Annotated in this window: 57 protein-coding genes (1 of these 57 cut by a window edge); 29 read left to right on the plus strand and 28 right to left on the minus strand. The window is 74.4% G+C overall.

The window, feature by feature from the left end:
- Positions 1-592 precede the first annotated feature (592 nt).
- The 4 genes from OO57_RS17850 to OO57_RS17865 all read left to right on the plus strand — a co-directional run bounded on the left by OO57_RS17850 (position 593) and on the right by OO57_RS17865 (position 3653).
- Entirely contained in the window at positions 593-1225 is a 633-nt protein-coding gene (locus OO57_RS17850; protein WP_033253510.1) for a DUF6230 family protein, read from the plus strand.
- Positions 1215-1796 (plus strand): DUF6114 domain-containing protein, encoded by a 582-nt coding sequence (locus tag OO57_RS17855; RefSeq protein WP_267884967.1) that lies wholly within the window; start codon positions 1215-1217, stop codon positions 1794-1796. The genes OO57_RS17850 and OO57_RS17855 overlap by 11 nt, the downstream gene beginning before the upstream one ends.
- A 250-nt stretch (positions 1797-2046) precedes the next feature.
- Positions 2047-2676, plus strand: a complete 630-nt coding sequence (locus tag OO57_RS17860; protein ID WP_033253511.1) for a 5-oxoprolinase subunit B family protein — start codon at positions 2047-2049, stop codon at positions 2674-2676.
- 128 nt (positions 2677-2804) lie between these two features.
- On the plus strand, positions 2805-3653 hold the full coding sequence (locus OO57_RS17865; protein ID WP_033253512.1) for a biotin-dependent carboxyltransferase family protein: 849 nt from the start codon (positions 2805-2807) through the stop codon (positions 3651-3653).
- Positions 3654-3676: 23 nt separating this feature from the next.
- Here OO57_RS17865 and OO57_RS17870 read toward each other — a convergent pair whose 3' ends face one another.
- The 3 genes from OO57_RS17870 to OO57_RS45630 all read right to left on the minus strand — a co-directional run bounded on the left by OO57_RS17870 (position 3677) and on the right by OO57_RS45630 (position 7748).
- Positions 3677-4963: a DUF2201 family putative metallopeptidase gene (locus OO57_RS17870; RefSeq protein ID WP_199811278.1), complete on the minus strand. Its 1287-nt coding sequence runs from the start codon at positions 4961-4963 to the stop codon at positions 3677-3679.
- On the minus strand, positions 4960-6186 hold the full coding sequence (locus OO57_RS17875; protein ID WP_033253513.1) for an AAA family ATPase: 1227 nt from the start codon (positions 6184-6186) through the stop codon (positions 4960-4962). The genes OO57_RS17870 and OO57_RS17875 overlap by 4 nt, the downstream gene beginning before the upstream one ends.
- A gap of 185 nt (positions 6187-6371) precedes the next feature.
- Complete coding sequence (locus tag OO57_RS45630; RefSeq protein WP_081973772.1) at positions 6372-7748, minus strand: hypothetical protein; 1377 nt, start codon at positions 7746-7748, stop codon at positions 6372-6374.
- Between the two features lie 175 nt (positions 7749-7923).
- On the opposite strand from OO57_RS45630, the gene OO57_RS17885 reads away from it, so the two are divergent.
- From OO57_RS17885 to OO57_RS17895, 3 genes are all read left to right on the plus strand, one after another.
- Positions 7924-8880 (plus strand): oxygenase MpaB family protein, encoded by a 957-nt coding sequence (locus OO57_RS17885; protein ID WP_106974024.1) that lies wholly within the window; start codon positions 7924-7926, stop codon positions 8878-8880.
- Positions 8881-9273: 393 nt separating this feature from the next.
- Complete coding sequence (locus tag OO57_RS17890; RefSeq protein ID WP_033253515.1) at positions 9274-9462, plus strand: hypothetical protein; 189 nt, start codon at positions 9274-9276, stop codon at positions 9460-9462.
- Positions 9463-9655: 193 nt separating this feature from the next.
- A complete protein-coding gene (locus OO57_RS17895; protein ID WP_033253516.1) occupies positions 9656-9955 on the plus strand; it encodes a WhiB family transcriptional regulator in 300 nt (99 codons plus the stop codon).
- Positions 9956-10066: 111 nt separating this feature from the next.
- Here OO57_RS17895 and OO57_RS17900 read toward each other — a convergent pair whose 3' ends face one another.
- The 3 genes from OO57_RS17900 to OO57_RS17910 form a co-directional block, all read right to left on the minus strand.
- Positions 10067-10534, minus strand: coding sequence for an ATP-binding protein (locus OO57_RS17900; protein ID WP_081973763.1), 468 nt, complete (start codon positions 10532-10534; stop codon positions 10067-10069).
- A gap of 141 nt (positions 10535-10675) precedes the next feature.
- Positions 10676-11023, minus strand: coding sequence for an STAS domain-containing protein (locus OO57_RS17905; protein WP_234337386.1), 348 nt, complete (start codon positions 11021-11023; stop codon positions 10676-10678).
- A 141-nt stretch (positions 11024-11164) separates the two neighbouring features.
- Positions 11165-12079, minus strand: a complete 915-nt coding sequence (locus tag OO57_RS17910; protein ID WP_033253518.1) for an RNA polymerase sigma factor SigF — start codon at positions 12077-12079, stop codon at positions 11165-11167.
- 206 nt (positions 12080-12285) lie between these two features.
- On the opposite strand from OO57_RS17910, the gene OO57_RS17915 reads away from it, so the two are divergent.
- Both OO57_RS17915 and OO57_RS17920 read left to right on the plus strand, forming a co-directional pair.
- Positions 12286-12657: a hypothetical protein gene (locus OO57_RS17915; RefSeq protein WP_051777877.1), complete on the plus strand. Its 372-nt coding sequence runs from the start codon at positions 12286-12288 to the stop codon at positions 12655-12657.
- A gap of 68 nt (positions 12658-12725) precedes the next feature.
- Positions 12726-13121: an SsgA family sporulation/cell division regulator gene (locus OO57_RS17920; protein ID WP_033253519.1), complete on the plus strand. Its 396-nt coding sequence runs from the start codon at positions 12726-12728 to the stop codon at positions 13119-13121.
- Between the two features lie 70 nt (positions 13122-13191).
- On the opposite strand, the gene OO57_RS17925 is transcribed toward OO57_RS17920, so the two are convergent.
- Both OO57_RS17925 and OO57_RS17930 read right to left on the minus strand, forming a co-directional pair.
- Positions 13192-13548: a PRC-barrel domain-containing protein gene (locus OO57_RS17925; protein ID WP_033253520.1), complete on the minus strand. Its 357-nt coding sequence runs from the start codon at positions 13546-13548 to the stop codon at positions 13192-13194.
- A complete protein-coding gene (locus tag OO57_RS17930; RefSeq protein WP_081973765.1) occupies positions 13545-14108 on the minus strand; it encodes a MarR family winged helix-turn-helix transcriptional regulator in 564 nt (187 codons plus the stop codon). The genes OO57_RS17925 and OO57_RS17930 overlap by 4 nt, the downstream gene beginning before the upstream one ends.
- 127 nt (positions 14109-14235) lie before the next feature.
- On the opposite strand from OO57_RS17930, the gene OO57_RS17935 reads away from it, so the two are divergent.
- The gene (locus tag OO57_RS17935) at positions 14236-15093 is read left to right on the plus strand and encodes an SAM-dependent methyltransferase (RefSeq protein ID WP_051777879.1); all 858 of its coding nucleotides are present in this window, start codon (positions 14236-14238) and stop codon (positions 15091-15093) included.
- A 149-nt stretch (positions 15094-15242) separates the two neighbouring features.
- On the opposite strand, the gene OO57_RS17940 is transcribed toward OO57_RS17935, so the two are convergent.
- The gene (locus tag OO57_RS17940; protein WP_033253521.1) at positions 15243-17087 is read right to left on the minus strand and encodes a cellulase family glycosylhydrolase; all 1845 of its coding nucleotides are present in this window, start codon (positions 17085-17087) and stop codon (positions 15243-15245) included.
- Between the two features lie 398 nt (positions 17088-17485).
- Between OO57_RS17940 and OO57_RS17945 the strand changes: the two genes are divergently transcribed.
- Both OO57_RS17945 and OO57_RS17950 read left to right on the plus strand, forming a co-directional pair.
- Positions 17486-18424 (plus strand): carbohydrate kinase family protein, encoded by a 939-nt coding sequence (locus OO57_RS17945; protein WP_033253522.1) that lies wholly within the window; start codon positions 17486-17488, stop codon positions 18422-18424.
- Between the two features lie 179 nt (positions 18425-18603).
- Complete coding sequence (locus OO57_RS17950; protein WP_158715154.1) at positions 18604-19245, plus strand: hypothetical protein; 642 nt, start codon at positions 18604-18606, stop codon at positions 19243-19245.
- Between the two features lie 28 nt (positions 19246-19273).
- On the opposite strand, the gene OO57_RS17955 is transcribed toward OO57_RS17950, so the two are convergent.
- A complete protein-coding gene (locus OO57_RS17955) occupies positions 19274-20869 on the minus strand; it encodes an ISL3 family transposase (RefSeq protein WP_033253523.1) in 1596 nt (531 codons plus the stop codon).
- Between the two features lie 210 nt (positions 20870-21079).
- Between OO57_RS17955 and OO57_RS17960 the strand changes: the two genes are divergently transcribed.
- On the plus strand, positions 21080-21535 hold the full coding sequence (locus tag OO57_RS17960) for a hypothetical protein (protein ID WP_033253524.1): 456 nt from the start codon (positions 21080-21082) through the stop codon (positions 21533-21535).
- Here the strand turns inward: OO57_RS17960 and dmpI are convergent.
- From dmpI to OO57_RS17975, 3 genes are all read right to left on the minus strand, one after another.
- A complete protein-coding gene (gene dmpI / locus OO57_RS47400; RefSeq protein ID WP_033253525.1) occupies positions 21519-21701 on the minus strand; it encodes a 4-oxalocrotonate tautomerase DmpI in 183 nt (60 codons plus the stop codon). The genes OO57_RS17960 and dmpI overlap by 17 nt on opposite strands.
- Before the next feature lie 121 nt (positions 21702-21822).
- The gene (locus tag OO57_RS17970; protein ID WP_063737589.1) at positions 21823-22764 is read right to left on the minus strand and encodes a LysR family transcriptional regulator; all 942 of its coding nucleotides are present in this window, start codon (positions 22762-22764) and stop codon (positions 21823-21825) included.
- Between the two features lie 122 nt (positions 22765-22886).
- Positions 22887-23465 carry an SMI1/KNR4 family protein gene (locus OO57_RS17975; RefSeq protein ID WP_033253526.1) on the minus strand — a complete coding sequence of 193 codons (579 nt, stop codon included), beginning with the start codon at positions 23463-23465 and terminating at the stop codon, positions 22887-22889.
- Between the two features lie 108 nt (positions 23466-23573).
- Between OO57_RS17975 and OO57_RS17980 the strand changes: the two genes are divergently transcribed.
- Together OO57_RS17980 and OO57_RS17985 are read left to right on the plus strand one after the other, a co-directional pair.
- Positions 23574-24557, plus strand: coding sequence for a TIGR01777 family oxidoreductase (locus OO57_RS17980; RefSeq protein ID WP_033253557.1), 984 nt, complete (start codon positions 23574-23576; stop codon positions 24555-24557).
- Between the two features lie 89 nt (positions 24558-24646).
- Positions 24647-25087, plus strand: coding sequence for a hypothetical protein (locus tag OO57_RS17985; RefSeq protein ID WP_158715155.1), 441 nt, complete (start codon positions 24647-24649; stop codon positions 25085-25087).
- Positions 25088-25175: 88 nt separating this feature from the next.
- Here OO57_RS17985 and OO57_RS17990 read toward each other — a convergent pair whose 3' ends face one another.
- Entirely contained in the window at positions 25176-25829 is a 654-nt protein-coding gene (locus OO57_RS17990) for an NADPH-dependent F420 reductase (protein ID WP_033253527.1), read from the minus strand.
- A 174-nt stretch (positions 25830-26003) separates the two neighbouring features.
- Between OO57_RS17990 and OO57_RS17995 the strand changes: the two genes are divergently transcribed.
- From OO57_RS17995 to OO57_RS18030, 8 genes are all read left to right on the plus strand, one after another.
- Complete coding sequence (locus OO57_RS17995; protein ID WP_033253528.1) at positions 26004-26378, plus strand: winged helix-turn-helix transcriptional regulator; 375 nt, start codon at positions 26004-26006, stop codon at positions 26376-26378.
- Between the two features lie 10 nt (positions 26379-26388).
- A complete protein-coding gene (locus tag OO57_RS18000; RefSeq protein WP_033253529.1) occupies positions 26389-26640 on the plus strand; it encodes a hypothetical protein in 252 nt (83 codons plus the stop codon).
- An 89-nt stretch (positions 26641-26729) separates the two neighbouring features.
- Complete coding sequence (locus OO57_RS18005) at positions 26730-27029, plus strand: DUF2316 family protein (protein WP_033253530.1); 300 nt, start codon at positions 26730-26732, stop codon at positions 27027-27029.
- A 322-nt stretch (positions 27030-27351) separates the two neighbouring features.
- A complete protein-coding gene (locus OO57_RS18010) occupies positions 27352-28356 on the plus strand; it encodes a hypothetical protein (RefSeq protein WP_033253531.1) in 1005 nt (334 codons plus the stop codon).
- Positions 28353-29327, plus strand: a complete 975-nt coding sequence (locus tag OO57_RS39545) for a hypothetical protein (RefSeq protein ID WP_051777886.1) — start codon at positions 28353-28355, stop codon at positions 29325-29327. Before OO57_RS18010 ends, OO57_RS39545 begins: the two co-directional genes overlap by 4 nt.
- Before the next feature lie 93 nt (positions 29328-29420).
- Positions 29421-30101, plus strand: a complete 681-nt coding sequence (locus tag OO57_RS18020) for a haloacid dehalogenase-like hydrolase (RefSeq protein ID WP_158715156.1) — start codon at positions 29421-29423, stop codon at positions 30099-30101.
- Positions 30102-30263: 162 nt separating this feature from the next.
- Positions 30264-30770 (plus strand): methylated-DNA--[protein]-cysteine S-methyltransferase, encoded by a 507-nt coding sequence (locus tag OO57_RS18025; RefSeq protein ID WP_033253532.1) that lies wholly within the window; start codon positions 30264-30266, stop codon positions 30768-30770.
- Between the two features lie 354 nt (positions 30771-31124).
- Positions 31125-31784 (plus strand): alpha-ketoglutarate-dependent dioxygenase AlkB family protein, encoded by a 660-nt coding sequence (locus OO57_RS18030; RefSeq protein ID WP_033253533.1) that lies wholly within the window; start codon positions 31125-31127, stop codon positions 31782-31784.
- Positions 31785-31947: 163 nt separating this feature from the next.
- Here OO57_RS18030 and OO57_RS18035 read toward each other — a convergent pair whose 3' ends face one another.
- The 3 genes from OO57_RS18035 to OO57_RS18045 form a co-directional block, all read right to left on the minus strand.
- Positions 31948-32850, minus strand: coding sequence for a hypothetical protein (locus OO57_RS18035; RefSeq protein ID WP_033253534.1), 903 nt, complete (start codon positions 32848-32850; stop codon positions 31948-31950).
- A 79-nt stretch (positions 32851-32929) separates the two neighbouring features.
- Positions 32930-34285, minus strand: a complete 1356-nt coding sequence (locus OO57_RS18040; RefSeq protein WP_158715157.1) for a hypothetical protein — start codon at positions 34283-34285, stop codon at positions 32930-32932.
- Positions 34285-35196 carry a hypothetical protein gene (locus tag OO57_RS18045; RefSeq protein ID WP_033253535.1) on the minus strand — a complete coding sequence of 304 codons (912 nt, stop codon included), beginning with the start codon at positions 35194-35196 and terminating at the stop codon, positions 34285-34287. The genes OO57_RS18040 and OO57_RS18045 overlap by 1 nt, the downstream gene beginning before the upstream one ends.
- A gap of 357 nt (positions 35197-35553) precedes the next feature.
- Here OO57_RS18045 and OO57_RS44765 point away from each other — a divergent pair, with 357 nt between their 5' ends.
- The 3 genes from OO57_RS44765 to OO57_RS18060 are packed head-to-tail and all read left to right on the plus strand — an operon-like array spanning position 35554 to position 38472.
- A complete protein-coding gene (locus tag OO57_RS44765) occupies positions 35554-35832 on the plus strand; it encodes a hypothetical protein (RefSeq protein ID WP_033253536.1) in 279 nt (92 codons plus the stop codon).
- Positions 35833-35890: 58 nt separating this feature from the next.
- Positions 35891-37135, plus strand: coding sequence for an RCC1 domain-containing protein (locus OO57_RS18055; RefSeq protein WP_051777892.1), 1245 nt, complete (start codon positions 35891-35893; stop codon positions 37133-37135).
- 44 nt (positions 37136-37179) lie between these two features.
- Positions 37180-38472 carry an RCC1 domain-containing protein gene (locus OO57_RS18060; protein ID WP_033253538.1) on the plus strand — a complete coding sequence of 431 codons (1293 nt, stop codon included), beginning with the start codon at positions 37180-37182 and terminating at the stop codon, positions 38470-38472.
- Positions 38473-38544: 72 nt separating this feature from the next.
- Here the strand turns inward: OO57_RS18060 and OO57_RS18065 are convergent, their stop codons facing one another.
- From OO57_RS18065 to OO57_RS18080, 4 genes are all read right to left on the minus strand, one after another.
- Positions 38545-39063, minus strand: a complete 519-nt coding sequence (locus OO57_RS18065) for a GNAT family N-acetyltransferase (protein WP_033253539.1) — start codon at positions 39061-39063, stop codon at positions 38545-38547.
- A 334-nt stretch (positions 39064-39397) separates the two neighbouring features.
- Positions 39398-42532, minus strand: a complete 3135-nt coding sequence (locus OO57_RS18070) for an NACHT domain-containing protein (RefSeq protein WP_051777894.1) — start codon at positions 42530-42532, stop codon at positions 39398-39400.
- Between the two features lie 2 nt (positions 42533-42534).
- Positions 42535-42855, minus strand: a complete 321-nt coding sequence (locus OO57_RS18075; protein WP_033253540.1) for a trypco2 family protein — start codon at positions 42853-42855, stop codon at positions 42535-42537.
- A gap of 73 nt (positions 42856-42928) precedes the next feature.
- Complete coding sequence (locus OO57_RS18080) at positions 42929-45250, minus strand: ATP-binding cassette domain-containing protein (protein WP_033253563.1); 2322 nt, start codon at positions 45248-45250, stop codon at positions 42929-42931.
- A 349-nt stretch (positions 45251-45599) separates the two neighbouring features.
- Here OO57_RS18080 and OO57_RS18085 point away from each other — a divergent pair, with 349 nt between their 5' ends.
- Positions 45600-47741, plus strand: coding sequence for a carbohydrate-binding module family 20 domain-containing protein (locus OO57_RS18085; RefSeq protein ID WP_234337387.1), 2142 nt, complete (start codon positions 45600-45602; stop codon positions 47739-47741).
- A gap of 109 nt (positions 47742-47850) precedes the next feature.
- Here OO57_RS18085 and OO57_RS18090 read toward each other — a convergent pair whose 3' ends face one another.
- Complete coding sequence (locus tag OO57_RS18090; protein WP_234337388.1) at positions 47851-48228, minus strand: response regulator; 378 nt, start codon at positions 48226-48228, stop codon at positions 47851-47853.
- Entirely contained in the window at positions 48204-48890 is a 687-nt protein-coding gene (locus tag OO57_RS45635; protein WP_234337389.1) for a hypothetical protein, read from the minus strand. Before OO57_RS45635 ends, OO57_RS18090 begins: the two co-directional genes overlap by 25 nt.
- A gap of 689 nt (positions 48891-49579) precedes the next feature.
- Here OO57_RS45635 and OO57_RS18095 point away from each other — a divergent pair.
- Positions 49580-51094, plus strand: coding sequence for an FAD-binding oxidoreductase (locus tag OO57_RS18095; protein ID WP_234337391.1), 1515 nt, complete (start codon positions 49580-49582; stop codon positions 51092-51094).
- A gap of 67 nt (positions 51095-51161) precedes the next feature.
- Here OO57_RS18095 and OO57_RS18100 read toward each other — a convergent pair whose 3' ends face one another.
- From OO57_RS18100 to OO57_RS43925, 4 genes are all read right to left on the minus strand, one after another.
- Entirely contained in the window at positions 51162-52460 is a 1299-nt protein-coding gene (locus tag OO57_RS18100; protein WP_033253543.1) for an alpha/beta hydrolase family protein, read from the minus strand.
- Between the two features lie 117 nt (positions 52461-52577).
- A complete protein-coding gene (locus tag OO57_RS18105) occupies positions 52578-53150 on the minus strand; it encodes a hypothetical protein (RefSeq protein ID WP_033253544.1) in 573 nt (190 codons plus the stop codon).
- A 71-nt stretch (positions 53151-53221) separates the two neighbouring features.
- Positions 53222-54346: an MFS transporter gene (locus tag OO57_RS18110; RefSeq protein WP_234337392.1), complete on the minus strand. Its 1125-nt coding sequence runs from the start codon at positions 54344-54346 to the stop codon at positions 53222-53224.
- Positions 54347-54565: 219 nt separating this feature from the next.
- Positions 54566-54709: a hypothetical protein gene (locus OO57_RS43925; protein WP_158715158.1), complete on the minus strand. Its 144-nt coding sequence runs from the start codon at positions 54707-54709 to the stop codon at positions 54566-54568.
- 155 nt (positions 54710-54864) lie between these two features.
- Here OO57_RS43925 and OO57_RS18115 point away from each other — a divergent pair, with 155 nt between their 5' ends.
- Positions 54865-55119, plus strand: coding sequence for a lipopolysaccharide assembly protein LapA domain-containing protein (locus OO57_RS18115; protein WP_033253545.1), 255 nt, complete (start codon positions 54865-54867; stop codon positions 55117-55119).
- Positions 55120-55125: 6 nt separating this feature from the next.
- Here OO57_RS18115 and OO57_RS18120 read toward each other — a convergent pair whose 3' ends face one another.
- A protein-coding gene (locus OO57_RS18120; protein WP_051777902.1) for a PP2C family protein-serine/threonine phosphatase crosses the window boundary here: on the minus strand, positions 55126-55279 show its final stretch. The gene runs 1019 nt beyond the window's last position; 154 of the gene's 1173 nt are visible here — the last part of the coding sequence; the start codon falls outside the window, past its right edge; it ends in the stop codon at positions 55126-55128.

The raw sequence follows: 55279 nt of genomic DNA on the forward strand, positions 1-55279 counted from the left end.
CTCCTGACGGCAGGGGGGTGGGCGGGGCGGGGCGGGGCGGCCGTACGGGCGGGTGCCGGGTGCCGGGTGCCGGGCGCCAGGTGCCAGGTGGCCGGGGTGTGCGGGTCGTTGGGCGGTCGAGCGGGGGTGGGCCTGGGGGAATCAGGGCGCTCGACGCCACGAGCGACCGGGCCGAGGGCGCACGACTGCCACCGTCGCGCCGGAGCGGTCCGCCGTACCGGGAACGCGGCGCCCCCGTACGGGGAAGTGCGCCGGGGTTACCGCCGGGTACCTGCCAAGTTCTAGGCGGCCTTTCGGCTCAACGTCAAGGCAGTGCGCGGAAGTTGGAAGGAAGGTGAGCGGAGTTCGGGCGAGCTGGCTTCTCAAGTTCCGCATCAGCAACAGGAGTTGACCCTGGTTCCGGAAATCCTGGACGGTGCGCGAAGTATTGACCCGCCATGTACCCCGGGGTAACTTCCAGTCAGCCCGCCGGTTGTGAGAAAGATCGTCAACTGCACTGCCGTGCACCACAGTTGGCGCTCCGGGTCCACGCCAGGCACTCACATCCACGACGGGCCGCGGACCCCCCCACCCGAACCCTCTGGAGCTGTCCATGGCACCCTCCGCAGAACAACCCGCCGCCGCCACCACGACCGGGCGCGGCCGGGTCCGGCTGCGCCGCGCCGCACTGATGGCGATACCGGCCTGCGTCGCCGCCGGCGCCCTGGTGACCCTGACCGCGCAGAACGTCCTCGCCACCCAGTTCGCCATCTCCGGCATGGCCTTCGAGGTCACCGCCGACAAGCTGGACGGCACCGGGTTCGAACAGTTCGGCACCCTCGACAACATGATCGAGAACAGCCCCAACGCCGGGGACACCGGCGGCCAGCTGTTCCTGATCCAGACGGTGGTCAAGCAGGCCTCGCTGACCAAGCTCTGCCAGAGCGTCAACCTGGGCGGCATCAACCTGCTGATCACGGCGGGCGACAAGGGCACCCCCGTCACCGCCGAGAACCTCACCACCGACTCCGACCTGATGAGCGGCGACGCCGAGTTCAAGGGCCTGGAAGTCGGCCGCGACGCCAGCACCTTCGACAAGGGCGGCGTGGCCGGCCCGCCCGGCATGTTCGGCCAGCAGGGCGACACCGTCACCGTCGACCACTTCCGGCAGCAGAACTACGCCACCACCGCCGGTACCTTCCGCCTGCCCAACATGCACCTCAGCTTCAGCAGCAATGGCTGCTGAACCCGGACCGGCACCGGACCGGGCGGCCGACACCACGGCCGCCCGGCCCGCCGCCGACACGACGTCCGCCCCGACGTCCGACACGACGTCCGACACGCCGTCCGCCCCGCGCGGCTTCGCGGGCTGGCGCGGACGCCGACCGTTCTGGGGCGGCCTGCTGGTCGCCCTGGCCGGGGGCGAGATCCTGTTCACCGAGAAGGCCCCGATGCGCATGGTCATCCGGATCGGCATGCTCGGCCTGGCGGGCTACCTCGTCCCCGCCCTGATGGTGCTCTGCGGACTGCTGCTCATCTTCCACCCCGTCCAACGGGTCTTCTACTCCCTGATCGCCGTCCTCGCCACCCTCGGCAGTTGGGTCACCTCCAACCTCGGCGGCTTCTTCGTCGGCCTGCTGCTCGGTCTGGTCGGCAGCAGCCTCGCCTTCGGCTGGCTCCCTGACCAGCCCCGGCGCCGCCGCCTGCTGCGCCGGGAACCGAGGCGCGGTACGGACCGTGCGACGGGCGGCGGGGCGGACGGCGGACCGGAGCGCGGACCGGAGCGCGGACCGGCACCCGAAGCGACCCCGGCCTGACCGGGGCGGCGTCCGGCGGAGGAGCGTGGCCACCGCCGGACGCCCCGACCGCGGCCCCCGCACACCGAGCGGGCGGGGACCGCGGCCGGGCCCCGCAGCACCGGTGACGGGCCGCCACTTCTTGGTACCTTGGGCAGCCGACGGCCCGGGAACGGGCGCAACGGCAACGGCAACGGCGGGCGCAACAACGGCGGGTACGGTGACGGCGCGCGTGGCGACGGGCGTGGCGACGGCGGACGGGACGGGTGCGGTGCGGGTACTGCGGTGCGGCAGCGACGCCGTCCTGGTCGAGGCCGAGGACGCCGAACAGGCCCAGCGGCTGCACGCCGCCCTGCGCGACGCCCCGCCCGCGGGCACCGGCGAACTCGTCCCCGCCGCCCGTACCGTCCTGGTCCGCTACGACCCCTCCGCGACCGACTGGCAGCGCCTGCGGGCCGCCGTCACCGCGCTCCCGCTGCACGAGGCGCCACCGGCCTCCGCCGCCGAGACCGTGCTCGTCCCCGTCCGCTACGACGGGCCCGACCTCGCCGAGGTCGCCCGCCTGACCGGGCTGACGGAACGCCAGGTCGTCGAACGCCACACCGCCGGGCACTACCGCGTCGCGTTCTGCGGCTTCGCCCCCGGCTTCGCCTACCTCACCGGGCTCGACCCCCGCCTGCGGGTGCCGCGCCGCGCCGAACCCCGCACCCGCGTCCCCGCCGGGGCGGTCGCCGTCGCCGACGAGTACACCGGCGTCTACCCCCGCACCTCGCCCGGCGGCTGGCAACTGCTCGGCACCACCGACCTCCCCCTGTGGGACGCCTCCGCCGACCCGCCCACCCGGCTGGGCCCGGGCACCGCCGTGCGCTTCGTCGAGGCCGGGCCGGGAGGGGAGGCGTGAACGGGGACTCCGGGCACCTCGGGGACGCCGTACCGGCGCGAGACGGTGTATCGGACGCGGATGCGGACACGCACGCGGATGCGGACACGCACGCGGATGCGGGTGCGGACAGGGGCGCCGGGTCGGCCGTGCTGCTGGTGGTGCGGGCCGGGTACGGGGCGACCGTGCAGGACCTCGGGCGCCCCGGGCTGGCCGCGCTCGGGGTGGGGCGGTCCGGGGCCGCCGACCGGGGCGCGCTGCGGCTCGCCAACCGGCTGGTGGGCAACCCCGAGGGCGCGGCCGGGATCGAAATGCCGCTCGGCGGGGTCGAGTTGGAGTTCGGCCGGGCCGCCACCTGCGCACTCGCCGGAGCCGACTGCCCGGCCTGGGTGGACGGCCGCCCGGTCGGCCCGCGCACCCCGCTGGCGGTGCCCGCCGGGGCCCGGCTGCGGATCGGCACGCCCGACCGCGGCCTGCGCGCCTACCTGGCCGTCCGCGGCGGACTGGACGTCCCCGCCGTGCTGGGCTCCCGGGCCACCGACACCCTCGCCGGGCTCGGCCCGCAACGGCTGACCGCCGGACAACTGCTGCCCGTCGGCACCGCCGCCACCGGCTGGCCCGCCGCCGAGCACGCCCCGCGCCGCGACCGGCCCGGGCCCGTCGTGCTGCACGTGGTCCCGGGGCCGCGCGACGACTGGTTCACCCCCGCCGCGCTGCGCACCCTGTGCGGCGAGCCGTACACCGTGACCGCCGACAGCGACCGGGTCGGGATGCGGCTGGACGGCCCCGTGCTGGAACGGGCCCGGGGCGGCGAGCTGCCCTCCGAGGGCATGGTGGGCGGCGCCCTCCAGGTCCCGCCCTCCGGACGGCCGATCCTGTTCCTCGCCGACCACCCCGTCACCGGCGGGTACCCGGTGATCGCGGTGGTCCGCCGCACCGACCTGGACGCGGCCGCGCAGGCCAGGCCCGGCGACGTGCTGCGCTTCCGGCTGGGCTGAGGGCCGAGCAGTGGGGGCCGGGCTCAGCCGAGGGTGACGACCTTCGCCCAGGCCGGCGGGCCGTCCGGGAGGTAGTCGGGATCGTTCTCGTCCACGCGGCGGGGCCGCCGGAACAGGCCGACGACGGTGCGGGCCGGGGGAGGGGAACTCGGCCACGGGGTCTGGCCGTCCGTCAGGACGACGACCACGTCCGGGGCGGGACGGCGGCGCAGGGCCGCGGCGAAACCGGTCCGCAGGTCGGTGCCGCCACCGCCGACGAGCTCCAGCCCGCCCTCGGCGGCGACCTGCCGGACGAACCGGGCGGCCGCGTCGCAGGAGACCACCGAGACCAGTTCGCGCCGCCCGTCCACCGCGCGCAGGATCGCCGCGGTCTCCAGCAGTGCGGTGCCCAGCTCGCGGTCGCTGACCGACCCCGAGGTGTCGACGACCACCGCGACCCGGGGCGTCCGGCGGCGCAGCGAGGGCAGCACGACCCCGGGGAGGCCGGACGAGCGGCGTGCCGGACGGCCGTAGCTGTAGTCGGTGCCGGCGCCCGCCGCGGCCACCGCGGAGCGGACCGCCGCGCCGAGCAGCTCCCGCCAGGGCTGCGGCGGGTGGAAGGCCTCCCGGGCCCAGCGCCGCCAGCCCGCGGGGGTGCTGCCGGGCCGGGCCAGGATGCCCTGGGCGACCCGGAACCGGACCAGGTCGCGCTCGTGCTCGGCCAGACCCTGCCCGCAGTCGCAGTCCGCGCCGTGCGGGCAGGCCGGGCCGAGCTCCCACTCCCGTTCCAGGCCGTCGGCGCCGCTGCCGCACTCCAGCCAGACCAGGTGCTGGTACTTGGTGTCGACGGTGAACTGCCGCAGGTAGTCCTCCATCAGCCCGCCCTCGGCCAGCCCGAGGGTGCCCGGGTAGACCGCGTCGACGGGCCGGACCAGGCCGTCGCCGAACGCGTCGTCGTTGATCTCGCAGTCCGCGGCCAGGTTGACCCGCAGCCGGTCGGCCGGCCCGTCCAGGTCCAGCACGCGCATCGCCCGGTCGCCGCGCCGGGCGTGGTCGCGCAGCAGGTGCGAGACCTCGTGCACCCAGACCGAGGCCAGCTCCTCCTCGGAGGTGCGGTCGACGAACCCGGGCGACACGTAGCACCGCCAGTACCGGTCCACGGCCATGGTCGGCACCCGGGACGACTCCACCACGTGCATCGCGAACAGCGCCGTCGCCAGGTACGGACGGGCCCGCACCGCGTGCAGTCGGGCCGCGAACAGCTTCTCGGTGTCCAGCAGCAGCGCGGCCCGGGCGGTCGCGGCCGCGCCCGTTCCGGCCGGGGCGCTCACCGGCGGCCCGCGACGGCGGGGACGCGGGCCGCCGAACGCTCCGCCCGGCGGGAGACCTGCAGCGCACCGGCGAAGCGGTGGATCAACTCCGGTACGTCCCAGGCATCCTGGCGCAGTGAGGCGAGCGTGGTCACCGGCACCACCAGCAGGTCGGGCGGGCTGGTCTCCAGCGCCCGGGCCATCAACGCCCAGGCGGAGTCCCAGCGTTCGCGGGTCGGACGGGCGCGGACGGCGGCCACCACGCCGTCCAGCACGGCCTGCCGCAGGTCGCCGCGCTCGGGCAGGACGGCGGCCGCCGGGTCGGCGAGCAGGTCCTCGGGCGCGGGCAGGTCCATCCGGTCGACGGTGGCGAGGAGTTCGAGCCCCGGCCCGTCGCCGACGGTGCCGCGCACCAGCAGCGACAGCACCTCGCGGGAGGAACCGGCCGCCGAGCCGAACGCGAGCAGCCGCACCGTCATCTCCCAACTGCGCGGCGACGGCCACGCCTTGCCGCGCCGGGCCTCGGCGGACGGCAGCCGGTGGGTCAGCTCCGGTCGGACGGTGAGCAGCCCGCACACCGCCCGGCGGGCGAACTCGACCGCGGCGGGCAGCCGTTCGGCGTCCAGCCGGGGCAGTTCGGCGCGCGGCCACACGCCGCCCAGGCCGCGCACCACCACCTCGGCGTCGTGCACCCAGTCCAGGTGGACGAAGCGGTTGGCCAGCGGCGGGCTCAGCTCCCAGCCGTCGGCGGCCGAGGCGCGCGGGTTGGCCGCCGCCACGATCCGCACGCCCGGCGGGAGTTGGAGCGAGCCGATGCGCCGCTCCAGCACCAGCCGGAGCAGGGCGGCCTGCACCGCGGGTGGCGCGGTGGACAACTCGTCGAGGAACAGCAGCCCGCGGCCCTGCCGGACCAGCCGCACCGCCCAGTCCGGCGGCGCCAGCGGCACGCCCTGCGCGGCGGGGTCGTCGCCGATCACCGGCAGGCCGGAGAAGTCGGACGGCTCGTGGACGCTGGCGATCACCGTGGTGAGCGGCAGGTCGAGTTCGGTGGCGAGCTGGGTCAGCGCGGCGGTCTTGCCGATGCCTGGCTCCCCCCACAGGAGGACCGGAAGATCGGCGGCGACGGCGAGGGTCAGCGCCTCGACCTGGAGGTCCTGGCGGGGCTCGGTGCGGGACTCCTTCAGCAGGTGCAGGAGCCGGTCGGCGAGGGCGAGTTGGGGAGAGGGCGAAACGGAGGAGGGCATGGGTGATCACCTTTCGGGCCGGAGGGGCCGGAGGGGGCGGAGGGGCCGGAGGGGGCAGAGGGGCCGGAGGGGCCGGAGGGGCAGAGAAGCCGGAGGAGCTGGAGGGGGCAGAGGGGCCGGAGGGGGCAGAGAAGCCAGAGGGGCCGGAGGGGCCGGAGGAGCTGGAAGGGGGCGGAGAAGGCGCGTCAGGGTGTGGCGTGCCGAGGTGTCGGCCCTACCAGGGCCGGGGCCCCCGGTGGTGCGGGGGGGAGGTGGTGCGGGGCGGGGCGGTGCGGGCGGCCGTGCGGGCGCGGGTCGCCCGTCACGGGGGCGGGGGCGGTGTCGTAGCGGCTGCGGGTGGGTTCGAGACCGGCCGTGTGCAGGCTGTGGACCAGGCGGCGTTGCAGGTCGGCGTCGAGCGCCTCGGCCAGCGGGCCGTGGCGCAGCACGGCCTCCGGGCCGATGAGTCGGTGCACCGCGGCGAGCGCCCCGGCGCGGTCGCCGTGCAGCAGCCGCTGCTGGATGGCGTCCAGGTCCTCCGGCTGCCGGTGCGCGCGGTCGATCGCCCGCAGGCACGGCAGCGGCGGCCCGCCGAGTTCCGCCAGCGCCTCCTCGCGCCGCAGTTGCTCCGGGTCGTGGTCGAGCGGCACGAGCACCCCGTCGACCACGGCGATCCGGTGTGGAACGCCCCGGCACTCCACCGTCAACGGCCCTTCCACGCCCGCCCGTTCGGGCCGCTGGGGGGCGACTGCGGGCCGGTGTCCGGGGGCGAGTGCGGCGGCCACCAGCGGGTGCAGCGCGTCCGGCCCGATCAGCCCCGCGCGGAGCAGCAGCAGGTCGGGCGGCGTCCAGGTGGCGGCGTCCGGCAGCACGGCCGCCCCGCGCCCGGCCTCCGCCGGCGCGGCCGGCGGGCCGCCGAGCAGCAGGTGCCGCCGGTGGGCGAGCCGCACCGCGACGGGGGCGCCGTCCGGCAGCCCGTCCGCCGACCGGACCAGGCCGGCCTCGAACTCCCAGACGGTGTCAGCGAAGTGACTGTCTGTCAGCTCGGCGGTACGGTCGGCGAGTTCGACGGAGCGGCGGACGTCCCAGAGATGCCGGTGCAGGTCGAGGCGGAAGCGCGGGTCGGGCCGCGGCCGGGGCCGCCCGCCCGGCGGGCGGGCGTCGGCGTCCCACAGCGCCAGCACGATCCGCTGGCCCGCCGAGGCCTGGTCGGGTGCGGTCCGGGCGACCAGGTGCAGCGGCGCCCCGCCCCCGTCGCGCGGGTAGCGCGCCAGGGTCAGCGTCAGCCCGGGCCGCAGCACCCCGTCCGGGGCGATCCGCGGCAGGTGCCAGCGCAGCAGGTCGGGAGCCAGGTGCCGCAGGTCGGCCCGGAGACGCCCCGCCAGCTCGGACCCGTACGCGCGGGTGACGGCGCGCAGTCGGAACTCCGGATCGCATCCGGCCGCTGCGCAGGCACCGCCCCAATCGCCCAGCGCACGACGGGCGGTGGCGGCATCGATCATGGTCGGGGGGACGGCGAAACGCCGGACGCGCGACCAGAAACTGTTGCGAGTGTCCTCGTCCAGGAGGGAAGTGTCGTACATCAGCACGCACTTCGGAAGGACGGGACCTCCAATCCGTGAGTAGTCATCGCCGGTGATCGTAGCCGCATGCCGGCGAACTGTCAGCCCCGTTCCGCCCCCGCCCCCGCGCGCCGCTCCCGGGCGGCTCCCGGCGTAGGGTGACGGGAAGGCGTCCAGGGCGGAACGGCGGTGGAGGATGGCGGACGGGCGAGCGGCGGACGGCCCGCCCCGGTGGCGGCGGCCCGGCGAGGCTTTGCGGCTGCGCCTGCTGCGGGAGATCAACTCCACGGTGCACGGCGCCGACCTGCACCTGGAGCGCTACGACCGCCCGGCCGGGGACCCGGGGCTGTTCGGCCCGGACAGCGTGGTGTGGCGGGTGCACGGGCACCCGGCCGGGATGCTGGTCGGCGGGTTCGCCGCGCTGATGCTCCAGTCGCTGCACCCCGTGGCGATGCGCGCCGTCGCCCAGCACTCCGACTACCGCACCGACCCGGCAGGCCGGTTGCACCGCACCGCCCGGTTCGTCTCCACCACCACGCTCGGCTCCTCCGCCGCCGCCGAGGCCGCGATCGCCGACGTCCGCCGCATCCACGGCTACGTCCGCGGCCGCGACGCCGAGGGACGGCCGTACCGGGCCGACGACCCCGACCTGCTGTGCTGGGTGCACACCGCGGAAGCGGCCTGCTTCCTGGCGGGTCACCAAGTCTTCGCCGGTGGCGGCAGGTTGACCGCGGCGCAGTGCGACGACTACCTCGCCGAGGTCGCCCAGATCGGCCAACTCCTCGGCGCCGACGGCGTTCCCCTCTCCCGCGCCGGGCTCGCCCGCTACCTGGCCGGGGCGCGCGGCGCGCTGCGGGCCACCCCCGAGGCGCTGGAGGCCGTCGCGCTGCTGCGCGGCTTCGGCCGGACCGGGCGCGAACGCCTCGCCGTCCGGATCCTCACCAACGCGGCGACCGGCCTGCTGCCCGCCTGGGCCCGCCCCGCGCTCGGCGTCCGCCGCCCCTGGGCCGTCCGCCGGCTCTGGGACCGCCCGCTTGCCCGGCTGCTCGGCGCCGCCATGGTCTGGGCCTGCGGACTCTCCCCGATCCGCGCCGCCGCGACCGCCAGGGCCCGGGCGCGACCGTCCGCCCCGGCGGGCGGGGACGTGGCGTAGCGGCGGAGCGGCGGAGCGGGAAGACGGCGGAGCGGCAACGCGGCGGAGCGGCCGTCGCGCCCGGGCTGGGTTCCGGGTACGACGGCCGCTCCGGCGTCGTCAGTGGTCAGCGTTCGGTGCGGGGAGTGCGGACGTCAGCACTGGGGCCGACGTCCGTGGTTTGCTCCGCGCCTCGCGCGGGCCTTCTTCTTGCGGCGGCGCTTCGACGACATGGCCTCTCCTCTCGCGGCGGTGCACAACGGTCCCCCGTCCACCGTGCCCCGTCCGCGCCGAACCCGCCAGCCGACCCCGGCAGCCGACCCCGGCCCACCCGCGGACGGCCGGGCGGCGCCACGGCGGCACGGGGACCAGGATGGAGAGCAGCGGGGGACGGGACGGAGCCGAGGAGGCACGATGTCGCACCACACGCACGGGACCCACCAGGACGCGCCGGCCGACGAGTGGCCGCCGACCGAGACCCCGGAAGCCCGGATGACCGGCGAGGGGTCGCCGCCGCCGTCGGACGAGAGCGAGAAGACCTCCGCGGACGGCCCCGAGTTCACCGTCCCGGTCTCCTCGCCGCCCGAGACCGAGGCCGACTGACCGGGAGCGCGGTCGCGCGGTCTCGGGGTCACGGGGGCGCGGGTGCTTCGGGCGGCGGATCCCGGTTAGACGGACGGACATCCGTTCATGTGTTCAGCGGCTCGTCCGCCAGAACGACGAACCGGTGAACCGACGAACTGAACCGGTGAACCGGTGAACCGACGATCCGACCGTCCGACGGAAGGAGCACCCGATGACCGTGATTTCGCGCCTGCCCGGCGCCCTCGAGGAGGAGTGGGACTGGCAGCTCGACGGAGCCTGCCGCGCCGCCGACTCCCAGCTGTTCTTCCACCCGGCGGGGGAGCGGGGCCAGGCCCACGAGGAGCGCGACCGCGCCGCCAAGGCCGTCTGCGCCCGCTGCCCCGTTCGGGAGCGCTGCCTGATGCACGCGCTGGCTGCCCGCGAACGCTACGGCGTGTGGGGCGGCTGCACCGAGGAGGAGCGGAGCGGCATGCTGCGCCGTCGGCGGCGCAATCGCGCCCGCGCCCGTTGAGGCGCCCGCCGCGTGAGGCACCCGCCGCGCGGGCGGGCAGGAGTACGACGGAGGCGGCCCCCGGGAAGTGGGGGCCGCCTCCGTCGTACGCTTTCGTCCTCGCGGAGCCGGTCAGGCGAGCAGCCGGGTGGCGTCGATCTCCGCCCAGATGGACTTGCCCTGGCTGTGCCGGTCCGCGCCCCAGCGGTCGGCGGTGCGCTGCACGATGAACAGGCCGTGACCGCCGGGCAGGCCGGGCAGGTGCGGCGTGCGCAGCGTCGGCAGGACCTCGGACGCGTCGGAGACCTCGATCCGCAGCCGGTCGGGCGTCGCGTCCAGGACGAGTTCGAGCGGGCCGCCCGCGTGCAGCATCGCGTTGCCGACGAGTTCGGCGACCAGCAGCACGACGTCCTCGGCGAGGTCGGGGTCGGGCGGTGCGGACCACGACCAGTCGCCGAGCGCCTCCGCGGTGAACGCCCGGGCGCGTGCCACCGGGCGCGGCACGCCCGCCAGTCGCAGGCGGCGGCGCTGTCCGCCCCGGGGCAGCGCCGCCCCTGCGTCGGGGCGGTCGCCGTCGAGGGTCCCCCGGCTCGGTGTCACGTGCGGGTCCCCTTCGCTCTTGGCGGCGGTTTCATCGGTCCGTCTCATCAGCTCGGTCTCACGGGTCGGTTTCCCGGCCGGGCCCGGATTATGCCGGGGACGCCCGGTCGTTCGTGACGCGGCGGTTGACGTGTGCACGGCTCACCCGTCCGATGCGAGGGCTGCGTCCACCGTCTCGTGGATGGCGAACACGGCCTTCGCACCGGTCAGTTCGAGCAGGTGCCGGACCGAACCGGAGAGCGCCGCCAGGTGGAAGGCCACCCCTGCGTCGGTGGCGGCCATCCGGGTCTGGAGCAGCAGGTTCAGCCCGGACGAGTCGCAGAAGTCGACCCGTCCGAGGTCGACCACCAGCACCGGGGGGCGCTCGGAGAGCAGCAAGTCGAGCGCCTCCCGGGCGGGGGCCAGGGTCTCGATGTCCAGGTCGCCCGCCAGTACGCACACCGCCGCTTGCGACGGTGTGCGCCGGACGTCGACGGCCAGGGGGGCCATGGGCAAGTTCTCGGCTGGCATCCTCGTCCTGTTCCTTCGACCGATCTGCCTCGACCTTACGCATTGACGAGCCCGGCGGTCGAGACGGAGGGCCCGGTGCGGACGGCCGGGGCCGTCTCGCCGACGAGAATCGGCAGGACGTCAGTCCTCGGCCACGAGGCCGGTGCGCAGCTTGGCGAGCGTCCGCGACAGCAGCCGGGAGACGTGCATCTGGGACAGCCCGAGGCGCTCGCCGATCTGCGACTGGGTGAGGTCCTCGGTGAACCGCATCGCCAGGATCTGCCGCTCCCGCTCCGGGAGCTGCGCGATCATCGGCTTCAGCGCGACCAGGTTCTCCACCAGCGCGAACCGCCCGTCCACCCGGCCGAGCCGCTCGGCGGGCTGCTGCCCGTCGCCCTCGCCCGGGGAGGTCAGGTCGAGCGAGCCCGCGGTGTGCGCGTTCGCGGCGGCCAGCCCCTCGATCACCTCCTCCTCGGTCAGCGAGAGGTGCTCGGCGAGGTCGGCGACGGTCGGCTCGTGGTCCAGCGTCTGGGTCAGCGCGTCCTGCGCCTTCGCCAGGTCCAGCCGCAGCTCCTGCAGCCGGCGCGGCACGTGCACGGACCAGGTGGTGTCCCGGAAGTGGCGGCGTATCTCGCCGACGATGGTGGGCACCGCGTACGTGGTGAACTCGACGCCCAGGGTCGGGTCGAACCGGTCGATGGCCTTGATCAGGCCGACCGAGCCGACCTGCAGCAGGTCCTCGTACGGTTCCTTGCTGTGGCCGAAGCGGCGGATCGCGAACCGGACCAGGGTCAGGTTCAGCTCGATCAGGGTGTTGCGGACGTAACTGAACTCGCGGGTGCCCTCCTCCAGGCCCGCCAGTCGCCGCAGCAGCACCCGGGTCATCTCGCGGGCGTCGGTCGGCGAGGCGTTCGCCGGGTCGGCGAGCACCTCCCGGTCGAGGCCCGGAACGTCGAACAGGGAAGCGCCCAGGGGGGCGGGTCGGGCCGCCCCGGGGTGGTCGGAGGGCGCCTCGGTGGGGGCGTTCAGGAGAAGTTCATCAGTGGGCACGGGCATGCCAGTCCTTTCCTCGTCTCCGGCCGGTCCGTCCCCGGGTACCCGGGGACCCTTCGATCATGCAGGATACGACGGTGGAGGTTGGGTGAAGGAAATGTGTCGACTTTCGCCCCGATCGGACGCGCATGCGCCCGGGCGGGCGGGGCAGGCGGCCCGGTGACGCGGACCGCACCCGGCGGCCGCACCCCGGCGGAGGAGGGAACGACATGGGCCGGATCGAGGAGTCCATCGAGATAGACGCGCCGATCGGCACCGTCTACCGCGAGTGGACCGACACGGAATCGCTGCCCGCGTGCATGCGCGGCGGAGCGGGACGCGGCGCCACCGCGACCGAGGTGCTGCCGCCCGACCGGATCGCCTGGAGCGGCGGCCCCGAACTGCCCGGACACTCCGGAGTCGTCACCTTCCACCGCGTCACCGACCACTCCACCCGGCTGATGCTCCAGCTCGACACCGAACCCCACGGGCTGTGGGACCACTTGGTCGAGGGCCTCGGCTTCACCGACCGCAAGGTCATCGACGAGCTCGCCGCCTTCAAGGCCCGGGTCGAGGACCACCGCCACCACCAGGCCGCCTGAGCCCCGGGCCACCGGCCCCCGACCCGGCCGGTCCCACCGACCCGCGAGAAACGGAAGGGAGCACCGCCATGGGACCCGTCACCGAGCGGATCACCCTGTACCTGCTCGCCCCCGACGGCGCCGCCGTCCACCTCGACGCCGACTGGCGCTACCGGCCCGACGACCCGTACGCGGTGAGCCTCGACTTCGGCCCGCGCGCCGCCGGGGCGGGCTGGGTGCTCTCCCGCGAGATGCTGCTCGCCGCGCTGCACGGGCCGGTCGGCGAGGGCGACATCCACTTCGCGCCCGTCGACGACGGCCTGCTCTGCCTGGTGCTCGGCGGGGCGGGCGGCTCGGTGGTGCTCACCGTCGACTGCGCCGCGATCGCCGGGTTCCTCGCCACCACGCTCGAACTGGTGCCGCTGGGCAGCGAGTTCGAGCGGATCGACTGGGACGGCGGGCTGGCCGGGCTGCTGTCGGCCTGAGCGGCCGAGGTGGCCCGGGTGGCCCGGGCGGCTGGGGTGGCCCGGGCGCCCGAACGGCCGGGGCGGGTGCTCAGCGGCGGGCCAGCCGCCGTTCGCCGCTCGCGCCGGTGACGTAGTCGAGGTGGTAGTACGCGAAGACCTCGGGCTCCTGTTCGGCGGCGAGCACGTCGTCGGTGCCGATGGACGGCGCGCTCTTCACGTCGTTGCGGTCGAACGGCACCCGCAGGTAGCCGGGGCCGGCCACCGCGTCCGCGACCGGCACGAACACCAGGCGGTGCCGGCCGAGCATGCCGACCGTGACGGTGGCGAAGGACGGCAGGTCGGTGGCGGTGTCGACGTAGACGTTCTCCAGACTGCCGATCTTCTTGCCGTCCTGGTCGACCACGTCGTGGTTGCGCCACTCCCGGATGTCGGCGATCTCGATCATTCACGGCCTCCCTGGGCTGGGCTCGGACCCTGTGCGTCCCCGTCCGTTCCATGCTCACCGACGGCGGCGGAGGACGCTCCCCGGGCGGGCGGCCAGGTGTCCGGGGGCGGGGGAGCGGGCGGCCCGGCGGGCGCCGGCGCGGCCGGGGCGGGGAGCAGCAGGGCGGAGAGCTCGTCCAGGAGCTCGGCGGCCCGCCGGGCCTGCGCGGGGTCGGGCAGGGCCCGGGCGAGCAGCGGCTCGGCGGGGCGGGCGGCCCGGGCGCGGACGTAGCCGCGGGCGAGCGCGGAGACGGACAGCAGGGTGCGGCGTCCGTCGGCGGGGTCGGGGGCGGCGTCCAGCAGGCCGCGTTCGCGCAGCCGGGCGACGGAGGTGGAGACGTGACTCTGGGCGAAACCGGTGCGGACCCGGATGTCCTGCACCGAACTGCCCGGGTGCTGGTACACGTCGGAGACCACCGCGACCTCGCCCGGGGTGAGGGTCTCCGAGGCGTGGTCGGTGACCATCGCCCGGCCCAGTTCGGTGAGCCGCTTGCCCAGTCGCAGAAGCCGTACGCCGTCCATGGCGGACAGGCTACCGCGCCACCGGCCACTGCATCGCCGCCGATGCATCGGTGCGAATGTATCGGAACGAATGCATCGTCGCAGATTCATCTTCACAGATGCATCTGTGGCGATGTAGTTTTGCGGCATGACGACCAACGAGCCCGCGGGCTCCGACCCCGGCGGCCCCGGCACGCCCCGCGCCGCGCAACTGAGCCCGGTCTCCCGCACCGCGCTCTCGGTGGCCCGGGTGCGCGCCTACGAGAGCAGCCGGCCGGAGCCGCTGTTCACCGACCCCTACGCCCTGGCGTTCATCGAAGCCTCCGGCACCCCCCTGCCCACCGAGGGCCCGGCCGGGCCGCTCGCCCGGCTGCTGGTCGCCCGGGGCGTCATGCGCACCCGCTTCTACGACGACCGGCTGCTCGCCCTCGGCCCCCGCCAGGTCGTGCTGCTCGCCGCCGGGCTCGACACCCGCGCCCACCGGCTGGCCTGGCCGTCCGGCACCCGGCTGTTCGAGATCGACCTGCCCGCCGTCCTCGACTTCAAGCAGGGCGTCCTCGACGAGCGGGGCGCCGAGGCGGCCTGCGAGCGCACCGTCCTGCCCGCCGACCTGGCCGACCCCGGCTGGACGGACCGGCTGCTCGCCGCCGGGTTCGACCCCGCCCGGCCCACCGACTGGCTGGCCGAGGGGCTGCTGGTCTATCTGGACGCCGACCAGGCCGCCGGGCTCCTCACCGCCGTCGGCGACCTGTCGGCGCCCGGCAGCCGACTGCTGACCGAGCAGGGCCGCGACCTGTCCCGCGTCCCGGCCGAGGCGGGGCTCACCGAGATGACCGCCCTGTGGCGCGGCGGCCTCGGCTCCGGCACCGCCGCCTGGCTGGACGCGCACGGCTGGCGGACCGGCTTCACCGCGATCGACGCCTTCGCCGCGAGCCTCGGGCGCGAACTCCCGCCCGTCCCGGGCTTCGACGGCGCGGGCTTCCTGGAGGCCCACCGCGAGTCCTGAACCACCCGGCCCGACAAGCACGTTCACCGCCGACCGGAGGAACCGGCCGACGGTGAACGGGCGTTGCGCGGGGTGGATCAGGAGCGGGGTGGATCAGGAGGAGCCGGTCAGGAGCGGCCGGTCAGGAGCGGCCGGTCAGGAGCGGCCGGTCAGGAGGTCGCGGTGCACACCGCCGTCGCGGTCGCCGCCGCCGAGGCGTCGCTCCGGGTCGCCTGGACGCCGAACGAGGTGGACGCCGCCGGAGCCAGCGCCCCGTTGTAGGCCAGGCTCGTCGCGGTGACGGTCTGCCCGCTGCGGGTCACGTTCGCGCCCCAGCTCCCGCTGATCTGCAGGCTGCTGGGCCACGTCCAGGAGACCTGCCAGGCCTTGGTGGCCGCGGTGCCGGTGTTGGTGACGGTGACCGTCGCGGTCAGGCCGCTGCCCCAGTCGTTCAGGCTGATCGTCGCCGCGCAGCCGGAGCCGGTGCCGGTGCCGCCGCTCGTCGCGGTGGTCGCCGTCAGCGCCGCCGAGGCGGCCGACACGTTGCCCGCCGCGTCCTTCGCCCGGACGGTGTAGCTGTACGCCGTCGCCGCGCTCAGCCCGCTGTCGGTGTAGGAGGTTCCGGTCGGCGAGCCGACCTTCGTCCCGTTGCGGTACACGTCGTAGCCGGTCACCGCGGTGTTGTCGGTGGACGCCGTCCAGGACAGCGCCACGCTGCTCGCGGTGGTGCCCGTCACGGCCAGCCCGCCCGGCACCGAGGGCGCCTGGACGTCGCCGCCCGTGCCGCCGCCCGTGGAGCCGAAGCCCGGGGCCTTGACCGAGGCCAGGTAGCCGTCCTTGACCGTGTTGACCGTGGTCCAGTCGTCGTTCAGGATGCCGCCGGTGTCACCGGAGTTGGGGTTCCACGACCAGTACGTCCACTGGAAGGAGTCCGCGCCGTACGTCGCGGTCGGCCGCAGGTACTGCACCAGGGCCTTCAGCCAGGCCTGGTCGGTGGCCGACTGGAGCGTGGTGCCGAACTCGCCGACCCACACCGGGGCGATGTTCTGGTTGAACAGGTAGCCCCAGTTCTTGTCCCACACGCCCGGCATGTTCGACGGGAAGCTCGGGTCGGAGAACCAGGTCTGCTGCGCCACGCTGGTCGCGTAGTCGTGCGCCGAGTACACCACCCGGTTGGGGACGCTCAGCTGGACCGGGTACTGCCCCGCGCCCTGCAGGTTGCCGCCCCACCAGTACGAGCTGCCGTTGAAGCTCTGCACGCCCTCGACGAAGACCAGCAGCTTCGAGTTGGCCGACAGCACCGCCTCGCCGCCGCGCTGGGCGGCCAGCCGCCAGTCGGTGGCGGTGTCGCCGCAGCCCCAGCAGGCCGGGTCGTGCGGCTCGTTGTGCAGGTCGATGCCGATCACGGCGGAGTTGCCCGCGTACCGGGCGGCGATCGCCTTGAGGTTCGCCAGCCAGGTCGACTCCGGCACCGAGGCGGTGTACCAGAGCGCCGACTGCCCGGCGGAGTCCGGGCGGTGGCGGTCCAGGATGACCTTCATGCCGATGCTGCCCGCGTAGTTGACCAGCTTGTCCATCACGCCGAGCGAGTTCAGGCCGGCCAGGTCGGTGTTCATCCCGCTGGAGGTGTTGATGCTGCTCGGGGAGGTGCCCTTGAAGATGTCGTCGCTGTACGGCAGCCGGATGGTGTTGTAGCCCAGCGACTTCATCTGGTCGATCATCGACTTGTAGTCGCGGCTCCACAGGCCGTGGGGCACGTAGTTGGAGGTCTCGAAGCCGAACCAGTTGATGCCCGCGATCCGGACGGCGTTCCCGGCCTCGTCCAGGATCTGCCGACCGCTGGTGTGCCAGTACCCGGTCCCCGCGGTGGTGGCCGCGGCAGCGGTGGTGGTCGTGGTGGCGGCCTGGGCCGCGGGGACCGCGGGGGCGGTCAGCGTGGTGACGAGCGCGGCGGCCAGGGCCGCGGCACAGCCCGCCAGGCGGCGCGTCAGGCGCCGACGCAGCTGGAGGCGCATGGGTCTCGTTCCTCTCTGGACGCGTGGGGGGCGTCCGGTGGGGGTGGGGTGGTCCGAGACGTTCGTGGTGCTCGTGGTGCTCGTAGTGCTTGTGGTGCTCGTGATGGGGAGCGCGGGCGGTGCGGGGTGATGCCGGTCCGGGCTATCGGGAGCGCTCCCACCGGTGGCCCTCGCGGGCCTGCCATATGAAGCCAGACCGCCCTAGGGGTCGTCAAGAGGTCTGGGAGCGCTCCCACTTGACGGGGGCCACCCGACCGGCCGCGCTGAAACGTACATCGGGCGTGTCCGGCGCGGCGGGGGTGACCCGGTCGACGGTCCGCGCGTTGACTACGGGCGGCCTCCGGTGATGGAGTCCGGACCGCCGGATGTGCGTTCACCCTGTCGGGAGGCTGGTATCGATGGCGGGTCGGCAGATCACCGTGGTCGGGGAGTGCGTCGCCGACGCCTTCGTCGAACGCGACGGGGCCCGGCCGGGCGAACTCGCGCTGCGGGTGCTGCCCGGCGGCGGCCCGGCGAACACCGCGGTCGCCCTGGCCCGGCTGGGCACGCCCACCCGGTTCGTCGGCCGGATCTCCGCCGACCCGTTCGGCGCCCTCTTCCGCACCCGCCTGACCGGCTCCGGCGTCGACCTGGCGGACACCGTCGCGGCCGCCGAACCCAGCACCCTGGCCCTGGCCGCGCTCGACGGCGACGGCCACGCCGCGTACTCCTTCCACGCCGAGGGCACCGCCGACTGGCAGTGGACCCGCGAGGAACTCGCCGCCGCCCGCCACGACGGATCGGTGTGCCTGCACACCGGCTCGCTCGCCCTGGTGCGCGGACCGGGCGGCCCGCGGATCGAGAACCTGCTCGCCGAGGCCCGCCCGTACGCCACCGTGTCGATCGACCCCAACGTCCGCACCCTGCTCGTCGCCCCCGACGCCTACCGGCAGCGCCTCGACCGCTGGTGCGAACTGGCCGACCTGCTGCGCCTGAGCGAGGACGACCTGCGCGTCCTGCTGCCCGGCACCGCCCCCGAGGACGCCTGCGACCGCTGGCACGCGGCGGGCGCCCGACTGGTCGTCGTGACGCTCGCCGAACGCGGCGCGCTCGCCTCGCTGGACGGCCGCCGCGTCCGGGTCGCCGCGCCCGTGACGCCGGTGGCCGACACCGTCGGCGCGGGCGACTCCTTCACCGCCGGGCTGCTGCACTCCCTCGCCCTCCAGGGCCACCTCGGCGGCCGCCTCGACTCCCTCACCCCCGAGGACCTGGAACGCGCCTGCGCCTTCGCCGCCCGCGTCGCCGCCCGCACGGTCGCCGTCCCCGGCGCCGACCCGCCCTGGGCGGACGACCTCTGAGCCCGCGGGGGCGCCAGCGGCCCCGCCCCGGACGCCGACAGCCGGCCGCCCCGGGCCCAGCCGACGGCGAGGCTCCCGCCGCGGTTTTGTTCACGAGGACGGGTTCTGGTCCAACTTCTGTGGACCGGTGACGCTCAGTACCGACAGGGGTGTCGGTAGGACGGTTGATAATGCCGGTCATGGCAGATCGCAGTCCGGTGCTCCGGATCATCACCTCGGCGGCACGGGAGTCCCTGAAGCCGCTTGACCTGGCCCAGCGTGGGCGGTCGCGGCTGTGGATTGATGATCACGGGTGGTGGCTGGGGGTTGTGGAGTACACCCCGCCACGGACACCCGGCAGCGGTCTGCACGTCGGTGCGATGTGGCTGTGGCACGACGTGGACCACCTGGCCTTCCACGTGGACGCAGTCCGGGTCGGCTCCGAGCTGTTCCGCACCGAGGAGCAGTTCACGCCGCTGGCACTCGAACTCAGCCGACAGGCGGCTGCGAACGTGACCGCGCTGAGGGAGAAGTTCCCAGCTCTGCCGGACGTCGCCCGGTACCTGACGTCCAGGCCGGTGCGCCGAGGATTCCTCTGGGACGGCTTCGACGCCGGGATCGCGGCCGCCCTGGTCGGTGATCCGGACACGGCCCGCAATCACTTCGAGCGAGTCCTCCGAGAGGACGCGCTGGCCCCGTGGATGGTCGAAGCCCAGGAGAAGGCACGTGAGCTGCACGCGATCGCGGCAGATCGCGACGCCGTGACCGCTTGGGTCGCCAGGGGCGTCGCCTCATGCCGGAACAAGCTGGGCCTTGATCCTGTGCCGCTCGCGATCAGCTGAATGGACCCACCGGGCAACAGAGCTGCCGTCAGGCCAGCAGAACTCGCTTCCGCAGCAGGTCAAAGCCGGCCCGGCCGTACATCTGGCGCTTGATCATTTTGATCCGGTTGACGTGGCCTTCGACGACGCCGGAGCTCCACGGCAGTGTCAGACCCGCGGTGACGGCGGCGAGATCGCGTTCGAGGCCGTTGGCGAAGGTGTGGAGGCTGGGCAGCTCGTCGGCGCGGACCGCCTTGATCCATTGCGGGAGCCGGTCGCCCTGGAGTTCGGTGATCATCCTCCCGAACGTGCGGACGTGACCGGTGAGCGCGTCCAGTTCAGGGCAGTGCGCGAGCACTGACTTCAGCTTGAGTCGCTCGCTCTCTGGCAGGGTGTCGGGGTGGGTCAGGATCCACCCGGCGACGGTCCGCGGCGATGGTGGTCGGGCGGCCGGTGCGGTCGGGGTGGTGCGGAACGGCTGTAGGTAGGCGCGGACGGCTCCGTAGCCGCCGCGGTAGCCGTGCGTCTTGATCTCCTCCCAGAGGGTCCAGGCGTTCGTGCAGCCTTCGGCCCACCGCTCGTTCAGGTACGGCTTGAAGTCGTCGAGCTTGGTCCTGCGGTTCTGCCACTGTCCCTGGAACAGGTCTTCCGGCCTCGCGGCGTCCGCCAGCCGCTGGACGGTGCGGTAGGTCATACCGAGCTGGCGTTGGATCGAGCGTCGGCTGTGGCCGGCAGCCAGCAGCGCGTGGACGGTGGCGTGCTTGGCGCGGGTGCGGTCGGCGAAGCGGTGTCCGGTGGGCCATGGCAAGCCGCCGTCCGCCGGTTCCTGGGCCTCTGCCTTCTGCGGGGCCGCCTCGGCGGTGGTCCCGCGCAGGCAGGAACGATGACGGGAGATGCAGCGCTCAGCGGCTTCGCCGAGGTTGCGCCAGAGGTGGAAACGGTCGGCAACCTGGACGGCGCTGGGTGCCCCGATGTTGGCGCCTTCGGCGAAGAACGGAGCACGGTCACGGCAGACGACCTCGATCCCCGGGCGTTCGGCCAGCCAGGCCGCGACCGTGCCCGCCTCGCGATCCGGCAGCAGGTCAATTGGTCGGCGGGCCTCGACGTCGACCAGCACGGTCCCGTAGACACGTCCCTTGCGCATCGCGTACTCGTCGATGCCGACCACTCGCGGGGGCCGCAGCTGAGGCTCCGGGAGCGCGTCGACCAGTCGCAGGACCGTGTTCCGGCTGGCTCTCGCCCCGAAGACGTCGGCCAGCCGGGCGCCAGCGCGACCGGCCAGGGCGAGGCCGACCTCGGCCAGCGCCGACCGCATTCGTTCGGTCCGCTGGCTGTGTCGGCGGGTCAGGCCCGTGACCTGCTCGACGAACGTCCGCCGCTCGCATGAGGCGTCGTCGCACGTGAAGCGCCGGACCCGCAGCCGCAGCACAACCCGCCGTCCTGCCACGGGAAGATCGGCGGGAAACCGCAGGTAGGATCCGTGCACTCGCCCCGACCAGCTCTCGCAGCCCGGGCAGCACGCGTTGGTTGTACGGGATCTGACACCGACCCGGATCACCTCGCCGTCGTCCTGCACCGACACCACCATGATCTCCGGAGCCGACAGGAAGAGCAGCTCTTCCAGCCGGAGCAGTACCTCGCGCACAGCCCAGAACCATCAGCTCGAACGCCGCCGTCACCGGCCGTTTCCAGACGATCTCGGGAGACGTCCCGGGGAGCTCAATGGTCACACGGAGTAGTCACACCACAGAAGTTGGACCAGAACCCGTTCTCAGGAACAAGGCCACCGTGTCCGAGCCTGTGTCCGGGCCTGCGGCCGCGTCCGCGTGCGTCTGACGCGCGGAGGAGGGGTAGGGTGGTGCGGGTGGTTCGGACGGTGCCGGAACTGCCGGAGGGTTCGTGGTGGGACTGGGACGTCGTCACCTCGACGCCGGAACTGTTCGTGCTGGGCGCGGACTACGACCTGACGTACCACCACGGGCTCGAACTGCGCTTCCAGGAACCGCTGTTCGTCCGGTGCCCGGCGGAGCAGTTCCACGACCCGGTGTTCCGTGCGGCGACGGGGGCGGAGGAGGAGTGGGTGGCCCGGGCGGTCGGCGGGACGCCCGGGGTGCTGGTCGCGTTCGAGTGCGACGACGGCGGGGCGGTCCAGGCGACCGGGCTGGTCGCCGCCCGGCGCCTGGAGGTCGCCACCGGGGTGGTCTTCCGGTACTGGCGCGAGCACCTGGAGCCGGGGCAGCGGCGGGCGCCCTGGGTGCGGCCGCCGGCTGCTCCGTCGGCTGCTCCGCCGGGGGCTACTGGTCGGCGGTGAGCTTGCCGCCCTTGCCCCAGTTCTCGGCCGGGTACTCCTGGATCCACACCAGGACGCTCTCGGGCGGGCAGGCCAGGGCCTCCACGAAGGCGGCGGTGACCCGCTCGACCAGCTCGCGCTTCTGCTCGACCTCGCGCGGGCCCTGCTGAATGGTGACGATCGGCATTCTCGGCTCCTGGTGTTCGTCGACGTTCGTCGGTGTCCGTCCTGCGGGCCGGTCCTTCCGGCCGACACCAGTCCACCGGATCCGGCCGCCCGCACCCAGACCCGATCCGCTCTCGCAGCGATCACGAATCCTGATCGTCGCCGGTCAGAGCTGTCGGAGCCGTCGGAGCTGTCGGAGCTGTCGGAGCCGGTCGGGAGGCGCTGCGTCGGCAGGCCTCCAGGAGCAGCCGCGGCGGTGGGGCGGAGCGTCGGACGGCGAGCGACATCGGTAGGGCCAGCGGGGTGCGGCAGGGGCGGAAGGCGATCCGGCGCGCGTGCGTCATCCGGGCGTTGGCCGCGTACACCACCGTCCACATCGGGACGCCGGTGCCGATCGCGGCGAGCGTGTTCTGCAGGGTGTGGTGCGGCGGGCCGGGCACCGGCCGGAAACCGGCCCGGGCGCAGGCGTCCGTCACCAGGTCGACCAGGGCCGGGTGGTGGCGCCGCTCGGTCAGCAGCAGGGGCAGGTCGGCGAGGTCGGCGAGGTCGACCTCGGGCCGGTCGGCGAGCGGGTGCCCGGCGGGCAGCGCGATCACCAACTCGTCCTGCCAGAGCGGCAGGTAGCGCAGGCCGTCGTCGCCGGGGAGCGCGCCGCGGACGAAGGCGGCGTCCAGTCGGCCGTCCGAGAGGCGGGCCAGTCGTTCCCGGACGGGCTCGGCGTGCAACTCGACGCGTAGGGTGGGGGCTTGGGCGCGGTAGGCGTCCAGGATGTCCTCCAGTCGCTCCCCGAGCCCGCCGACGGTGCCGAGCCGGAGCACGGTCGGCGCGGCCAGGTCGGCGGCCAGCGCGCGGGCGGCGTCCTCGGCCGCCAGGACGTTCCGGGCCGCGGGCAGGAAGCGCTCGCCCGCCGGGGTCAGCCGCACGTACCGCGGCGAACGGTCGAACAGCTCGACCTTCAACTCCCGTTCCAGCCGCCGGACCTGCTGGCTCACGGCGGGCTGGCCGAGCAGCAGCCGCTCGGCGGCCCGTCCGAAGTGCAGCTCCTCCGCGACGGCGACGAAGCAGCGCAACTGCCGCAGTTCCACGCGGGTCCTCCTCCGGTCGGTGCCCCGGCCCTGCCGTTGACGGGGACCATGGTCGCAGCAGGCGGTCGCTCCGGGCCGGGCCGGGTCGGGCAGGGTCGGGCTGGGCAGGGCGGGCCGGGGCGTCAGGCGTCCGCGTCGAACCAGGGGCGACCGGCGTGCCAGTGGGCCACCCAGCCCGCGAAGCCGGAGGCAGTGGCGGTGGTGGCGGCGGTGCGGCCGGGACCGGCGTCGAACGGGGTGGCGCCGACGTCGGTGACGCACCAGACGCGGCCGCGGTGCGGGCCGGTGACGACGAGGTGCCAGTACATGCCGCAGCCGTCGGTGCCGAGCACGATCGACCCGTGGTGGTGGACCTCGCCGACGCGCGCGTCCAGCTCCTCCTCGGGGGTCTCCTCGTCGTCCTCCCAGACCCAGCCCGCGGTGAGCGGGAACGGGCGGGCGAGGTTGCGCTCGGCGGGGTCGCCATCCCAGTCGGAGGGGAGCGCGGCGAGCGCGACCAGGCCGTGGCCGGGCGGGCCGGTGGGGGAGCCGTCGGCGATCTCGGCGACGAAGGTGCGGTACGGCTCGGGCAGCACGACGCCGTGCTCGGCCTCGAAGGCGTGCACGGCGGCCCAGCCGAGGGCGTCCGCGCCGTCGGTGCCGGCGTTGAAGGCGTCGCGGAGGAGGGCGAGGTCGGCCGGGGCCGGGCGGTGGGTGTCCACGGCCCCATGGATAGCAGGCGGGTCCGACGGCAGATGGGGGGAGGGGCGGCGGAAGGAGGGGAAGGGGAAGGAATTGAACGCGTTCAGTCTCGGGTGTACGTTCTCCCCGTGAAATACGTGATCCCCGGCGGGACCGGACAGGTCGGCGCCGTGCTGGAGCGCGCGCTGCGCGCCGACGGGCACGAGGTGGTGATCCTCACCCGGACGCCCGCCGCCCCGCACCACGTCCCCTGGGACGGCCGGACCCTCGGCCCCTGGGCCCGGGAGCTGGACGGCGCCGACGTCGTGGTCAACCTGGCCGGGCAGACGGTCAGTTGCCGCTACACGCCGCAGAACCTCCAGCGGATGATGGACTCCCGGGTGGACTCGGCGCGGGTGGTCGGCCGAGCCGTCGCCGCCGCCGAGCGGCCGCCCCGGGTCTGGCTGCAGATGAGCACCGCCACGGTCTACGCGCACCGCTTCGACGCCCCGAACGACGAGGCGACCGGCGCCGTCGGCGGCACCGAACCGGGCGTCCCCGACTACTGGGAGTACAGCGTCCGGATCGCCCGGAACTGGGAGGCCGCCCAGGCCGAGGCCGACACGCCCGGCACCCGGAAGGTCGCGCTGCGGGCCGCGATGGTCCTCAGCCCGGACCGCGGCGGCGTCTTCGACGTGCTCTCCCGGCTGACCCGGCTCGGCCTGGGCGGGCCGGTCGCGGGCGGACGGCAGTACGTCTCCTGGATCCACGAGCACGACTTCGTCCGGGCGGTGCGCCTCCTGGTCGAGCGGGACGACCTGGCCGGGCCGGTCAACCTGGCCGCGCCCAACCCGCTGCCGCACCGGCAGTTGATGCGCGAACTGCGCCGCGCCCACGGCGTGCCGATCGGCCTGCCCGCCACCCGCTGGATGGCCGAACTCGGCGCCCTCGTCCTCCGCACCGACACCGAACTGCTGCTCAAGAGCCGCCGGGTGGTCCCCGGCCGCCTGCAGGACGCCGGCTTCGCCTTCGACTTCCCGCACTGCGCGGACGCCGTCCGCGAACTCGTCGCCCGCCGCTCGGCGGGCCGCCCCTTCGGGCTGCTGCCCTCGGCCCGCAGCGGCGCGAGCTGACCCCGGCCGTCCGGCGCAGGAGGCGTGTCGGAGGGCGCCGTGAGGACGGTGTGAGGAGGGCGCCGTGAGGACGGTGCGAGGATGGTGCCGTGGACGACGAGAGCGTGGTGTCGGAAGAACTCGCGGGGGCTGCCGTGGTGTCGGAGGAGCTCGCGGGGTTCCTGCGGGAGGCCGCCGAGTACCGTCCGGTGCTGGTCGCCGGGTGCGGGTGCGAGGACTGCGGCGGGCGGGTGTTCACCGTCTGGGTCGATGACGTGGAGGGGTGCGCGGCGCGGGAGTGCGTCGGCTGCGGCGGGCGGGCGTTCCTCGCGGACAGCGCGGAGGTCTGGCAGGAGGCCGAGCCCGGTGGGGCCGAATGCCCCTGCGGGGGCGACGAGTTCGAGGCCGCGGTCGGGTTCTCGCTCACGGCCGACGGGTCGGTCCGGTGGGTGACGGTGGGGCTGCGCTGCACCCGGGACGGCGCGGTCGGGGTCTACGCCGACTGGAAGATCGACTACACCCCGACGGACCACCTGCTGCGCGCCCTCTGAACCGGCCCGCGGGGTCCGGCGGGCCGGTGTCCGTGCGCGCCGCCGCCTTGGCCGAACACCGTTGATGTGCAGGCCAGTTGACGACAAGTCAGCTTTCGGCGGGTCCGGAGGCGTACGCGAGCGGGGGTGCGATGGCCTGGGCGTCTGCACCGGCGCCGACCCACAGGCCGATGAAGAGGGCGGCGGTGGCCTCCAGCAGCCCGGCCCGGTCGAGGGGGCCGGCGGCGAGCGGGGTGCAGCCCAGGTCGCGGACGAGCGTGGTGACCTGCTCCAGGGCGGTGGGGTCGTCGCCGCACAGCGGGACGGCGAGCGGGCGGCCGTCGAAGACCGGGGGCCGCATCCGCCAGACGTCCTCGTGGCACAGGTTGAACGTCTTCACCACGTGGGCTCCGGGTGCCGCCGCCGCCAACTGCTCGGCGGCGGAAGGGCCGTGTCCGGTCAGCAGGCGGAAGCCCGGTCCGACGGGGTTGGCGCAGTCGACCAGGGTCCGCCCCGCGAGCGGTTCGGCGAGCGTCCGCACCACCTCCGCGCCGGTGCCGAACGGCAGGGCGACGAGCACCACTTCGGCGTCCGCCGCGGCCGCGCGCAGGTCGCCCGGCCGCGCCCCGTGGCCGATCCGTTCGGCCAACTGCCGGGCCCTGGAGGGGTTCCGCCCGCCGACGGTGAGCCGGTGCCCGGCCCGTGCCCAGTGGGTGCCCAGGGCGTCCGCCATGTTGCCGGTGCCAAGAATGCCGATTCTCATCAACTGTCTCCCGTCCGAACGGATTTCGGCCTGCTGCCGATCCGGTGTCGATCCAGTCCCGGCCCGGTGCCGGTCTGCCGCCGGTCTGCCGCAGGTCCGCTGCCGGTCTGCTGCCGACCCCGGGCGTCGACCTCTGATTCGAGGTTAGGGAGGCGGTCGGGCACCATTCGGTACGTGACCACTGACCGCCTGCTCGCCGACTGCCGGGCCCGCCTCGCCTTCGACCTGCTCTCCAACACCTGGAACGCCGTGGCGCTCTGGGCCCTGCGCGACGGGCCGTGCCGACCCGCCGAACTGCGCGGCCGGATCGGCGGGATCAGCTCCAAGGTGCTCACCGAGACGCTGCGCCGCCTGCAGTACAACGGCCTGGTCGAGCGCCATCCGCCGCAGACCGGGCGTCCCGGCGTCGCCTACGAACTCACCGCGCTGGGACGGACTCTGCTGCCCGCCATCGACGCTTTCGGCGCCTGGGGGTTCGCGCACGGCGACGAGGTGATGGCCGCCCAGGAGGCCGCGGACCGGATGATGGAGGGAACGACGGAGGCGTAGGGAGCGGGGCATGGCGGAGGACGAGATCGAGCGGCGGCTCGCCGAGGTCGCGGACGGCGGCGCGGACCGGGACGCCGTCGACCGCTGGGCCGGTCGGCAGCTGCTGGCGGACGGGCGGGAGTGGGACGAGACCTCCCGGTGGGCGCTGGAGCTGCTCTTCGGCATCGACCTGCGGCACGGGCCGGGCGAGCCGTACCTGCACGACGAGGAGCAGGTGGGCGAGTGGCTGGCCGAGTACCGGCGCCGCCGCGCCGGAGGGTGAGGGCGCCGGGGCGGGCCGGGTGCGTCGGGAGCATGCGGGCAGGGGCGGCACGTGCGGCTGCGGCCCACCGTCCGTCCGGAGAAGCCACGATGTCGTTGAACGCCGAGGAGCGGGCCCGTACCGCCGCCGAGTTGCGGGCGAACCTGGAGCCGGCCGGGGTCGGCGCGGACCGGGTCGGTACCGAACTCGGCCTCGTGGAAGGACAGTTGGCGGAGGCCCTGGGCGTGACCGGGGCGGACCCGGCGGACGTGTGGCTGCTGCGCGACCACCTGGAGGACCTGGCGCGTGCGGCGGGCCGCGAGCCCGTGCCGCACACCGTGCTCACCGAGGAGGCGCGGGCGGCGGCCGAGCGCTGGTTCCCGCTGCGGAAGGCCCCGCACCGGCGCTGATCCGCCACCGCTGGGCGCTCCTTGACGTCCCACCGGGTGACGTCCCATCGAATGGCGCACCCGCGGCGACCGACCGTTCGCCTGCGATCCGAAGCTCGCGGAGGATGGGCCCGGGGGCCGTCCACGGGCGTGGTGCCCGCTCGGACGGCCCGGTACGCACGGGGGTCGTCGACGAGTGAGGAGCACATCCGTGGTCGGTTCCGCACGCCCGCGCACGGCACGTACGGCACGTACGGCACGCAGAGAACGAACGGCGCGAACGGGCAGGTGGATAAGCAGGTACGCCGCCCTCGTCCCCGGGGCCGCACTGACCGGGCTGGCCGTGCTGGGCGGCCTGGTGCCGTCCGCCGCGGCGGCCGAGGGCGCTCCGGCGGCCGAGGGCGCTCCGGCAGCCGAGGGCACCCCGGCAGTCGAGGGCGCCCCCGCGGGGACGGCGCCGCTGCCGCCGATGCCCGCGGCCGAGGCGTACGACGGCGACACCAGGCTGGCTTCGCCCGAGGAGGTGGCCGCGCAGTGCGACGAGCCCGGCAACTGCACCTTCCGGGCGACGGACCGGATCGTCGGACTGTTCGGCAGCGCCGTCGCCTCGATCGGGAACGCCGCGATCAACTGCACCGGCGACGACCTGGAGATCGACCGCACCCTGACGGTGGTCAGCAGCAGCACCGACAACATCAGCGGCGCGATCTCCGGCAAGGCCACGCTCACCGGCGGGATCGACACCACGGTGACCGTCTCCGCGCAGGGCACCGCGGGCGCCGGCATGACCAACGGCACCACCCAGTACGGGCCGAACAAGGACAAGGGCCCGACCACCGAGGACAAGTTCCAGAACACCGTCGAGGGCAGTGGCACCGTCGCCGGTTCCAACGCCCTCCACCTGGGCGCCAAGGCCAGCTTCGAGCTGGCCTTCCAGGCGTCCTACTCCAAGCAGTGGCAGGCCTCCGTCAGCGAGTCCACCAGGGTGGTGTTCACCGTGTCGTCCAACGACGAGATCCAGTTCGGGACGCTCACCTCGGTCACCCGGGTGGTCGGCATCCTGTCGGTCAACCACACCGGCCGGTTCATCAAGAACGTGGTGGTGGACAGCCCGTCCATCGCCACCAGCAGCTCCATCGTCGCCCAGACCTTCGCCCGCCCGGACGTCTGCCTGTCGCTGCGCCCGCCGGGCCGCGCGGTGCCGCAGCCGGGCCTCGTGGCGGTGGCACCGCAGTCGCAGCCGCCGCAGTCGGAGTCGCCGCAGGCACCGTCGCAGCCGCAGCCGCCCGGGCGGGCACCGGACGCGACGTACCTGCGCACCGCCGAGGGCACCTGGAGCAAGCGGTGAAGCGGGCCGCGGCGCTGGCCGCCGCGCTGCTGGCGGTGGGCGGGCTGACGGCGAGCGGGCCGGCGGCCGGGCCCGCGTGGGCCGAGGAGCCGGTGCCGCAGCAGGCCCAGCAGGCCCAGCAGGCGGTCGAGGACCTGGTGGCGCAGGTCTTCGACGGTGACACCCCGGCGCCGGGGAAGGCGGCCGCCGCGGTGGCGCACGGCTGCGGGCGCGAGTACGGGTGCAGCTTCCGGATCATCCCGGGGCTGTCGTTGGAGCGGACCGCCGCCGTCGTCTCGGTCGGCAACACCGTCATCAACTGCACCAACAAGCCGATCGACGTCTACCGGACGGTGGTGCTGGAGTCGAGCACCACCGACAACCTGGCCGGCGAGATCTCCGGTTCGGCCACCATCGAGGGCACGATCGACAACACCACCGACGTGTCCGGCAAGGTCGACGGCTCGAACAAGACCGAGTTCTCGCACACCGACAAGACCTCGCCCACCGACAAGGGCCCCAACACCGAGACCAGCAACGGCGGCAGCACCACCGTCAGCGGCAGCGCCACCGCCGCCGGACAGCTCAAACTCAGCGCCACCGCGGCCTTCCAACTCGCCTTCAGCGCCACCTACTCGCACGAGTGGAAGCGGACCAACACCGAGACCACCCAGGTCAAGTTCAAGGTCCGCACCGGCCAGGAGCTCCAGTTCGGCATGCTCAGCGCGATGACCAGGACGGTCGGCGTGATGTCGGTCGACGGCACCGGCACGACGGTCAAGAACATCCTGGTGACCAGCCCGTCCAGCTCCAACGTCAGCACCGTGGTCGCCCAGACCTTCAACGCCAAGGACTACTGCCTGACCCTGCAGCCGAAGCGCTCCCTCCCCGAGGGCGAAGGCGTCCACGAGGGCACCCCGCACCCGGCCGGACAGCGCCCGCTGGCGCAGTACCGGCTGACGGACGGGCAGGAGTGGACCCGCACCGACTGACCCGCGCGGCCGGGCCCAGTGTGCCGCACGGGTGGTTCCCGTGCGGCACACTGGGCCCGGCGGTGCGGTGCGTACGGGGGAGGGGCGGGCGTGGTGACGGAGCCCAGCGGGGTGGGACCGGGCGTGGCGGGGCCGGGCGTGGCGGTGTTCGACCTGGACGGCACGTTGTGCCGGGGCGACTCCTTCGCGGGGTTCCTGCGGCGGTCGATGCTGGACGGGCGGCTCCGCGCGGTCCTCTCGCTGGCCGCGGCGGTGGTGCTGGTGCCGCTGTTCCTGTTGCCCGCGGGGCGGCGCCGGGCGGTGCGCGGCTTCGTGCTGCTGGCCACCGCGGGCCGCAGCGCCGCGCAACTGGCGCGGGCGGCCGCGGAGTTCGCGGCGGAGCACGTGGCGAAGGGGCGGATCGAACCGGTGCTGGACCGGCTGCGCGAGCACCGCGAGCGCGGCGACCGGGTGGTGGTGGCGACCGGCTGCGCCGAACCGCTGGCATCCGCGATGTGCCGCGAACTCGGCCTGGAGGACGTCGAGTTGCTGGCCGCCGCGCTGGCACCAGGCCGCTTCGCGCACCGGCCGGTGCGCGGTTGCCTGGGCGTGCAGAAAGTCGCCCGGCTGAGCGAGCTGGGCATCGCCGTGCCGATCTCCCACGCCTACACCGACAGCGCGGCGGACCTGCCGCTGCTGCGTGCCGCCGAGCAGCGCTTCCTGGTCGAACCCCGGCCGCGCACCGTGACCCGCGTACGGGCCGCACTGGGGCCGGGGTTCACCGTACTGGGCTGAGCCGAGGAGGGCGGCGCTCCCGCAGCAGGAACCACCGGCCCGGGGCCGTCCGGCAGGGTACGGGCGGGCGACGTCCGAATCCCGCCGGACATCACCCGCCGGATGGCGAAGGCTGGTGCACACGAGGACGTCCGACCGATCCACGAGGAAGGGAGCCGACCGATGACCGTCCACCTGACGATCGAGAGCCCGCTGGGTGACCTGCTGCTGGTGGGGGAGGAGTCGCACCCGGTGAGCGGTGGCTTCGCCCTCGCGTCGGTGTCGATGACGGGGCAGCGGAACGCCGCGGTGGTGCAGCCCGGCTGGGAGCGCGCGCCGGGGGCCTTCACCGACGTGGTGCGCCAGCTCGGCGAGTACTTCGACGGCGGTCGCGAGCAGTTCGAGCTGGCGTACGCCACCCGGGGGACGGTCTTCCAGGAACGGGTGTGGGCAGCGCTGGACGGCATCCCGTACGGCACCACCACCAGCTACGGCAGGCTCGCCGCCGGGATCGGCGCGCCGCGCGCGGCGGTCCGTGCGCTGGGCGCCGCGATCGGGGCGAACCCGCTGCTCGTCGTCCGCCCGTGCCACCGGGTGATCGGCGCCGACGGTTCGCTGACCGGCTACGCGGGCGGCCTGGAGCGCAAGCAGCACCTGCTCCTCCACGAGGGGGCCGGGCGGGCCGCCTGAGCGAGCGCGTCCCACCGCCGCCCGAACGGCGGCCACCACCGGCAGCCCGCCAGTGGCGCCGGGCAGCACACCGGAGGAGCCATGACCACCACCACCCGCCCCGCGCCCGCCGCGCCCGCCCTGCCGGTGGCGGCAGTTGGCGTGTCGGTGATGGTCCGGTCACCCGCTGCGACCTGGAGGGTTCGAGGTGACGGTGCTCGTTCCGCGGCCCTGGATGCGGTTCGTCCGGGGCGTCGTCTTCGCTTCGTTCGGGGGTACGGGCACTCTGGAGGGCGCGCGCAGTGCGTCCGCCGGTGGCGGCAACTGGTGCGTCGGTGGTGGTCCGGTCACCTACTACGAACTGGAGGGTCCGAGATGACGGCACTCATTCCACGGCCCCGGATGCAGCTCGCCCCGGGCGCGGTCCACGTCCCCGGGTGGCTCGGGGTCGAGCAGCAGCGGGAGCTGGTCGCGGCCTGTCGGGGGTGGGCTTCGGGCCCGGTGCCGATCCGGCACACCAGGCTGCCGCGCGGCGGGGTGATGTCGGTGCAGACGGTGTGCATCGGGTGGCACTGGCAGCCGTACCGCTACACCCGCACCGCCGGGGACGTGAACGGCAGCCGGGTCGCGCCGTTTCCCGAGTGGCTCGCCGAGCTCGGTCGGCGCGCTCTCGTGGAGGCCTACGAGGACCCGGCGGCAGGGGTCGGCTACGCCCCCGACACGGCGCTGATCAACTTCTACGACGGCCGGGCCACCATGGGCATGCACCAGGACAAGGACGAGCGCTCCGGCGCCCCGGTCGTCTCGCTGAGCATCGGCGACACCTGCGTCTTCCGCTTCGGCAACACCGAGAACCGCAACAGGCCCTACACGGACGTGGAGCTCGCCTCCGGCGACCTGTTCGTCTTCGGCGGCCCGTCCCGCTTCGCCTACCACGGCGTCCCCAGGGTCCTGCCCGGGACGGGGGACCCGGCGACCGGCCTGGCGAGCGGTCGGCTCAACCTCACCATGCGGGTCACCGGCCTGCCCGGCTGACCCGCCCGGCGGCGGACCTGCGCGCGCACGGGTTCCGGTTCGTCCGACCGACGGGGCCGCCCCGCACCACGTCCGGTCCGGCGCTGATCCCCCGCCGCCGGATCACCCCCATCCACACCCGCACCCGCACCCGCACCCACGACAGCGCGGCGCCGTCGGAGGTTCAGCAGTACCACCAGGTGCCGGGCGCGAGGACGGTGTCGCCGGGTTCGAGGTTCTCGTTGTGCAGGTTCGCGACCTGGCAGAGGCTGCCGAGCGCCGCGTTCGGGTCCTGGTCGCGCGGGGTGTTGGTGAAGTCGTCCAGGGCCTGGGTCTGTTGGGCGATCCCGGCGTTCTCCTGCTCGCCCTTGCCCGCGACGGAGTCGAGGCAGTCCCGGCTGGTGGCCGGGCACTCGTCCATCTTCTCCTTGTTGCCCGCGTTGGTGGTGCAGGCCGGGCTGTTCGCCCCGGTGCCCGCGCACGGGTCGGTCTTGCCCGCGTTGGTGGGGGGCTTGGGCGGGGGCGGGGTCTGGGCGGCGGTGAGGTCGGCGATCTGGGTGTAGCAGCCGAACTTGCTGTCGTAGGTGGGGGTGAAGGTGATCTCGGGGGCGTCCTCGGCGGCGGTGAAGGAGTACGTGCGGCCGGTGAACCAGTTCGCCTTCGCATTGGGGGCGTTGGTGGTGAACCGGCCGGGGGCGTTCTGCTCGCCCTGCACCGTCAGGGTGTAGGTGCGCGGGCCGTCGGACTGCGACACGCAGGCGTCGGGGTTGTCGTCCCAGGTGAGGGTGACGGTGGCGCCGCTCTTCACGCCGCGCAGCCGGGTGCTGATCGGCCCGGAGTACCCGAACCGGCCGAAAGCGGCGGCCTGGTAGCCCTTCGGGTGCGCGGCCCGGCCGGCGGTGACGACGCTGCCGCCGGTCCAGTCCTCGATGGAGGGCTCCCAGGTCTTGCCCGCGGGCACGAGGGGGGAGGAGAAGGTCGCGTTCGGCACCACCACGGGTTCGGTGTCCGCGGCCCCGGCCGACCAGGGTGCGGAGAGGGCGAGGGCGGCCCCGAGCGGGACGGCCAACAGGCGGGTGAGCGGCACGGGTTGCTCCAGTGGGTTGGTGAACGGGTCGGCAGTGGAGAGGAGTTGGACAGTTCGGGTGAGCGTCCGCCGTGCGGGGTCAGGAGTTGAGCGGGACGGTGCGGGTGGGCAGGCCCGGCGGCGGGGTGTCCAGCGGGGTCAGGCGCTTGTCCGGGCCGGCCGCGTTGTCGGGGGTTCCGGCGGTCGGCCGGGCGGCGCCGCAGCGCTGCAGTTCGACCTCGGTGAGCGGGCCGGTGCGCTGGTAGTAGCGGTCCGGCAGCGAGGTCGCGGGGACGTCGAAGGTCGCGTCCAGCCGGTAGTTGTTGCGGGAGTTGGTGAACGAGCCGACCACCCGCTCGCGGGCGGGCTGCACCTCGATCCAGCTCACCTCGCCGGGCTGGATCACCGGGTTCATCGGCTTGCTGGTGGTCCGCGACCAGGTCAGCGGGTTGCTGGTGGACACCGCCGCCGCGTTCCCGCCCGCCACGCTGAAGCCCGCCTCGACCTGGCTCGCCACGTTGGGGCGGCTCTTGGCGAGCTCGGAGCGGCTGGGCAGCAGCGGCGCGCCCTTCAGCGCGTAGTACTGGGTCAGGTTGTCGTACGGCGGCTCGGTGACCTCCAGCTTGCGGTCGTCCGTGATCGCGTTGCGGGTGCAGTTCAGGTACACCTCGCCGACGATCCGGGTCTGCCCGTAGTACTGGTACGAGTACCGCCGGTCGACGGTGAAGGTGCAGGTGGTCGGCGAGCCCTCGCAGTCGTCCACCGCCACGCCCGGCTCCAGCGGGTCGTTGCCGCGGTACGCCTTCGGGGCGGGCAGCTGCTCCTTGCGGACCTTCTGGTCGACCGGCGCGGGCGTCTGCCTGGCGGCCACGTTGGTGATCAGCGGGCCGCAGGACATCGCCCCGGCGGGCTCCGCCGAGTCGAAGGAGACCATCGGGTTGTCCTCGGTCGCCGTGAAGGTGAAGGTGCGCCCCGTCGTCCAGTTGGCGGTGCCGACGGTGTCGCTGCCCTTGGTGGTGACGTGCGGGTCGGGTGCGGGCCCGTCCACGATCAGCGAGACGTTGTACTCCTGGCCGTCCGCGAGCTGCTCCGGCGTGCAGCCCCTGTACGTGCTGGGGCTGTCGTCCCAGGTGAGGGTGACGGTGGAGCCCCGCTTGACGCCCCACAGCCGGGTGCGCAGGGTCAGCGGGGCGCCGTTCCAGTTCAGCGAGGCCGCCTGGTAGCCCTGCGGGTGCTGGGCCAGGCCCTTGCCGAACACCACGCCGCTGCTGTCCGGCGACCAGCCCGCGTGCCCGGCCTGGGTGCCGTTGTCGGGGGCGGCCGGGTCGGCGAAGGTGCCGTTCGGGACGGTCGCGTCGACCGTGTCCGCGGCGTGCGCGGCGGTCGGCGGGGCGGTCAGGGCGAGAGCGGCGGCGAGCAGCACCGAACCGGCGGCGTAAGGGAGTTGACGGAGCATCAGCACTGACCCCATTGCTTCGGCGGGATGACCATGTACTCGGGCGGGAGGCCGTCGGTGAGGGCGTTCGACAGCGGGCAGAGGTGCTGGGCGGCCGCGTCCGGGCTCTCGTCGCGCGGGATGTCGCCGAAGTCCTGGACGGCGCCGGTCTGTTGGCCGATGCCGTCGTTGGTCTGCTTGCCGTCCCCGGCGACGCTGCTCAGGCAGTCGCGGCTGGTGGCCGGGCACTCGGCGATCTCGCCCCCGGCCTTGCCGACGTCCGCGCACTGCGGCGTGCCGGCCGAGTCGCCCGCGCACGGGTCGGCGGCGGCGGCCGCGCCGGGCGGCGGCCCGGTGGGGGCGGTCTGCTTGGCGGCCACGTTGGTGATCATCGGTCGGCAGGCCGGGCTGACGGGGACGGTGCCGAAGCGGAACGTCACCCGGGGGGCGTCCTCGGCGGCGGTGAAGGAGTACGTCCGGCCGAGGTACCAGTTGGCCTTGCCGGTGGGGACGTTGGTCTGGTAGCTGCCGGTCGCGTTGTCCGGTCCGGCCACCTGCACCGTGTACGGCCGCCCGTCGCCGGAGGAGACGCAGGCGTCGGGGTTGTCGTCCCAGCTGAGGGTGACGGTGGCGCCCGCGCGGACGTCGGACAGCCGGGTGCTCAGCGGGGTGGCCGAACCGGCGCTGGAGAGGGCGCTGCCCTGGAGGCCGCGCGGGTGGCCGGCCCGGGCGGCGGAGGCGAGGAGGCCGCCCTGCCAGCCCTCGGGGGAGCCGCCGAAGTCCTGCCCGGACGGGACGGCCGGGGAGGCGAAGGTGCCGTTCATCACCGTGGCCGGATCGGCGTCCTCCGCGCCCGCCGGGGCCGCCAGGGCGAGGGCGCAGGCGCTACTGAGGGTGATGGCCAGGAGTCTGGCCGGTGAGGTCCGGAGCAACGGGTGCCTCCCTGAACTCGGCTACGGGGCCGATCGGTTGATGGCTGGTCGAGACTTCCGACGATCAAGATCCCTGGCCATGCTGGGCTGATCGACTACGCACCGCAACCGAGGGCGGACCGAACGGGGGGTGAACGAAGGATCGACTGCGCCGTTGGCATGGAAAGCGGTCCGTGTCCGCACGAACCCGGTGACGGTGGGTTAGGCATTCCGACGATCGGATCGTCATTTCCCGACTTCGACTCCGACTTCGACTCCGGCTTCGGCTCCGGCAGCGGCAACGACCGGAGCCGGACCGCCGCCGCACGCCATCCTCCGCGCCGTGCCGAGCCGCGCCGACCTGACCACGAGGCACCGATGACACCCCACGCCCGAAGCGCCGCCCTGCTCGCGGCCGTCGCCCCCGGCCTGCTCGCCTGCCTGCTCGCCGCACCCGCGGCCGCCACCCAGGCCCCCGTAGCGGCCCCCGCACCGGCCGCCACCCAAGCCCCCGCGCCGGCCTCCGTACCGCACGGCGGAGCCCCGCACGCCGCGCACCGGCCGGTGGACAAGATCCACCCCGTCCAGCCCCCGCCCGGACGGCTCGCCCAGGGCGGGCCCGTCCAGCGCACCGCCCCCGGCACGCCGTCCCGTTGAGGCCACCCCGTTGAGGCCGTCCCACCCCACGCCCCGCACGTCCATGGAGGAACCACCGATGCACCGCAAGCTGCGCCAGCTGCCCGCCGCCACCCTGACCGCGGCGGTGGCCGGACTGACCCTGGTGTGCACCACCGCCCTGCCGGTCGGCACCGCGTCCGCGTACGACCTGCGGCTGCGCGCCTGGGGCAACAACGCCAACGGGCAGCTCGGCGACGGCAGCGCCAAGACCCAGCGGCTCACCCCCGTCTCCGTGGTCGGCATGGCCGGAGCCGAACTCAACGGCATCGCCGCCGGAGGCAGCACCAGCGGCACCACCGTCACCGGGTTCGCGCTCGCGCTGCTCGGCAACGGCACCGTCGAGGCCTGGGGCAGGAACGACAAGGGCCAGCTCGGCAACGGCACCACCAGCGCCACCGAGGACGCGGCCGTGCCCGGCCTGGTCGCCGGACTGACCGGCGTCGAAGCCGTCGCCGCGGGCGGATTGCACGCCCTCGCCCTGCTCAAGGACGGCACCGTCAAGGCCTGGGGCCTCAACGACAAGGGGCAGCTCGGCGACGGCACCACCGTCAACACCAACCTGCCCGTCACCGTCGCCGGGCTCTCCGACGTCAAGGCCGTCGCCGCCGGCGACACCTTCAGCATGGCGCTGCTCAAGGACGGCACCGTCAAGACCTGGGGCAACAACGACAAGGGCCAGCTCGGCGTCACCCCGGTGCCGGTCAGCTCCACCGCGCCCGTCCCCGCCGCCACCCCCGCGACCCGCAACACCGCGATGAGCGTCCCCGGCCTCACCACCGTCAAGGGCATCACCGCCGGGGCCAACCACGCCCTCGCCCTGCTCGCCGACGGCCACGTCTACGCCTGGGGCCTCAACGACAAGGGCCAGCTCGGCGACGACACGATCGTCAACAAGCCCTACCCCGTGCCCGTCCAGGAACTCACCGACGTCACCGCGCTCTCCGCCGGAGCCACCCACAGCCTCGCCCTGCTCCAGGACCACACGCTGCGCGCCTGGGGCGCCAACGACAAGGGGCAGATCGGCGACGGCACCACCACCCAGCGCAACACCAGCGTGCCCGTCCCCGGCGTGACGGGCATCGAGGCGATCGCCTCCGGCGCCTCGCACAACCTGGCCGTGCTCGCCGACGGCACCGTGCAGGCATGGGGCCTCAACGACAAGGGCCAGCTCGGCGACGGCACCACCACCCAGCGCAACACCCCCGTCCAGGTGCTCGCCAAGTCCGGCAGCGTCTCGCTGGTCTCCGCGCCCAGCAACGGCAACTTCAGCCTCGCGCGCTGACCGCCGACCGGCGCCGACCCGCCACCCTTCGAGAAAGGCCCTCCATGACGTCCACCCAGAACGCCGCCGCCACTCCCCGCACCCCGATGCGCGCCCCGCTTCGCACTCCGCTGCGCGCCAAGCTGCGGCCCGCGCTGCGTCCCGCCCTCGCCGCCGGCCTGGCCGCGTTCACCGCGCTCAGCCTGGCCGCCGTGCCCGCCGGGACCGCGCACGCGCAGGAGAAGCGACTCAAGGCCTGGGGCAACAACCGCTCCGGCCAGCTCGGCGACGGCACCTGGACCGACTTCCGCACCACCGCCACCACCGTGCTCGGCCTGACCAGCGCCGAGGTCGTCAAGATCGCCGCCGGTGGCGGCGGCTCCGCGACCGGCCACGGGCTGGCGCTGCTCACCGACCGCACCGTGCAGTCCTGGGGCGCCAACGGCTCCGGGCAGCTCGGCGACGGCAGCGTCTTCAGCCACAACGCGCCCGGACAGGTCGTCAACCTCTCCAGCGCCCGCGACGTCGCCGCGGGCGGCTGGCACAGCCTCGCCCTGCTCGACGACCAGACCGTCGTCGCCTGGGGCCGCAACAACTACGGGCAGCTCGGCAACGGCACCAACAGCGACAGCAGCGTCCCCGTCCGGGTCGAGGGCCTCAACAGGGTCGTCGCGATCGCCGCGGGCCTCAACCACAGCATCGCGCTGCGCGAGGACGGCACCGTCTGGGCCTGGGGCTACAACATCAACGGGCAGCTCGGCGACGGCACTTCGGCCAGCCGCAACGTCCCCGCCCCGGTCGGCGGCCTCAGCGGCGTCACCAAGATCGCGGCCGGGTGCAACCACAACCTCGCCCTGATCGGCCCGCCCAGCGGCGGCACCAAGCCCACCAGCGGCAACTCGGTCAAGGCCTGGGGCTACAACGCGACCGGGCAGCTCGGCGACAACAGCACCATCAACCGGTACGTCCCCGTCGACACCCAGGGCATCTGGCTCGGCGGCGTCTCGCAGATCGCCGCGGGCTGCAACCACAGCCTGGCCGTCACCGACAGCGACAACAAGCTGAAGGCCTGGGGCCAGAACACCTCCGGCCAGGTCGGCGACGGCACCACCGACTACCGGATCACCCCCGTTCCGGTGCCCGGCATCAAGGGCGTGCAGCTGGTCGCGGGCGGCCGCGAGCACACCATCGTGCTGCTCGGCGACAACACCGTCCGCTCCTGGGGCGCCAACGGCTCCGGCCAGCTCGGCAACGGCACCACCACCGAGAGCAGCACCCCCGTCACCACGCTCACCGCACTGACCGGCGTCGACAAGATCGCCGCCCCGGTGGGCGGCGACTTCAGCCTCGCCAACTGAGGCCGCACGGACGGACGTCCAGGGGCCCGCGCGAACACCGCGCGGGCCCCTCGGGCTTCGGTCCTTCGGCCTTCAGGGGGTGCGGACGGGACGGCTCAGGCAGACCCGGTCGGCCGGGTCGAGGCCGAACGCCGCCTCCTCGGCCAGGAGTTCGCGCAGCTCCGGGGTGAGACCGGCGGCCGGGACCTCGCGGAAACCGAGCCGCAGGTAGTACGGGGCGTTCCACGGGACGGAGCGGAAGGTGCTCAGGGTGACGGCGGGCATCCGCTGTCCGGCCGCCCACTCCTCGACCCGGTCGACCAGCCGGGCCCCCAACCTCCGTCCGGCGTACGACGGGTGGACGCTCACCTGCTCGACGTGCGCGCAGCCGCCGAGGGGCCGGGCCAGTACGAAACCCGCCGGGCTGTCGCCGTCGGCCGCCACCCAGAGCCGCCCCAGGCGCTGGTGCGGGGCGAACTCGGCCGCGGCGGGCGGCGGACGGTCGGCGACGGCACTCATGCCGACGCCGTGGAAGGCCCGCCCGGCGGCGAGTTGCAGGGCCGGGAGGTGCGGAAGGTCGGCCGGTGCGGCCGGACGGACGACGAGGGTCACCAGGGCATTCCAGCACGGGCCGGGCCGACCGGGCCAGGGAGTTCCGGGAGCCCTTGGCAGGGCGGGGCACCGGTGGGGAGGGCGAGGTGTGGACCACTTGGCTCCGGTCGTACCGTTGCCGTCCATCCGCGTGGGGGAGAGGCATGGTGGTTCTGGGCGATCCGGAGCCGTTCGCCAGGTGCGGGGCCGTGCTGTTCGACTGCGACGGGACCCTCGCCGACACCCACCCCGCGCACCACCTGTCCTTCGCGGCGACGCTGCAACACCTGGGCCTGGACGGGCTGTTCGCGTGCGGGGACGGCGGCGGTGGACGTGCGGGTGGGGTGAGGCGGCGTCAGATGAGGTCCGATCCGGTGTCGCGGCCCTTCGGGTGGGCGGAGGGGAAGAGTTCCTCCCCGATGACTCGGACGGTCGGGGGTTTCCGGCGGACGGCGAGCTCGATCCGGTGTGCGCCGCCCAGCGGTCGCAGGTCGATCGAGGTGCATGCGTCGGCGAAGCTTTCCACGGCCAGCTTTCCCAGCCCGGGGAACGCCAGTAGCAGCAGATCGAACGGGTAGTCGGTGGGTACGTCGTAGAGCCGTAGGAGCGGCAGGTCGACGACCGGTTCCGGGGCGGGTGCGGATCCCAGCTCGGGTGCGGTGAGGGCGACTTCCCGCAGACCGACCAGGCTGCTCAGCACGGCGAACAGGTCACCGGTCCGCCGTTCGGCGGGTACCTCTCTGATGAGCAGACGGCGCAGGTGCGTCCCCGCCAGCGCGGTCAGGTCGTGCAGGTCGGGGCAGGTCAAGAGGCCGAGGAAGTTCAGCGGCTGCCACCCCCGGAGGAAGGCGAGATCGGTGAGCCCCACGACGTCCACCAGCACCAGGTGGTCCACCCGTTCGGTGAGGTGGGTCCACCGCTGTGCCTCGGCAGAGGTGTGCCGACCGCTCACCTGGATGCGGTGCAGGGTCGGGCAGTGCCTCAGCTCCTCGACCTGGCCGGGTTGATCGGCCGTGACGAGTACGCCGGTCAGATCGATCCTGGCGGCGACACGTCGGCCGAACTCGCGGACTTCGAAGTCGTTCCACCGCCTCATCAGGTGTCTTCGGAAGGACCGGCCCTGGGCGGCCCCGGCGAGGATTTCCAGCAGTGCGAGCGACTCGTTCCCGCCGATGCGGCCGAGGACGGCGGGGACCCCGTGGCCCCACTCCTCCAGGAAGACCTGGTCGTGCTCGGTGATCTCCCGGAGCAGCGGGACGAGGTCCTCGCCGACCGCCGCGAGCCTGGTGGGTTCCCGGGTGGCGAGGAGCTGCCGCAGGTGCGGGCGGAGCCCCTGGAGGACCGCGTCGCGCACCTCGCCGTCGAGTTCGGGGGCGTTCGGCAGACAGGTCGCCGCGAGCAGGTGGACCGTCCCGCTGTCCTCGGGGGACGCGTGCGCTCCCCGTTTCAGGAGTGCGGTCAGCAGTTCGGCGCGTTCGCGGCGGCCGCAGTGGCCGACCGTCATCCGGATCACGTCGTTCCACTGCTCGTCGGCGGCGTGGCCGGCCAGCAGGCCGAAGTCGCGCTCCTCGCGGAACTCCATCGCGGCCAGGTAGTCCTGGAAGGTGCGGTGGATGAACTGGAAGGTGTCCGGGCCGGTCTCGGTGAGCAGCCCGGAGCGGTTGAGCAGGTGGGTGTACGCCCGTTCGGGGGCGGTGCGGCGGGCGAGGGCCGGGAGGTCGCGCAGGGCCTTGGCGAGCTGGGCGACGGCGTCCTGGCGGCGGCCCTCCACCTGGTTGTTGCGCACCAGCCAGTGCGCGATCCGGCGGAGCATCGCCAACTGCTCCTCCTCGGAGGCCTGGAGCTGTTCGGCGCCCTGCACCCGGCGGCCTTCGTCGCGCTTGACCAGCATGACGCTCAGCGCGTCGCGGTACAGGACCATCCGCTGCCGGGGGAGGGCCCCGTCGGTCTCCCGGTTCAGGACGCAGATCATCGCGCACAGCAGCGGGCTGTCGGTGAGCTGGGCGACTTCCGGGACGGTGTCCAGGGTGCGGAGCAGGTCGGCCCGGTCCTGCTCGACCTGCCGCCGCCAGCGCTGTTCCTCCGCGTCGGTGTGCGGCACGTCGAGGAGTTCGGCGAGGGCGGCCCGGTGCCAGTGTTCGACGAACCGGTGACGGTCCTGGGAGTCCATCGGGCAGAGCGACAGTTCGTCGAAGTCCAGGTGCTCCAGCCAGCCCCGGGGGACGGCGGACGGCCGGACGGTGGCCAGGACCAGGGTGTCCGGGTAGTTGGCGAGCAGTTGTCGCAGCCACTCCCGCACCTCGTCGCGCTGTTCGTCCGGGACTTCGTCCAGGCCGTCGACCAGCAGCAGCGCGCGGCGGCTGCGCAGCAGGCGGTGGACCCATCCGGTGGGCTGGCGGTCCGCGCACATCCGGTCGTCGAGGGCGAGGAACTCTTCGGGCCGGGGCCGCAGGGTGCCCTGGCGGTGGAGCTTGCGGAGCTGCAGCACCAGGGGGACGCGGTGGTTGAACTCGGAGAGTTCGCCGTCGAGGGTGCCGCTCATCGTCCTGGTGGCCAGCCACTGCACCAGGGTGGTCTTGCCGGAACCCGCTTCGCCGCGGACCAGGACGCGGCGGCGGCCCTGCAGGATCCGGTCGGTGCGCTGTCGGACCGGGGCGGAGAGGCCGGACACCTCGGTCGGGAGCATCTCCAGGTTCAGGTAGCAGGCGGAGAGATCCCAGCCGAGGCGGTTCGACTGGCGCAGGCCGAAGATCCGGATCCGGCCGTAGTCGGCTTCGACGGCCTTGGCGTAGTCGCGTTCGAAGTCGGCGTCGGCGATCTCCTCGGCGGAGATGCCTTCCGGGTGCGGGAGTTCGCCGAGGTGGGCGGCCAGGGCGGTGCGGAAGCCTTCGTCGGCGAGGAGGGCGGTGACGGGGAGCAGGTCGAGTTGGGAGTGGGCCCAGACCTCCGGGGTGCGGTCGTGGACGGCGAGGCCGAGGAGGCGGCCGCGGTAGAGGACGGGGGCGCCGGACAGACCGCTCCAGGGGGAGGGGGTGTCGGGGACGGGCCGTGGGGGGTGCTGCTGGAGGACGAGGGCGGGGCGGTCGGTGCGCCGGCCGGTGCCGGGGGTCAGGGTGGCGAGGGCCTGGGCGGTGTCGAGCCGGTGGTCGAGGTCGCGTTCGGTGGCGGGGAAGCCGGTCAGGTGGACGCCCGCCACGGGGTCGGGCGAGTCGACCGCGCCCCAGCGCAGCGGTTCGAGGCGGGCGGGCGTCAGGTCCCGGTCGGCGAGGAGCAGGGCGGCGTCGAGTTCGGCCGACTCCCAGACGGTGGTGCAGGGCGTCCAGCCGTTGCCGCCGAGGACGGCCGCTTCGGCGGGGCGGAGGGCGTTGCCGGGGGCCGACGGGGCGTGGACGTGGGCGACGGTCAGGACCAGCCGCGGGGTCAGCAGGCACCCGCTGCCCTGGCTGTCGGCCCGGACCGCCGCCACCCGCGGGGCGGTGGAGGGGGCCACGGTCAGAAGCCGTCCCGGCTGCCCAGGTCGTCCCGGGAGATGTGCACGCTGCCGCCGGTGGCCGCGTCCTTCGGGGTCAGGGTGACGGAGACCTGGTGGGTGCGGGTGTGCTTGACCCCGCCCTCGGCGTCGGCGGACAGCACCCAGGCCTTGATCCCGCCCTTGGCGCGGGCGTCGCGGGTCAGTTCGACGGTGAAGTCCAGCGTGACCGGGCCGACTTCGAACTGGAGCGCCTGGCCGCGGCCGCGTTCGGCGGCGTCGAGGAGTTCGCGGCGGACGGCCTCGATGGCGTCGGCGAGTTCGATGTCCTGACGGTCGTTCACGTGCCCCCCAGCGGTGGTGAATCCTCTGGGGGCGAGGGTAGGGGAGCGGGCCGTCCGCCGTCGAAGCGGCAGGTCAGCGCAGTCCGAGCCGCTCGGCCAGGTACGGCCCGGTGCGGCTGTCGGGGGAGGCGGCGACGGCGGCGGGGGTCCCGGTGGCGAGGACGCGGCCGCCCGCGGTGCCGCCGCCGGGGCCGAGGTCGATGACGTGGTCGGCTCCGGCGATCAGGTCGAGGTCGTGTTCGGCGACCAGGACGGTGGCGCCCGCGTCGACCAGGCGGTGGAGCTGGGCGGTGAGGACCTCGCTGTCGGCGGGGTGCAGGCCGGTGGTGGGTTCGTCCAGCAGGTAGAGGGTGCGGCGGCGGTGGGCGTGCTGGAGTTCGGCGGCGAGCTTGACGCGCTGGGCCTCGCCGCCGGAGAGTTCGGGCGCGGGCTGGCCGAGGCGCAGGTAGCCGAGGCCGACCTGCTGGAGGGTGGTGAGGACGCGCCGGGCGGCCGGGGTGTCGGCGAGGAACGCGGCGGCCTCGTCGACGGTCAGGGCGAGGACGTCGGCGACGGTCGCGCCGCGGTAGGTGACCTGGAGGGTCTGCGGGTCGTAGCGGCTGCCGCCGCAGTCCGGGCAGGGGCTCCAGGCGGTGGGCAGGAACAGCAGCTCGACCTCGATCGCGCCCGCGCCCTCGCAGGTGGGGCAGCGCCCGGCGGCCACGTTGAAGGAGAACCGGCCCGCGCCGTAGCCGCGCGCCCTCGCCTCCTCGGTGGCGGCGAACAGCTTGCGGACGGTGTCCAGCAGGCCGGTGTAGGTGGCCAGGTTGGAGCGCGGGGTGCGGCCCAGCGGCGTCTGGTCGAAGCTCACCACCCGCTGCGCGTCCGGGTGCGCGGCCACCGCCGCGAGCAGCGTCGACTTGCCCGCGCCCGAGACGCCGGTGACGGCGGTGAGCACGCCCAGCGGCACGTCCGCGTCCAGGCCGCGCAGGTTGTGCCGGGTGACGCCGCGCAGCCGCAGCACGCCGGTGGGGGTGCGGCCGCGGGACGGCGGCGGGGGCGGCGGGTCGAACAGGAAGCGGCGGGTGGCGGAGGCCGCCACCGCGCGCAGGCCCTCCACCGGGCCGCTGTGCAGGATCCGGCCGCCGCCGCTGCCCGCGGCCGGGCCGACGTCCACCAGCCAGTCGGCGCCGCGCACCACCGCCATGTCGTGCTCGACCACGAACACCGAGTTGCCCGCGGCCCGCAGTTCGGCCAGGACGCGCCGCAGTGCCTCGGTGTCGGCCGGGTGCAGGCCCGCCGAGGGCTCGTCCAGGACGTACACCACGCCGAACAGGCCGGAGCGCAACTGGGTGGCCAGGCGCAGGCGTTGGAGTTCGCCGGTGGAGAGGGTGGGGGCGGCGCGGTCGAGCGAGAGGTAGCCGAGGCCGAGGCGGTCCAGGGCGGTGAGGCGGTCGGCGAGGTCGGCGGTGATCAGGGCGGCGGGCCCCTCCCCGGCGGTGTGCGGGCGCAGCAGCGCGGCGAGCCGGTCGGCGGGCAGGGCGGCCAGGCCGGTGACGTCCAGCCCGGCGAAGGTGACGGCGAGCGCTTCGGGGCGCAGCCGGTGGCCGTGGCAGTGCGGGCAGGTGGACTGCTCCAGGAAGGCGGCGGCCCGGGTGCGGGCGGCCTCGCTGCGGGACTCGGCGAACGCCTTGAGGACCAGGCGGCGGGCGCTGCTGTACTTGCCGCGGTAGGGGCGTTGGACGCGGCCGGGTTCGCGCTCGGGGTGGACGGTGACGACCGGCTGCTCGTCGGTGAACAGGATCCACTCCCGTTCGGCGGCGGGCAGTTCGCGCCAGGGCCGGTCCAGGTCGTGGCCGAGCGCGCCGAGGATGTCGCGCAGGTTCTTGCCCTGCCAGGCGCCGGGCCAGGACGCGACGGCGCCCTGCCGGATCGACAGCGCGTCGTCGGGGACGAGCGAGCGCTCGGTGACCCGGTGCAGCACGCCCTGCCCGTGGCACTCCGGGCAGGCCCCGGCCGGGGTGTTCGGCGAGAACGCGTCGGAGTCCAGCCGCGGCGCGCCGGGCGGGTACGTGCCGCAGCGGGAGAGCAGCATCCGCAGCAGGTTGGACGTGGTGCTGATGGTGCCGACGGTGGAGCGCGAGGAGGGGACGGAGCGGCGCTGCTCCAGGGCGACGGCCGGGGGCATGCCGGTCACCGCGTCCACCCGCGGGGCCTCGACCTGGCGCAGCAGGCGGCGGGCGTAGGGCGAGACCGACTCCAGGTAGCGGTGCTGGGCCTGGGCGAACAGGGTGCCGAAGGCCAGCGAGGACTTGCCGGAGCCGGAGACGCCGGTGAACGCGACCACCGCTCCGCGCGGCACCGCCACCGTCACGTTCCGCAGGTTGTGCACCCGGGCGCCGCGCACCCGCACCATGCCGTCGTCCGTGCCGTCGTGGTGGATCTCGCTGTGGTTCACCGCGCCACGCTAACCCGGGGGTGGGCGCGGCAGGGGGAGCGGCGCGGAGGGTGAAAGTTTCTGAAAGGAGTTTCGGCGATGGAGGGGTGAGCTGGCGGGATGGTTGGGAGGTGTATACCTTTTCAGCCGATTGGCTACCCGGTTTTTGTTTCCGGCGAGTGTGGATCCGAACGCAAGAAGATGAAATTTCTTGCACGGATGTCTTGACGGTGCGTCGCGCCGGGGTGGATCGTCTTCCCGTTCCCTCCTCAAGTCCCCCACCACCTTGGGAGATTCGCCGATGTCCCCTGTCCGTAGAACCTTGCCCGTGGCGGCCGCAGCCGGCGCACTGGTGCTGGGCGTGCTGCTGCCGCTCGGCCTGCAGGGCACCGCGCAGGCCGCCGCCACCCCCAACGGCGGCGACGTGATAGCCAACCTGTTCCAGTGGAACTGGAACTCGGTGGCCTCCGAGTGCACCGACGTCCTGGGGCCGAAGGGCTACGGGGCGGTGCAGGTGGCCCCGCCGCAGGAGTCGATCTCGCTGCCCGGGCACCCCTGGTGGGAGGTCTACCAGCCGGTCTCGTACCACCTGAACAGCCGGATGGGCACCGACGCGCAGTTCCGGGCGATGGTGACGGCCTGCCACGACGCGGGCGTGAAGGTGTACGCCGACGCGGTGATCAACCACATGGCGGGCAGCAACCAGAGCAGCACCACCGGCTACGGCGGCTCGGCCTTCAGCCCGTCCGCGTACAGCTACTCGGCGGTGCCCTACAGCAAGTCGGACTTCCACGGCTCCCCGCCGTGCCCCAACTCCGACCTGGGCATCAACGACTGGAACAACGTCGCCCAGGTCCAGGAGTGCCAGCTGCTCAACCTGGAGGACCTGAACACCGAGAGCGACTACGTCCGCGGCAAGATCGCCGGGTACCTCAACGCCCTGATCGGCGCGGGCGTCGACGGCTTCCGGGTGGACGCGGCCAAGCACATCGCGCAGGCCGACATGGGCAACATCGTCTCCCGGCTCAACGACACCCGGTGGGGCGGGCGCCCGTACGTCTACCAGGAGATCTTCCCGGGCAGCGGCGGCCAGTTGGCGCCCGCCGCCTTCGAGGGCAACGGCAGCGTGCTGGAGTTCACCTACGCCTCCAAGCTCTCCCAGCAGTTCAACGGCAACATCGCCAACCTCAAGACCTTCGGCCAGAGTTGGGGCTTCGAGCCGAGCGACAAGTCCGCCGTCATGGTGACCAACCACGACCTGGAGCGCGACAAGGCCACCCTGACGTACAACGACGGCTCCAAGTACCGGCTGGCGCACGTCTTCGAACTCGCCTGGGGCTACGGCACCCCGCAGGTCTACGCGGGCTACCGGTTCAACAACAAGGACGACTCGCCGCCCGCCGACGGCAACGGCTTCGTCACCGACGTCAACTGCGCCAACAACACCTGGACCTGCACCGACCGCGACCGGGGCATCTCCAACATGGTCGGCTGGCACAACGCCACCAAGGGCCAGGCCGTCGCCAACTGGTGGGACAACGGCAGCAACGCGATCGCCTTCAGCCGCGGCAGCAAGGGCTGGGTCGCCATCAACAACAGCGGCTCCGCGGTCACCCAGACCTTCACCACCGGCCTCGCCGCCGGCACCTACTGCGACGTCATCCACGGCGACCTCAGCGGCTCCAACTGCACCGGCCCGACCGTGAGCGTGGACGGCTCCGGCAAGGCGACGGTCACCGTCAACGCGGGCGACGCGGTCGCGCTCCACACCGCCACCACCGGCACCGCGAGCCCCAGCCCTAGCGCCAGTGCCAGCCCCTCGGCGTCCGCCAGCCCGACCGACCCCAGCGGGACGGTCACCGAGGGCTTCAACGCGACCAAGACCACCGTGACCGGCCAGAACGTCTACCTGGTCGGCTCGGTCGCCCAGCTCGGCAACTGGAACCCGAACGCGGCGATCGCGCTCTCCCCGGCCGGCTACCCCGTGTGGAGCGGCAGCGTCCAACTGCCCGCCAACACCGCCTTCGAGTACAAGTACATCGTCAAGGACGCCGCCGGGAACGTCACTTGGGAGAGCGGCGCCAACCGCAGCGCCAACTCCGGCACCACCGGCGGTACGCTGAACGACAGTTGGGGCACCGCCACCGCCACCGCGACGGCCACCCCCACCGCCACCGGCCAGGTCACGGTGAACTTCTCCGAGAACAGGACCACCGTGGTCGGCCAGAACGTCTACCTGGTCGGCTCGACCGCCCAGCTCGGCAGCTGGAACCCCGCCGGCGCGCTGCTGATGTCCTCGGCGTCGTACCCGAACTGGAAGCTCACGCTGACCCTGCCCGCGAGCACCGCCTTCGAGTACAAGTACATCGTCAAGGACGCCGCCGGGAACGTCACTTGGGAGAGCGGCGCGAACCGCACCTACACCACCGGCGCCTCCGGGACGACCACCCTCAACGACAGCTGGAAGTAACCCCCGCCCGGGGCACGAGACCCCCACGGAATGAGGCCGCCACCCCGCTTCGGGGGTGGCGGCCTCGCCGTCGTCGGACGGGGGAGGGGCGGGGAGGGGCGGGGGAGGTTCAGCCCCGGGAGCGGCGTTCGCGGTGCAGTTCGACGAAGGAGGCGACCTTGGCCCGCACCGCCCACGGGTCGACGGGCTTCGGGATGAAGTCGGCGGCGCCCGCGGCGTACGCGCGCATCGCGTGGTCGGAGTCGCTGCCGATGGCGGTCACGAAGACGATCGGGATGTCGCGGGTGCGGGCGCGGCTCCGGATGTGCGCGGCGGTCTCGTAGCCGTCCATGCCGGGCATCTGTACGTCGAGCAGGATCGCGGCGTAACCGTCGGGCTCCATCAGCGCCCGCAGCGCCTCGGGGCCGGAGGTCGCGGAGACCAACTGGTGCCCGTGCGGGCCGAGTAGCGCCTCCAGCACGGTCAGGTTCTCCGGACGGTCGTCCACCAGCAGGATCTTGGGCGGCGGGCCGTCGCCGGGCTCCGCCCCGGTGGCGGGCGGCGGGGCCGCGGAGGTGTCCTGCTGCTGCTCCACCAGGGCGAGTTGGCGCTGCAGCAGTCCGACCGGACCCTGGCCCGGTCGGACTGCTCGCGGGCGCGGTCGGACTGCTCGGCCAACTGTTCGGCCCGCTCGGCCCGTTCGACGCTCCCGGTGTCGCCGGTGTCGCCGGTGTCGCCGGTGCTCCCGGCGAGGGCAGCGAGGGCGGCGAGCGCCCGGTCGGCCCGGTCAGCCTGCTCGTCGGCCTGCTCGATCTCCCGTGCGGCGGAGTGCAGTTGGCCTTCGAGCTGGCACACCGCCCGGCCGATCGACCGGGCGACCCGCAGCGCCGCCATCCGCGCCCGGGACAGCCGCTCGCGGACGGCCGGGTCGGGGGCGCCGGGGGCGTCGCCGTGCACGGCGACCAGCAGGGCCTCGACGAACTCCCACGGCGGGATGCGCCCGGCCGCGAGGTAGCCCGCCAGCGCGTCCGGGCCCAGGCCGCAGCGGGTGGCGAACTCGTCCGCCGGGGTGTCCAGGCGGCGGAAGAGCGCCCGCAGCTCCTCGGCGAACTCCAGCCGCTCCCGGCCGAGTTCGGTGCCGAGCGGCGGAAGGCCGTCGACGGCCGTCACCAGGCGCACCCCGTCGGCACCCGTACCAGTACCCGCACCCGTACCCGTACCCGTACCCGCACCCGTGTACCTCCGCTCGCTCCACGCGTTCCGGTCGGCCCGCCCGCCGCGTCCGGGCAGCGCGAAGCCATCCGGCAGCAAGGGTGCGCGGTCACCCGTGACCGCGCCCGGCCGAGACGGTGACAATACGACATTGGCAGGTGAATTGACGCCGGGTCAGGTCACGGTTCGGGGGCGTTCGGAGGCGCACGGACTCGCCGGGGCGGTGCGACGCGCTCGCGAGGCGCGGGTGCGGCCCGCGGCGGCGGGGCCTGCCGCGGTGCTCAGGAAGGCTGTCCGGAAAGGAAGTTGGGGCGGGACGGGGCGCACCGGTGGGCGGGGGAGGTCGCCGGTGCGGGCTCCGGGCCGGACCGCTCGGGCGGCGGCCGGCTGCGGCCGGCTGCGACCGGCTGCGGCCGACTGCGGCGGCCCGGCGCCGGGCCCGACCGGCAGCCCCGGCGGTCGGCGGGAACCGCTGGTCGGCCGGGACCGGCGTGCGCGGCCCCGTGTGCCGACGGGCGCGCGCCGGTGTGCGCTGCGCCATCGGACGCACTCCGGCGGGCCGCAGCCGGGCGCGGGCGGGGCGGGGCGTGACGATCGGCCCAGAGCCTCCGCGCGCCCGGTGCGGGGGAGGAAGGTGCGTCGTGACAATGGACCGTCGTCGTTTTCTGGCCGTCGGCACAGCGGTGGGGGTGGGGCTGGTGGCGGGTGCGTCCCCGGCACGGGCCCGGGGCGGGGCCGGGGCGGTGGAGGCGTTCCCGGCCCGGCAGCGGGGCCTGCGGGCCGCCCCGCCGGACTGGCAGGCGCTGCGGCAGCGCCTCGGCGACCGGCTGGTGCTACCCGCCGACCCCGGCTACGGGACGGCACGGCTGGGCTTCAACGAACTGGACGACGGCCAGTTCCCGGGCGCGGTCGCCAGGTGCGCCACCGCCGACGACGTCCGGGCCTGCCTGGACGTGGCCCGCGGCCACGGCATCCCGATCGCCGCCCGCAGCGGCGGCCACAGCTACCTCGGCTACAGCGTGCCCGACCGCGGCCTGGTGATCGACCTGCGCGCGATGAACACCGTCCGGGTCCGCCCCGACGGCCGGGCCGAGGTCGGCGCGGGCGCCCGGCTGATCGAGGTGTACGCGGGCCTGGCCGCGGCCGGACGGCTGCTGCCCGGCGGGAGCTGCCCCACCGTCGGCATCGGCGGGCTCACCCTGGGCGGCGGCATCGGCGTCCTGGCCCGCAAGTACGGCCTCACCTGCGACCGGCTCGACGCCGCCGAGGTCGTCACCGCCGACTCCTGCGTGCGCACCGCCGATGCCGAGCACGAGGACGGCCTGCACTGGGCGCTGCGCGGCGGCGGGGGCGGCAACTTCGGCGTGGTCACCCGCTTCACCTTCGACACCCCGCCCGCGCCCGGCCTGACCGTCTTCATCGTGCCGTTCCCCGCCGGGTCCGTCGCCCAGGTGATCGGCGGCTGGCAGCAGTGGGTCGCCGACGCGCCGCCCGAGCTGTGGGCCAGCTGCCAGGTCTCCGGCGGCAACCCGCCGACCTGCCGGATCGTCGGCTGCTGGGTCGGCGACCCGTCCGGCGCGAACCAGCAGGTCGACCGCCTGGTGCGGCTGGCCGGCACCGCGCCCACCGGACGCACCGTCGCCGCCAAGGACTACCTGGACGCGATGAAGTTCATGGCGGGGTGCGCCAACGACACGATCGCCCAGTGCCACCCCACCTGGGAGGGCGGACGGCTCACCCGCACCGGGTTCGTCGCGGTCTCCCGGATGTTCGGCCCCGGCCCGGTCGACCCGGCCCGGCTGACCGAGCTGATGACCGGCCGCACCGGCGTCGACCTGCTGCTCGACTCGCTCGGCGGCGCGGTCGGCGAGCTCGCGCCCGACGCGACGGCCTTCCCGCACCGCGGCTCGCTCGCCAGCGCCCAGGTCTACGCGGGCGCGACCGCGGCCACCGAGGACCGCGTCCGCGCCACCGTCGACGAGGTCCGCGACGGCCTCGCCCGCCTCGGCGCCCACGGCGCGTACGTCAACTACATCGACGCGACGCTCCCGGACTGGGGGCGCGCCTACTACGGCGCGAACCTGCCGCGGCTGCAGCGGGTGGCCCGGCAGTACGACCCGGACGGGGTGTTCGCCTTCCCGCAGTCGGTCACGGCAGTCTGAGACGCGGGTCGTGCCATCAGGGGCCCGCCGTTCCCCGAGCCCCTGAGTACGCGCCCCCGAGGGGCTGTCAGCGCTCGTACGTCATCTCGGGGAAGCGCGCCGAGGGCCCGTCCAGCAGGTGGTCGTCGCGGCCGCGCAGCCAGCGGTCGAAGAAGGAGGCGGCGTAGGCGCGGGTGGCGGCTCCGGCGCGGGCGGGCGGGAGGTCGCCGATGTCCTCGCGCAGGGCGTCGGGGGAGAGGGCGCCCTGGCGGGCGAGTCGGGGGAGGAGGGCGGCGGCGTCGGTGTAGGACCCGTGGCGGGAGCCCTCCAGGGTGACGTCGGCGTGCCAGCCGGTGCTGTGCTGCCACAGGGCGTCCCAGCCGGGCTGCTGGTGGTAGGAGCCGGAGTCGGGGCTGCGGGTGCCCATCAGGAGGAAGGGGCGGTCGAGGCCGTCCTCGGCGACGCTGGGGAGGAGGACGCCGCTCTGCCCGTCGGGGCCGGGGAAGTGCAGTTGGCCGTCGAGGTCGATCGCGGCGGCGATCCGCGGGTCGTCGTGCATGGCCTGCAGGGCGGTGAAGCCGCCCGCGGAGTGCCCCGCCATGCCGATCCGGTCGAGGTCCAGGGCGGCGGCCAGCCCGACGGGCAGGCCGGGCCGTTCGCCGAGGCAGGCGAGCCGGTCCAGGACGAGGCGGGTGTCGGCGACCCGGGCGTCCAGCGACCTGCGCAGCACCGCGCCGATGTCCAGGTTCGGGTCGCCGAGCATGCCGGGCAGCACGGACGTCGCCAACTCGCCGTCGGGGAAGGCCACTTCGGACGCCTCGTAGGTGTGGTCGACGGTCACCACCACGTACCCGCGGGAGGCCAGGTCCTCGACCAGCGCCGTCCCCCAGGTGCGCGGGTCGCCGAGCCCGGCCGAGTACAGCACGACCGGGCGCGGGCCGCCGGGCAGCACCGGGGCGTCCGTCCGGGCGTGGGTGCGGATCGACGACCAGTCCGTACTGCCCGGCGTGACCGAGTAGTTGATCGCCCCGATGCCGTCCGGCCCGCCGAAGTGGGCCCCGGCGGCCGCGGTCATGTACGGGGCCCGCGGGCCGTCGGCGGAGCGGACGGCCGGGTACCAGAGGCTCACCATCAGCTCGCGCGTCCGCCCGGCCGTCCACGGGTCGGGCCGGGAGTCGTCGGAGATCCGCAGCGAGGTCGTCCCGATCGCGAACGGCCCGCTGGGCTCCGGTAGTTGCGCCGTCGCCTGCCGCGCAACCGTCGCCTGCTGCGCACCCGCCCCGGCCCCGCTCCCGGCCGCCGCCGCCGTGCCCGGCAGCCCCGCCGTCGCCGCCAGCGCCGCGAGCAGCAGCGCCGCCCCGATCCGTCGTCCCCGCTCGCCCGTCATCGGAAGTCCCTTCGTGTCCCGTGCCTGCTGACGGGCACCACCGTACGGGGACGAACCGGCGGACTGCGTCGTACCGCAGGGCCAACCGGCGGGGTGATACCGGGGTATGACGCCCGATCAGGCGCCGCCCTTCCGCCCGGGGAGGGAGAGGAAGGTGACCGCGGCGGTGGCCGCGGTCAGGGCGAGGACGAAGGCGCCCAGGGTGAAGAGGCCCAGGGTGAGGCAGGCGGTGAGGGCGAGGACGGCGAGGGAGGACAGGAGGGCCCCGGCGCGGACCGCCGCGCGGCCGGTGGCCCGGGCGGCGCGCAGCGGGCCGCGGCGGTGCCGGAGCCCCGCCAGTGCGAGCAGGCCGACGAACGGGAAGGCCGTGGTCAGCGCCCCGAGGTCCCGGTCCCGGGCGAACAGCGAGTCCGCGTCCACGGAGAACACCTCGGCCGCACCGAACACCGCGGCACCGGCACCGGCACCGACCAGGACGAGCACCGCTCCCACCGGCCGGAGGGCGGAGGCCCCCCGCGGCGGTGCCGTCCGGCCCGACTGCGCGCGCTGCGCCTCCAGGAAGGCGGCGAACCGGCCCCCCGCCCCCCGGAGGTCGAAGGCCAGGACGCAGCCGGTCGAGAACGCGGCGATCCCCCAGCAGAGCAGGAACGCGAACCCGGGATCCGGATCCGCCCCGGTGGCCATCAGCACGGTCGGGCCCCTTCGCGTGCGCAGTGCTGCGGCACTCGTACCACGGGGCGGCCCGGCAGGAGAGGACCCCGTCAGCCCAGCGCGCGGGCCCGGCGCAGCAGGAAGGCCCCGGAGGCGGCGGCCAGCACGGCCATGCAGGCGGTGAAGACCAGGCCCGCGTCGGACAGGCCGAGCGGGCCGTCCAGCAGGCCCACGCCGACCACCGGGATCGAGATGCCCAGGTAGGCGACCACGAACAGCAGCGAGAGCACCCCGCCGCGGTGGGCCTCGGGCGCCGCCGCCGCGACCTCGCCGACCGCGCCGCGCAGCGCCATGCCCTGCCCGGCGCCGCCGACCAGGGCGGCGAGCACCAGCGGGGCGAGGGCCTCGGTGGCCAGCGACAGGGCGAGCAGGCCCAGGCCGCCGATCAGCACCAGGCAGCCCAGCGGGAGCGCCCGCCGCGCCCCCAGCTTCGGCACCAGCAACTGGCCGCCGGTGGACGCGAAGAACGCCGAGGCGACGACCAGGCCGACCACGGCGTGGTTGTGCACCCCGACCTCCTCGGCCAGGAACGCGGGCGTCACCGAGGTGAACACCCCCAGCAGCGAGAACCCGGCGAACGCGGCGACCGCCGCGGGCACGAACACCCCGCGCACCTCGGCGGGCAGCGACGGCCGCCGCGCCCGCGCGGTGCGCAGCGGGCGCGCCCCGGCGACGCTCTCCGGCAGCGCGCGCACCACCGCGAAGGACAGCGCCAGCAGCACCAGGTGGACGGCGAACGGCAGCGTCAGCGGCCGCGCCGCGTACTGGGCCAGCAGCCCGGCCAGCAGCGGCCCGCAGCCCAGGCCGCCCATGTTGGCGGCGGTCGCGGCGAAGCCCGCCCGGGCCCTGCGGTCGGGCGGGGCGAGTTCGATGACGTACGCGGTGGCGGTGCCGGTGAACAGGCCCGCGGCGAAGCCCGACAGCAGGCGGCCCGCGAACAGCCAGGCCAGGCCCTGCTCGGCGAGGAACACCACCGCACTGGCCGCCGCGCACCCCAGGCCGCACAGCAGCACCGGCCGCCGCCCCACCGCGTCCGAGACGTTCCCGAACAGCAGCAGCACGCCGATCACCCCGAGCGCGTAGACGGCGAACACCACCGTCACCATCAGCTCGGAGAACCCGATCCGCTCCTGGTACAGCCCGTACAGCGGGGTGGGCAGCGTCGTCCCGGCCATGCAGACGGCGAACGCCGCCGCCGCCCCCAGGTACCCGCTGCGTCGGCGATCGGTCACCACCCCACCGTAGGCAGCGCGCCGGACCCGGGGGAACCGGCGCGCCGGGGGCGGACGGGGGCGGACGGGGGCCGACCGGCCGTCAGGACGTGCCGCGGCCCCGGCCGGGAGGGGGCCGGGCCGGGGCCGCGGCGGTCAGCGGGGGTGGGTCAGCGGGGTGGGTCAGTGGCGGCGGCTCCGGGTGGTCAGGCGCAGGGCGGCGCCGGTGAGGAGGGCGAGGAGGGCGAGGAGGGCGGCGGAGACCCGGTGGTCCTGGTCGAGGACGGTGGTCAGGCCGACTCCCGCCGGGGTGTGGGCACGCACCATGTGGAACGGGAACGGCACCCGGTCCAGCACGGCGCCCGGCTGCCCGGGCCGCTCGCCGCGCTGATCGTCAACTGCCGCTGAAGCTGGAGCCGCCGGTGCAGTCGGGTTCGGAAGCCGACGGGCCGAAGCGGGCGAACCGCCACATAATGGGCCGTATGGCTGACAAGACGAGCAGTGCGGACCGGCCGGCCTCGGTCACCGTCGGCGGCCGCAACGTGCGCATGAGGACCATCGCGTTCCTGATACTCGGGGTGCTGGCGGTCTGGTTCATCGCCGTGAACACCGCCTCCGTGAAGATCCGCCTGTGGATCCCCACCGTCACGCTGCCGCTGTGGCTGGTCCTCCTGGTCACCCTGCTGGTCGGTGCCGCCCTCGGCTGGCTGCTGGCCCGTCGGCGGCCCAGGGGCTGAACGGCCTCACGCGGCCACGGGGACCGCTGCCGGTTCCGCGGCCTCCGCGGCCTCCGCGGCCTCCGCGGCCTCCGATGCCTCCGCCGCCTCCCCGGCGGGGTGGAAGTCGCAGAGCAGCAGCGCCGAGTCGTCGTCCGGCCCGTGGCCCGTCCACTCCTCG

Source organism: Kitasatospora phosalacinea, assembly GCF_000717185.1.
GTDB classification, from domain to species: domain Bacteria; phylum Actinomycetota; class Actinomycetes; order Streptomycetales; family Streptomycetaceae; genus Kitasatospora; species Kitasatospora phosalacinea_A.

Excerpts from the sequence above, each read along its gene's own strand:
- OO57_RS17850 (WP_033253510.1), top strand. The coding sequence starts at position 593 with ATGGCACCCTCCGCAGAACAACCCGCCGCCGCCACCACGACCGGGCGC.
- OO57_RS17855 (WP_267884967.1), top strand. The coding sequence starts at position 1,215 with ATGGCTGCTGAACCCGGACCGGCACCGGACCGGGCGGCCGACACCACG.
- OO57_RS17875 (WP_033253513.1), bottom strand. The coding sequence starts at position 6,186 with ATGCCCTCCTCCGTTTCGCCCTCTCCCCAACTCGCCCTCGCCGACCGG.
- OO57_RS45630 (WP_081973772.1), bottom strand. The coding sequence starts at position 7,748 with ATGTACGACACTTCCCTCCTGGACGAGGACACTCGCAACAGTTTCTGG.
- OO57_RS17885 (WP_106974024.1), top strand. The coding sequence starts at position 7,924 with ATGGCGGACGGGCGAGCGGCGGACGGCCCGCCCCGGTGGCGGCGGCCC.
- OO57_RS17890 (WP_033253515.1), top strand. The coding sequence starts at position 9,274 with ATGTCGCACCACACGCACGGGACCCACCAGGACGCGCCGGCCGACGAG.
- OO57_RS17895 (WP_033253516.1), top strand. The coding sequence starts at position 9,656 with ATGACCGTGATTTCGCGCCTGCCCGGCGCCCTCGAGGAGGAGTGGGAC.
- OO57_RS17905 (WP_234337386.1), bottom strand. The coding sequence starts at position 11,023 with ATGGCCCCCCTGGCCGTCGACGTCCGGCGCACACCGTCGCAAGCGGCG.
- OO57_RS17910 (WP_033253518.1), bottom strand. The coding sequence starts at position 12,079 with ATGCCCGTGCCCACTGATGAACTTCTCCTGAACGCCCCCACCGAGGCG.
- OO57_RS17915 (WP_051777877.1), top strand. The coding sequence starts at position 12,286 with ATGGGCCGGATCGAGGAGTCCATCGAGATAGACGCGCCGATCGGCACC.
- OO57_RS17920 (WP_033253519.1), top strand. The coding sequence starts at position 12,726 with ATGGGACCCGTCACCGAGCGGATCACCCTGTACCTGCTCGCCCCCGAC.
- OO57_RS17925 (WP_033253520.1), bottom strand. The coding sequence starts at position 13,548 with ATGATCGAGATCGCCGACATCCGGGAGTGGCGCAACCACGACGTGGTC.
- OO57_RS17930 (WP_081973765.1), bottom strand. The coding sequence starts at position 14,108 with ATGGACGGCGTACGGCTTCTGCGACTGGGCAAGCGGCTCACCGAACTG.
- OO57_RS17935 (WP_051777879.1), top strand. The coding sequence starts at position 14,236 with ATGACGACCAACGAGCCCGCGGGCTCCGACCCCGGCGGCCCCGGCACG.
- OO57_RS17940 (WP_033253521.1), bottom strand. The coding sequence starts at position 17,087 with ATGCGCCTCCAGCTGCGTCGGCGCCTGACGCGCCGCCTGGCGGGCTGT.
- OO57_RS17945 (WP_033253522.1), top strand. The coding sequence starts at position 17,486 with ATGGCGGGTCGGCAGATCACCGTGGTCGGGGAGTGCGTCGCCGACGCC.
- OO57_RS17950 (WP_158715154.1), top strand. The coding sequence starts at position 18,604 with ATGGCAGATCGCAGTCCGGTGCTCCGGATCATCACCTCGGCGGCACGG.
- dmpI (WP_033253525.1), bottom strand. The coding sequence starts at position 21,701 with ATGCCGATCGTCACCATTCAGCAGGGCCCGCGCGAGGTCGAGCAGAAG.
- OO57_RS17990 (WP_033253527.1), bottom strand. The coding sequence starts at position 25,829 with ATGAGAATCGGCATTCTTGGCACCGGCAACATGGCGGACGCCCTGGGC.
- OO57_RS18000 (WP_033253529.1), top strand. The coding sequence starts at position 26,389 with ATGGCGGAGGACGAGATCGAGCGGCGGCTCGCCGAGGTCGCGGACGGC.
- OO57_RS18005 (WP_033253530.1), top strand. The coding sequence starts at position 26,730 with ATGTCGTTGAACGCCGAGGAGCGGGCCCGTACCGCCGCCGAGTTGCGG.
- OO57_RS18025 (WP_033253532.1), top strand. The coding sequence starts at position 30,264 with ATGACCGTCCACCTGACGATCGAGAGCCCGCTGGGTGACCTGCTGCTG.
- OO57_RS18030 (WP_033253533.1), top strand. The coding sequence starts at position 31,125 with ATGACGGCACTCATTCCACGGCCCCGGATGCAGCTCGCCCCGGGCGCG.
- OO57_RS18040 (WP_158715157.1), bottom strand. The coding sequence starts at position 34,285 with ATGCTCCGTCAACTCCCTTACGCCGCCGGTTCGGTGCTGCTCGCCGCC.
- OO57_RS44765 (WP_033253536.1), top strand. The coding sequence starts at position 35,554 with ATGACACCCCACGCCCGAAGCGCCGCCCTGCTCGCGGCCGTCGCCCCC.
- OO57_RS18055 (WP_051777892.1), top strand. The coding sequence starts at position 35,891 with ATGCACCGCAAGCTGCGCCAGCTGCCCGCCGCCACCCTGACCGCGGCG.
- OO57_RS18060 (WP_033253538.1), top strand. The coding sequence starts at position 37,180 with ATGACGTCCACCCAGAACGCCGCCGCCACTCCCCGCACCCCGATGCGC.
- OO57_RS18080 (WP_033253563.1), bottom strand. The coding sequence starts at position 45,250 with ATGGTGCGGGTGCGCGGCGCCCGGGTGCACAACCTGCGGAACGTGACG.
- OO57_RS18095 (WP_234337391.1), top strand. The coding sequence starts at position 49,580 with ATGGACCGTCGTCGTTTTCTGGCCGTCGGCACAGCGGTGGGGGTGGGG.
- OO57_RS18100 (WP_033253543.1), bottom strand. The coding sequence starts at position 52,460 with ATGACGGGCGAGCGGGGACGACGGATCGGGGCGGCGCTGCTGCTCGCG.
- OO57_RS18110 (WP_234337392.1), bottom strand. The coding sequence starts at position 54,346 with ATGGCCGGGACGACGCTGCCCACCCCGCTGTACGGGCTGTACCAGGAG.
- OO57_RS43925 (WP_158715158.1), bottom strand. The coding sequence starts at position 54,709 with ATGGTGCGTGCCCACACCCCGGCGGGAGTCGGCCTGACCACCGTCCTC.
- OO57_RS18115 (WP_033253545.1), top strand. The coding sequence starts at position 54,865 with ATGGCTGACAAGACGAGCAGTGCGGACCGGCCGGCCTCGGTCACCGTC.